The organism is Halomonas sp. MCCC 1A11062 (assembly GCF_021404355.1).
Classification (GTDB): Bacteria; Pseudomonadota; Gammaproteobacteria; order Pseudomonadales; family Halomonadaceae; genus Halomonas; species Halomonas aerodenitrificans.
The window spans coordinates 1-54,893 of record NZ_JABFTW010000018.1 but is presented as its reverse complement, the minus strand read 5'-3'; the positions used below and the strand labels follow the sequence as shown (position 1 = coordinate 54,893).

54 protein-coding genes and 1 CRISPR repeat array (1 of these 55 running past the window's edge) are annotated in these 54,893 nt (G+C 64.6%); of the genes, 28 read left to right on the top strand and 26 right to left on the bottom strand.

Annotated elements, in window-relative coordinates; genetic code table 11:
- Together HOP58_RS23280 and metK are read right to left on the bottom strand one after the other, a co-directional pair.
- Window positions 1-238, bottom strand: partial view of an NADP-dependent malic enzyme gene (locus tag HOP58_RS23280; protein WP_234260995.1) — the 5' portion only. The gene continues 2,033 nt to the left of window position 1, outside the view; 238 of the gene's 2,271 nt are visible here — the first part of the coding sequence; the start codon lies at window positions 236-238; the stop codon falls past the left edge of the window.
- 548 nt (window positions 239-786) lie between these two features.
- Window positions 787-2,007, bottom strand: coding sequence for a methionine adenosyltransferase (gene metK / locus HOP58_RS17205; protein ID WP_234260994.1), 1,221 nt, complete (start codon window positions 2,005-2,007; stop codon window positions 787-789).
- 352 nt (window positions 2,008-2,359) lie between these two features.
- Between metK and tkt the strand changes: the two genes are divergently transcribed.
- Window positions 2,360-4,351: a transketolase gene (gene tkt / locus HOP58_RS17200; RefSeq protein WP_010626420.1), complete on the top strand. Its 1,992-nt coding sequence runs from the start codon at window positions 2,360-2,362 to the stop codon at window positions 4,349-4,351.
- A gap of 117 nt (window positions 4,352-4,468) precedes the next feature.
- On the opposite strand, the gene HOP58_RS17195 is transcribed toward tkt, so the two are convergent.
- The 3 genes from HOP58_RS17195 to HOP58_RS17185 form a co-directional block, all read right to left on the bottom strand.
- Window positions 4,469-5,521, bottom strand: a complete 1,053-nt coding sequence (locus tag HOP58_RS17195) for a class I fructose-bisphosphate aldolase (protein ID WP_234260993.1) — start codon at window positions 5,519-5,521, stop codon at window positions 4,469-4,471.
- Window positions 5,522-5,635: 114 nt separating this feature from the next.
- Window positions 5,636-6,025 carry an Hsp20/alpha crystallin family protein gene (locus HOP58_RS17190; RefSeq protein ID WP_010626418.1) on the bottom strand — a complete coding sequence of 130 codons (390 nt, stop codon included), beginning with the start codon at window positions 6,023-6,025 and terminating at the stop codon, window positions 5,636-5,638.
- 51 nt (window positions 6,026-6,076) lie between these two features.
- Window positions 6,077-6,535 carry an Hsp20/alpha crystallin family protein gene (locus tag HOP58_RS17185; RefSeq protein WP_010626417.1) on the bottom strand — a complete coding sequence of 153 codons (459 nt, stop codon included), beginning with the start codon at window positions 6,533-6,535 and terminating at the stop codon, window positions 6,077-6,079.
- A gap of 243 nt (window positions 6,536-6,778) precedes the next feature.
- Here HOP58_RS17185 and HOP58_RS17180 point away from each other — a divergent pair, with 243 nt between their 5' ends.
- The 6 genes from HOP58_RS17180 to HOP58_RS17155 all read left to right on the top strand — a co-directional run bounded on the left by HOP58_RS17180 (window position 6,779) and on the right by HOP58_RS17155 (window position 12,797).
- Window positions 6,779-7,819, top strand: a complete 1,041-nt coding sequence (locus HOP58_RS17180; RefSeq protein WP_234260992.1) for a glyceraldehyde 3-phosphate dehydrogenase NAD-binding domain-containing protein — start codon at window positions 6,779-6,781, stop codon at window positions 7,817-7,819.
- Window positions 7,820-7,861: 42 nt separating this feature from the next.
- Window positions 7,862-9,025 (top strand): phosphoglycerate kinase, encoded by a 1,164-nt coding sequence (locus HOP58_RS17175; RefSeq protein WP_234260991.1) that lies wholly within the window; start codon window positions 7,862-7,864, stop codon window positions 9,023-9,025.
- Window positions 9,026-9,101: 76 nt separating this feature from the next.
- Window positions 9,102-10,166, top strand: coding sequence for a class II fructose-bisphosphate aldolase (gene fba / locus HOP58_RS17170; protein WP_234260990.1), 1,065 nt, complete (start codon window positions 9,102-9,104; stop codon window positions 10,164-10,166).
- Between the two features lie 170 nt (window positions 10,167-10,336).
- Window positions 10,337-10,693 (top strand): hypothetical protein, encoded by a 357-nt coding sequence (locus HOP58_RS17165; RefSeq protein ID WP_234260989.1) that lies wholly within the window; start codon window positions 10,337-10,339, stop codon window positions 10,691-10,693.
- Window positions 10,694-10,754: 61 nt separating this feature from the next.
- Window positions 10,755-11,330, top strand: a complete 576-nt coding sequence (locus HOP58_RS17160) for a hypothetical protein (RefSeq protein WP_234260988.1) — start codon at window positions 10,755-10,757, stop codon at window positions 11,328-11,330.
- 81 nt (window positions 11,331-11,411) lie between these two features.
- The gene (locus tag HOP58_RS17155; protein ID WP_010626411.1) at window positions 11,412-12,797 is read left to right on the top strand and encodes an SLC13 family permease; all 1,386 of its coding nucleotides are present in this window, start codon (window positions 11,412-11,414) and stop codon (window positions 12,795-12,797) included.
- 76 nt (window positions 12,798-12,873) lie between these two features.
- On the opposite strand, the gene HOP58_RS17150 is transcribed toward HOP58_RS17155, so the two are convergent.
- Window positions 12,874-13,197, bottom strand: coding sequence for a hypothetical protein (locus HOP58_RS17150; protein WP_010626410.1), 324 nt, complete (start codon window positions 13,195-13,197; stop codon window positions 12,874-12,876).
- Window positions 13,198-13,619: 422 nt separating this feature from the next.
- Window positions 13,620-14,021: a hypothetical protein gene (locus tag HOP58_RS17145; RefSeq protein ID WP_234255576.1), complete on the bottom strand. Its 402-nt coding sequence runs from the start codon at window positions 14,019-14,021 to the stop codon at window positions 13,620-13,622.
- Window positions 14,022-14,496: 475 nt separating this feature from the next.
- Here HOP58_RS17145 and HOP58_RS17140 point away from each other — a divergent pair, with 475 nt between their 5' ends.
- The 3 genes from HOP58_RS17140 (at window position 14,497) to HOP58_RS17130 (ending at window position 16,122) form a co-directional block, all read left to right on the top strand.
- Window positions 14,497-15,195, top strand: coding sequence for an HAD-IA family hydrolase (locus tag HOP58_RS17140; protein ID WP_010626408.1), 699 nt, complete (start codon window positions 14,497-14,499; stop codon window positions 15,193-15,195).
- A 128-nt stretch (window positions 15,196-15,323) separates the two neighbouring features.
- The gene (locus HOP58_RS17135) at window positions 15,324-15,698 is read left to right on the top strand and encodes a translation initiation factor Sui1 (RefSeq protein WP_010626407.1); all 375 of its coding nucleotides are present in this window, start codon (window positions 15,324-15,326) and stop codon (window positions 15,696-15,698) included.
- 13 nt (window positions 15,699-15,711) lie between these two features.
- Window positions 15,712-16,122, top strand: a complete 411-nt coding sequence (locus HOP58_RS17130; RefSeq protein ID WP_234260987.1) for a YbaY family lipoprotein — start codon at window positions 15,712-15,714, stop codon at window positions 16,120-16,122.
- Here the strand turns inward: HOP58_RS17130 and HOP58_RS17125 are convergent.
- Window positions 16,094-16,966: an NAD-dependent protein deacetylase gene (locus HOP58_RS17125; RefSeq protein WP_234260986.1), complete on the bottom strand. Its 873-nt coding sequence runs from the start codon at window positions 16,964-16,966 to the stop codon at window positions 16,094-16,096. The two genes, HOP58_RS17130 and HOP58_RS17125, sit on opposite strands and share 29 nt — an antisense overlap.
- Window positions 16,967-17,158: 192 nt before the next feature.
- Between HOP58_RS17125 and HOP58_RS17120 the strand changes: the two genes are divergently transcribed.
- Window positions 17,159-18,073, top strand: a complete 915-nt coding sequence (locus HOP58_RS17120; protein ID WP_010626404.1) for a nuclease-related domain-containing protein — start codon at window positions 17,159-17,161, stop codon at window positions 18,071-18,073.
- Window positions 18,074-18,113: 40 nt separating this feature from the next.
- Here HOP58_RS17120 and HOP58_RS17115 read toward each other — a convergent pair whose 3' ends face one another.
- A complete protein-coding gene (locus HOP58_RS17115; RefSeq protein WP_010626403.1) occupies window positions 18,114-19,451 on the bottom strand; it encodes a deoxyguanosinetriphosphate triphosphohydrolase in 1,338 nt (445 codons plus the stop codon).
- Between the two features lie 152 nt (window positions 19,452-19,603).
- Here HOP58_RS17115 and HOP58_RS17110 point away from each other — a divergent pair, with 152 nt between their 5' ends.
- Window positions 19,604-19,783, top strand: a complete 180-nt coding sequence (locus tag HOP58_RS17110; RefSeq protein WP_234260985.1) for a hypothetical protein — start codon at window positions 19,604-19,606, stop codon at window positions 19,781-19,783.
- An 85-nt stretch (window positions 19,784-19,868) separates the two neighbouring features.
- Here HOP58_RS17110 and HOP58_RS17105 read toward each other — a convergent pair whose 3' ends face one another.
- From HOP58_RS17105 to glnA, 6 genes are all read right to left on the bottom strand, one after another.
- A complete protein-coding gene (locus HOP58_RS17105) occupies window positions 19,869-20,468 on the bottom strand; it encodes a hypothetical protein (RefSeq protein WP_234260984.1) in 600 nt (199 codons plus the stop codon).
- Window positions 20,469-20,510: 42 nt separating this feature from the next.
- A complete protein-coding gene (locus tag HOP58_RS17100; protein WP_234260983.1) occupies window positions 20,511-21,680 on the bottom strand; it encodes a zinc-dependent alcohol dehydrogenase in 1,170 nt (389 codons plus the stop codon).
- Between the two features lie 204 nt (window positions 21,681-21,884).
- Entirely contained in the window at window positions 21,885-23,294 is a 1,410-nt protein-coding gene (ntrC, locus tag HOP58_RS17095; protein ID WP_010626400.1) for a nitrogen regulation protein NR(I), read from the bottom strand.
- Window positions 23,287-24,333, bottom strand: a complete 1,047-nt coding sequence (glnL, locus tag HOP58_RS17090; protein ID WP_010626399.1) for a nitrogen regulation protein NR(II) — start codon at window positions 24,331-24,333, stop codon at window positions 23,287-23,289. Before glnL ends, ntrC begins: the two co-directional genes overlap by 8 nt.
- 333 nt (window positions 24,334-24,666) lie before the next feature.
- The gene (locus HOP58_RS17085) at window positions 24,667-25,236 is read right to left on the bottom strand and encodes a DUF4124 domain-containing protein (RefSeq protein WP_234260982.1); all 570 of its coding nucleotides are present in this window, start codon (window positions 25,234-25,236) and stop codon (window positions 24,667-24,669) included.
- Between the two features lie 120 nt (window positions 25,237-25,356).
- The gene (glnA, locus tag HOP58_RS17080; protein WP_234260981.1) at window positions 25,357-26,763 is read right to left on the bottom strand and encodes a glutamate--ammonia ligase; all 1,407 of its coding nucleotides are present in this window, start codon (window positions 26,761-26,763) and stop codon (window positions 25,357-25,359) included.
- Window positions 26,764-27,318: 555 nt separating this feature from the next.
- Between glnA and HOP58_RS17075 the strand changes: the two genes are divergently transcribed.
- The 3 genes from HOP58_RS17075 (at window position 27,319) to HOP58_RS17065 (ending at window position 30,396) form a co-directional block, all read left to right on the top strand.
- Entirely contained in the window at window positions 27,319-27,759 is a 441-nt protein-coding gene (locus tag HOP58_RS17075) for a hypothetical protein (protein WP_234260980.1), read from the top strand.
- A 1-nt stretch (window position 27,760) separates the two neighbouring features.
- Window positions 27,761-29,281, top strand: a complete 1,521-nt coding sequence (locus tag HOP58_RS17070; RefSeq protein ID WP_234260979.1) for a tripartite tricarboxylate transporter permease — start codon at window positions 27,761-27,763, stop codon at window positions 29,279-29,281.
- 143 nt (window positions 29,282-29,424) lie between these two features.
- The gene (locus HOP58_RS17065; protein WP_234260978.1) at window positions 29,425-30,396 is read left to right on the top strand and encodes a tripartite tricarboxylate transporter substrate binding protein; all 972 of its coding nucleotides are present in this window, start codon (window positions 29,425-29,427) and stop codon (window positions 30,394-30,396) included.
- A 33-nt stretch (window positions 30,397-30,429) separates the two neighbouring features.
- On the opposite strand, the gene HOP58_RS17060 is transcribed toward HOP58_RS17065, so the two are convergent.
- Window positions 30,430-31,026, bottom strand: a complete 597-nt coding sequence (locus tag HOP58_RS17060; RefSeq protein ID WP_234260977.1) for a hypothetical protein — start codon at window positions 31,024-31,026, stop codon at window positions 30,430-30,432.
- 317 nt (window positions 31,027-31,343) lie between these two features.
- Between HOP58_RS17060 and typA the strand changes: the two genes are divergently transcribed.
- The 8 genes from typA (at window position 31,344) to HOP58_RS17020 (ending at window position 41,009) form a co-directional block, all read left to right on the top strand.
- The gene (gene typA / locus HOP58_RS17055) at window positions 31,344-33,191 is read left to right on the top strand and encodes a translational GTPase TypA (protein ID WP_234260976.1); all 1,848 of its coding nucleotides are present in this window, start codon (window positions 31,344-31,346) and stop codon (window positions 33,189-33,191) included.
- 201 nt (window positions 33,192-33,392) lie between these two features.
- Window positions 33,393-34,931 (top strand): amidohydrolase family protein, encoded by a 1,539-nt coding sequence (locus HOP58_RS17050; RefSeq protein WP_234260975.1) that lies wholly within the window; start codon window positions 33,393-33,395, stop codon window positions 34,929-34,931.
- Window positions 34,932-34,970: 39 nt separating this feature from the next.
- Window positions 34,971-35,297 (top strand): hypothetical protein, encoded by a 327-nt coding sequence (locus tag HOP58_RS17045; protein WP_010626391.1) that lies wholly within the window; start codon window positions 34,971-34,973, stop codon window positions 35,295-35,297.
- Window positions 35,298-35,511: 214 nt separating this feature from the next.
- Window positions 35,512-36,957 carry a sodium-dependent transporter gene (locus tag HOP58_RS17040; protein WP_234260974.1) on the top strand — a complete coding sequence of 482 codons (1,446 nt, stop codon included), beginning with the start codon at window positions 35,512-35,514 and terminating at the stop codon, window positions 36,955-36,957.
- Window positions 36,958-37,070: 113 nt separating this feature from the next.
- Window positions 37,071-37,841: an ABC transporter ATP-binding protein gene (locus HOP58_RS17035; protein WP_234255605.1), complete on the top strand. Its 771-nt coding sequence runs from the start codon at window positions 37,071-37,073 to the stop codon at window positions 37,839-37,841.
- Window positions 37,842-37,955: 114 nt separating this feature from the next.
- Window positions 37,956-38,660: an ABC transporter ATP-binding protein gene (locus HOP58_RS17030; RefSeq protein ID WP_010626388.1), complete on the top strand. Its 705-nt coding sequence runs from the start codon at window positions 37,956-37,958 to the stop codon at window positions 38,658-38,660.
- A 28-nt stretch (window positions 38,661-38,688) separates the two neighbouring features.
- Window positions 38,689-39,696 (top strand): branched-chain amino acid ABC transporter permease, encoded by a 1,008-nt coding sequence (locus HOP58_RS17025; RefSeq protein WP_010626387.1) that lies wholly within the window; start codon window positions 38,689-38,691, stop codon window positions 39,694-39,696.
- Entirely contained in the window at window positions 39,696-41,009 is a 1,314-nt protein-coding gene (locus tag HOP58_RS17020) for a branched-chain amino acid ABC transporter permease (RefSeq protein WP_010626386.1), read from the top strand. The genes HOP58_RS17025 and HOP58_RS17020 overlap by 1 nt, the downstream gene beginning before the upstream one ends.
- A gap of 78 nt (window positions 41,010-41,087) precedes the next feature.
- Here HOP58_RS17020 and HOP58_RS17015 read toward each other — a convergent pair whose 3' ends face one another.
- On the bottom strand, window positions 41,088-42,293 hold the full coding sequence (locus HOP58_RS17015) for an ABC transporter substrate-binding protein (RefSeq protein ID WP_026037866.1): 1,206 nt from the start codon (window positions 42,291-42,293) through the stop codon (window positions 41,088-41,090).
- A gap of 264 nt (window positions 42,294-42,557) precedes the next feature.
- Between HOP58_RS17015 and HOP58_RS17010 the strand changes: the two genes are divergently transcribed.
- Both HOP58_RS17010 and HOP58_RS17005 read left to right on the top strand, forming a co-directional pair.
- Window positions 42,558-43,316 carry a dienelactone hydrolase family protein gene (locus HOP58_RS17010; RefSeq protein WP_010626384.1) on the top strand — a complete coding sequence of 253 codons (759 nt, stop codon included), beginning with the start codon at window positions 42,558-42,560 and terminating at the stop codon, window positions 43,314-43,316.
- Window positions 43,313-44,398: a C45 family peptidase gene (locus HOP58_RS17005; RefSeq protein ID WP_010626383.1), complete on the top strand. Its 1,086-nt coding sequence runs from the start codon at window positions 43,313-43,315 to the stop codon at window positions 44,396-44,398. The genes HOP58_RS17010 and HOP58_RS17005 overlap by 4 nt, the downstream gene beginning before the upstream one ends.
- On the opposite strand, the gene HOP58_RS17000 is transcribed toward HOP58_RS17005, so the two are convergent.
- The gene (locus HOP58_RS17000; protein ID WP_010626382.1) at window positions 44,385-44,660 is read right to left on the bottom strand and encodes a hypothetical protein; all 276 of its coding nucleotides are present in this window, start codon (window positions 44,658-44,660) and stop codon (window positions 44,385-44,387) included. The genes HOP58_RS17005 and HOP58_RS17000 overlap by 14 nt on opposite strands.
- A gap of 182 nt (window positions 44,661-44,842) precedes the next feature.
- On the opposite strand from HOP58_RS17000, the gene HOP58_RS16995 reads away from it, so the two are divergent.
- The gene (locus HOP58_RS16995; protein ID WP_010626381.1) at window positions 44,843-45,217 is read left to right on the top strand and encodes a DUF6746 family protein; all 375 of its coding nucleotides are present in this window, start codon (window positions 44,843-44,845) and stop codon (window positions 45,215-45,217) included.
- Window positions 45,218-45,234: 17 nt separating this feature from the next.
- Here HOP58_RS16995 and HOP58_RS16990 read toward each other — a convergent pair whose 3' ends face one another.
- Complete coding sequence (locus HOP58_RS16990) at window positions 45,235-45,825, bottom strand: DUF4202 domain-containing protein (RefSeq protein ID WP_234255609.1); 591 nt, start codon at window positions 45,823-45,825, stop codon at window positions 45,235-45,237.
- Window positions 45,826-46,012: 187 nt separating this feature from the next.
- On the opposite strand from HOP58_RS16990, the gene HOP58_RS16985 reads away from it, so the two are divergent.
- A complete protein-coding gene (locus HOP58_RS16985) occupies window positions 46,013-46,426 on the top strand; it encodes a DUF6746 family protein (protein ID WP_234255610.1) in 414 nt (137 codons plus the stop codon).
- A gap of 42 nt (window positions 46,427-46,468) precedes the next feature.
- Here HOP58_RS16985 and HOP58_RS16980 read toward each other — a convergent pair whose 3' ends face one another.
- Window positions 46,469-46,993: a cytochrome b/b6 domain-containing protein gene (locus HOP58_RS16980; RefSeq protein WP_234255611.1), complete on the bottom strand. Its 525-nt coding sequence runs from the start codon at window positions 46,991-46,993 to the stop codon at window positions 46,469-46,471.
- Window positions 46,994-47,177: 184 nt separating this feature from the next.
- On the opposite strand from HOP58_RS16980, the gene HOP58_RS16975 reads away from it, so the two are divergent.
- On the top strand, window positions 47,178-48,194 hold the full coding sequence (locus HOP58_RS16975) for an aldo/keto reductase (RefSeq protein WP_234260973.1): 1,017 nt from the start codon (window positions 47,178-47,180) through the stop codon (window positions 48,192-48,194).
- Here HOP58_RS16975 and HOP58_RS16970 read toward each other — a convergent pair.
- The 6 genes from HOP58_RS16970 to HOP58_RS16950 all read right to left on the bottom strand — a co-directional run bounded on the left by HOP58_RS16970 (window position 48,191) and on the right by HOP58_RS16950 (window position 51,828).
- Window positions 48,191-48,343 carry a hypothetical protein gene (locus HOP58_RS16970; RefSeq protein WP_234260972.1) on the bottom strand — a complete coding sequence of 51 codons (153 nt, stop codon included), beginning with the start codon at window positions 48,341-48,343 and terminating at the stop codon, window positions 48,191-48,193. The genes HOP58_RS16975 and HOP58_RS16970 overlap by 4 nt on opposite strands.
- A 1-nt stretch (window position 48,344) precedes the next feature.
- Window positions 48,345-48,944: a DUF2931 family protein gene (locus tag HOP58_RS16965; RefSeq protein WP_234260971.1), complete on the bottom strand. Its 600-nt coding sequence runs from the start codon at window positions 48,942-48,944 to the stop codon at window positions 48,345-48,347.
- Window positions 48,937-49,071, bottom strand: coding sequence for a hypothetical protein (locus HOP58_RS23075; protein WP_255408536.1), 135 nt, complete (start codon window positions 49,069-49,071; stop codon window positions 48,937-48,939). The genes HOP58_RS16965 and HOP58_RS23075 overlap by 8 nt, the downstream gene beginning before the upstream one ends.
- A 5-nt stretch (window positions 49,072-49,076) precedes the next feature.
- Window positions 49,077-49,673 carry a DUF2931 family protein gene (locus HOP58_RS16960; protein WP_234260970.1) on the bottom strand — a complete coding sequence of 199 codons (597 nt, stop codon included), beginning with the start codon at window positions 49,671-49,673 and terminating at the stop codon, window positions 49,077-49,079.
- A gap of 123 nt (window positions 49,674-49,796) precedes the next feature.
- On the bottom strand, window positions 49,797-50,390 hold the full coding sequence (locus HOP58_RS16955) for a DUF2931 family protein (RefSeq protein WP_234260969.1): 594 nt from the start codon (window positions 50,388-50,390) through the stop codon (window positions 49,797-49,799).
- Window positions 50,383-51,828: a DUF2235 domain-containing protein gene (locus HOP58_RS16950; protein WP_234260968.1), complete on the bottom strand. Its 1,446-nt coding sequence runs from the start codon at window positions 51,826-51,828 to the stop codon at window positions 50,383-50,385. Before HOP58_RS16950 ends, HOP58_RS16955 begins: the two co-directional genes overlap by 8 nt.
- A 466-nt stretch (window positions 51,829-52,294) precedes the next feature.
- A CRISPR array of direct repeats spans window positions 52,295-54,742; the repeat unit is 33 nt; unit sequence GTTTCTATCCGCGCGGCCCGTGCGGGCCGCGAC.
- Between the last annotated feature and the right edge of the window lie 151 nt (window positions 54,743-54,893).

The following is a 54,893-nucleotide window of genomic DNA, read 5'->3' as shown; positions in this document are numbered from 1 at the left end:
CCAGCCCCAGAACCGCCGTGCCATTGCTGACCACGGCTACTAGGTTGCCGCGGGCGGTGTACTCGGCGGCCTGGAGAGGGTCGCGCTCTATCTCCTCACAGGCCGAGGCCACACCGGGAGAGTAAGCCAGGGACAGATCCCGCTGGCTGGCCATGGGCTTGGTTGCCTGGATCGCCAGCTTGCCGGGGCGGGGGAACCGATGATATTGCAAGGCGCTGTCGCGCAAATCGTCTGCCATGTGCTTCGCCTCTTCTCGCTTTCACACTGCGCGGCGATAGAGGAGTCGATGATCGCGTTGCCGATCGCCTTCTCGAACTGTTGCCAGGCCGGTTCCGCTGGCCACACCACAATTCCCTCTACGCCGCACTCAGCTCGTCATGTCGTGCCCACTTGTCATTGTAGGAGCCGCGCGTCTCATGGGGCGCAGTCTGCATTCAGCAACCAATGCGCCTAAATGAGTGAAAGAAAAGGCTTTCAATCGCTTAGCGAACCGCTATGCGACTTTGGTCGCAGCAACGACGACTCAGGTTTGACTGGATATGTGCACAATCGGCGAATTCGGCATACGAAGTTCCGCACAGCAACGCAAGCGACTGCCTTGCCTACGAATTATCCTCGCGAAAGGAACCGGCAGCGGTAGCAGGCGCACCATGCCTCGTGCGCATTCCCGCACAGGCAGCCTGCGCCCCGGCCCCTTGTGCCCCCGTCCCTCGTGTTCCCCACCATAGCAGCAGGCCCCGCACGGCGAAGCCGGCGGGGCCTGTCATTTCGAGCTTGGGCGAGTGCTTACAAACCGGCGGCCTGACGCAGCGCTGCGGCACGATCAGTGCGCTCCCAGGGGAAGGCGGTGAAGGTCTCGGTGTGCTCCTGGCCCTTGGTGTCCTTCCAGTGGTAGCTGGTCTCGAAGGGCTCGCGACCGAAGTGGCCGTAGGCCGCGGTGAGCTGATACATCGGGTGCAGCAGATCGAGCATGCGGGTGATGGCAAAGGGGCGCAGATCGAAGTGCTCGCGCGTCAGCTCGATGATGCGCGCCTCGTCCACCTTGGCCGTGCCGAAAGTGTTGATCGACACCGAGGTGGGCTCGGCTACGCCGATGGCGTAGGAGACCTGGATCTCACAGCGGTCGGCGAGCCCGGCGGCAACGATGTTCTTGGCCACGTAGCGCCCGGCGTAGGCGGCGCTGCGGTCGACCTTGGAGGGGTCCTTCCCGGAGAAAGCACCGCCGCCGTGGCGCGCCATGCCGCCGTAGGTATCGACGATGATCTTGCGCCCGGTGAGGCCACAGTCGCCTACCGGGCCGCCGATGACGAACTTGCCGGTAGGGTTGATGTGGTACTTGGTCGACTCGGTCAGCCACTCCGCCGGGATCACCTCCTCGATGATCTCGCGCTTGACCATGCGCCGCAGCTCCTCCTGATCGATCTCCGGCGCGTGCTGGGTCGAGAGCACCACCGCCTCGACCGCGCAGGGCATTCCCGCCTCATCGTAGCGGAAGGTGACCTGGCTCTTGGCATCCGGGCGCAGCCAAGGCAGCAGGCCGTGCTTGCGCAGCTCGGCCTGACGTTCCACCAGGCGATGGGCGTAGTGGATCGGCGCCGGCATGTAGGTGTCGGTCTCGTTGGTGGCGTAGCCGAACATCAGGCCCTGATCGCCCGCCCCCTGATCCTCCGGCTTGCTGCGATCCACGCCCTGGGCGATGTCCACGCTCTGCTTGCCGATCAGGTTGAGCACGCCGCAGGTCTCACCGTCGAAACCGACCTCGGAGGAGGTATAGCCGATCTCGATGATCACCTTGCGCACCAGCTCTTCCAGGTCGACCCAGGCCGAGGTGGTAATCTCGCCGGCGACGATGGCCACCCCGGTCTTGACCAGCGTCTCGCAGGCCACTCGGGCATGCTTGTCGCGGGCAATGATGGCGTCCAGCACCGCATCGGAGATCTGATCGGCGATCTTGTCCGGATGTCCCTCGGAGACGGATTCGGAGGTGAACAGGGAATATTCGCTCATGCGTGTCGACCCTTCTATGTATCGGCAAGCTTTAATATCGATAAGCTTTAGTATGGCAAGCGCTAGTATCGGCAAGGCGCGGCGGTGCGTCGAAGCAGGGTGACGACACCTCATGCTGCATGATGCCTGGCTTCCTGCCTGGCGAGCCTGCAGCGCTGTGAGCACCCGAGTTTACATGCTGCCACCCGGGCTGGCACCCGTCATTTGATGACCGGCGGCAAGTCGGCGACAATAGGCGGCCGAATTCGACTGCGCCGTGCCTTCCTGCGGCGCCCAGCCAGAACGCTATCGGCAGGCCCGGCAGGCCGCCGTTGACTTGCCCCATTCTGCCGCAGGCGAGGAGCTTACCCAAATGCCATCCCGTTTCGAACTGGCCAATGCCATTCGCGCCCTGTCCATGGATGCCGTCCAGAAGGCGAAATCCGGCCATCCCGGCGCGCCCATGGGCATGGCCGACATCGCCGAAGTGCTGTGGAACGACTACCTCAAGCACAACCCCGACGACCCGAAATGGCCCGACCGCGACCGCTTCGTGCTCTCCAACGGTCACGGCTCGATGCTGCTCTACTCCCTGCTGCACCTGACCGGCTACGATCTGGAGCTCGAGCAGCTGCGCAACTTCCGCCAGCTGCACTCCAAGACCGCCGGCCACCCCGAGTTCGGCTACGCCCCGGGCGTGGAGACCACCACCGGCCCGCTGGGCCAGGGCCTGGCCAATGCCGTGGGCATGGCCATCGCCGAGAAGACCCTGGCGGCACAGTTCAACCGCCCCGGCCACACCATCGTCGACCACCAGACCTACTGTTTCGCCGGTGACGGCTGCATGATGGAAGGCATCTCCCACGAGGTCTGCTCGCTGGCCGGCACCCTGGGCCTGGGCAAGCTCACGGTGTTCTACGATGACAACGGCATCTCCATCGATGGCGAGGTCGAGGGCTGGTTCACCGACGACACCGCCAAGCGCTTCGAGGCCTACGGCTGGCACGTGGTGCCCAACGTCGACGGTCACAATCCCGAAGAAATCAAGGCCGCCATCGAACTGGCCCGCAGCCACGAGGAGAAGCCGAGCCTGATCATCTGCAAGACGGTGATCGGCTTCGGCGCGCCCAACAAGCAAGGCAAGGAGGAGTGCCACGGCGCTCCGCTGGGCGACGAGGAAGTGGCCGCCGCGCGCAAGCAGCTCGACTGGCCCCACGCGCCGTTCCACATTCCCGAGCCCGTCTACCAGGGCTGGGACGCCCGCGAGCGCGGCAAGTCGCAGCAGGAAGACTGGCAGACCCGCTTCGCCCGCTACCGTGACGAGCACCCCGAGCTGGCCAAGGAGTTCAGCCGTCGCAACCAGTGCAAGCTGCCGACGGAGATCACCAGCGAAGCCTTCATCGAGAAGATGCAGCAGAAGGGCGAGACCATCGCCACGCGCAAGGCCTCGCTGTTGTGCCTCAACGAGCTCGGCCCGCAACTGCCCGAACTGCTCGGCGGCAGCGCCGACCTGGCGCCTTCCAATCTGACCTTCTGGAGCGGCGCCAAGCCGATCTCCCGCGAGAACCCGGGCGGCAACTACCTGCACTACGGTGTACGCGAGTTCGGCATGGGCGCGATCATGAACGGCATCGTGTTGCACGGTGGCTTCATCCCCTACGGCGCTACCTTCCTGATCTTCATGGAGTACATGCGCAACTCGGTGCGCATGGCGGCGCTGATGGGCAAGCGCGCCATCTACGTCTTCACCCACGACTCCATCGGCCTGGGCGAGGATGGCCCCACCCACCAGCCGATCGAGCAGCTGACCAGCCTGCGCAGCACGCCCAATCTGAGCACCTGGCGCCCCTGCGACGCGGTGGAGACTGCCGCCGCCTGGGACGCCGCGATCAAGCGCAACTCCGGTCCCACCGCGCTGGTGCTGTCGCGCCAGAACCTGCCGCACCAGGAGCGCAGCAAGCAGCAGCTGGCCGAGATCCAGCGCGGCGCTTATGTGCTGAAAGAGAGTCAGGGCGCCCCCGAGCTGATCCTGATCGCCACCGGCTCCGAAGTGGCGCTGGCCATGGCGGCCGCCGCCGAGCTGGAGGGCCAGGGCCGCGCTGTGCGTGTGGTCTCCATGCCCTCGGCCTACCGCTTCGACGGCCAGGACGCCGAGTACCGCGAGAAGGTGCTGCCGCGTGCGGTGACCAAGCGCATCGCCATCGAGGCCGGCCACGCCGACTACTGGTACAAGTATGTGGGCCTCGACGGCCGCGTGATCGGCATGACCACCTACGGCGAGTCCGCCCCGGCGGATGATCTGTTCAAGCACTTCGGCTTCACCAAGGAGAACGTGGTGAATCAGGCCAAGGAACTGCTGGGCTGAGGGCTTGCCCTAGCGGTAGCTAGTAGCATGTCGCTAATAGCATGAAGAAAGGGCATGACCGGCGGTCATGCCCTTTTTGCTTTGGCTGTTTGCCTGAGAGTGCTTGCTTGAGGGTACTCAGGCCACCGTCACGCTCTGGTCGAGATAGACGTCCTGAATGGCGTGCAGCAGCTCGCCCCCCTCGCTCATGGGCTTCTGGAACGCCTTGCGTCCGGAGATCAGGCCCATGCCGCCGGCGCGCTTGTTGATCACCGCAGTGCGCACCGCCTCGCCCAGGTCTGAGTGGCCCTTGGAGCCGCCGCCGGAGTTGATCAGCCCGGCACGGCCCATGTAGCAGCAGGCCACCTGATAGCGAGCCAGGTCGATGGGGTGCTCCGAGGTCAGCTCGCTGTAGACCTTGGCGTGAGTGTGGCCGAAGCCGATGTCCTGATAACCGCCGTTGGTCTCGGGCAGCTTCTGCTTGACGATGTCGGCCTTGAGGGTCGCCGCCAGGTGGTTGGCCTGGCCGGTGAGATCCGCCGCCACGTGGTAGTCCTTGCCCTCGTGCTTGAAGCCAGGGTTGCGCAGGTAGGCCCACAGCACCGTGGCCATGCCCAGCTGGTGAGCACGCTCGAAGGCCTCACTGATCTCCATGATCTGGCGACGGCTCTCGGGGGAGCCGAAATAGATGGTCGCCCCTACCGCCACGCAGCCCATGTCGTGGGCCTGCTCCACTTCGGCGAACAGGGTCTGGTCGTACATCGCCGGGTAGCTCAGCGTCTCGTTGTGGTTGAGCTTGAGCATCATCGGAATACGATGGGCGTAGCGCCGCGCCACCGACGAGAGCACGCCCAGGGTGGAGGCCACACCGTTGCAGCCGCCCTCGATGGCCAGCTCGACGATGTTGGCCGGGTCGAAGTAGCGCGGGTTGGGGGCGAACGAGGCGCCCGCCGAGTGCTCGATGCCCTGGTCCACCGGCAGCAGGCTGAGGTAGCCGGTGCCGGCCAGGCGACCGTGGCCGAACATCGCCTGCAGGCTGCGCATCACCGCCGGGCTGCGGTCGCTGTCGGCGACGACCCGGCTGACGAAATCCGGCCCCGGCAAGTGCAACTGTTCGCGGGGAAAGCCACGGCAACGGTGATCCAGCAGGTATTCGGCGTCGTCACCCAGCAGTTGGGTAATGTCGGTCATGTCTTCCTCTCCATGGTGTCGTGAATCGCTATTCCCAGCGTAGTGAAAACCGTACCGAGCGTTGCCCCTGCTTGCAAACGGAAGCGCCCTTTCACAAGGAAAGGGCGCTTCGCATCATGCAGCCTGTATCTCTATGCGTCGGCTCCTGTGCCTCTCCTTCCTCGGCAATCGCAGATGGAGCACGCCGTTTTCCAGGCGCGCCTCAATGGCAGCGGTATCGATCTCGTGGCTGAGCGTGAAGCGCCGCTCGTAGCGCTGCGCCTGAGCTTCGGCATAAGTGGCCGACAGGCCCTCGGGCATGTCGATGCGAATCTCGCCTTCGATGCTGAGCAGATTGCCATCGACCTCCACGTTCAGCCCCTCGGGAGTGACCCCTGGCATGTCGGCAACCACGAACAGCGCATCGTTCTCCTCATAGATATCCACGGGTGGCCGCATTGCCCGGCTACGCCGCTCGCGCGCCGGCACACTGGCCTGCGCCTCATGACGAGTGACTTCATTCATGTTCATCACCTCCAATGCACTGACTTGACGCAATCGTGACATCGAAGCGACTCATGCCGCCTGGACATCGATGCGACGCGGCTTGAGCTCCTCTCGCTTGGGCAGATGGATCTCGAACACCCCGTCATGACAGCGCGCCTCGGCACGCTCCACGTCGATGCCGTCGGGCAGGCTGATGGAGCGCACGAATTCGCCGTCGAAGCGCTCACGACGGAAGCAAGGCCGCTTGCGATCGCCCGCTTTCTCTCCCGGCAGGGCATCGCGCCGCCCGCGCAGGGTCAGCACGTTATCCTGCACGCTGATGTCGAGATCCTCCCGGGCCAGGCCGGCGGCGAGCACGTACACGCGAACGGCATCGTCGGTGCGTCCGACGTTGATCATCGGGAAGCTGCCGCGGGGCACCGAGCGGATGTCCGCGGCACCCTCCTGGAAGATCTCATCGAGCCACGGGCGGAACCAGTCGAGGCCCGAGCCGATGCCATTATCGAAACGCTTGAGATCTCCGAACATATCGAACACCTCCTACGCTTGGCAGATCGTTGACAGGTAAGGTCATCCGAGCACGACACATGAGGCCGAAACCTGCTGTGCCGTATCGTTTCAATAGGGTCTCGGCGCGTTTTTTCAAGAGCTGCAACAGGCCTGACCTGCCCAGGTGGGGCCAACGACGGGAGCGCGGACGACAAGGGGAAAAAAAAGCCCAGATGCGCTAGAATCGCCGCTTTCCGTCGGCAAGAGCGAGTTTCCCGCCCCATGGCCCAGCGTATCGCCATCAACGGTTACGGTCGTATCGGTCAGTGTGTGCTGCGCGCACTGCTGGAGCGGCAGTTGAACCGCTCCGGCGCCCAGGCGCTGGAAGTGATAGCGATCAACGAGCTCTCCGACCTGGACACCATCGCCTACCTGACCCGCTACGACACCACCCACGGTCGCTTCCCGGGGCAGGTGACGACCGCCGGGGATCGCATGATCGTCGACGGCTCGTCCATCACGATTCTCACCGAGCCGGAGCCAAGCCGCCTGCCCTGGGCAGAACTCGGCATCGACCTGGTACTGGAGTGCTCCGGCAGCTTCAAGGATCGCGCCACCGCCGAGGCGCATCTTGCCGCCGGGGCCGGACGGCTGCTGTTCTCCCAGCCCGCCGAGAGCGACGTCGACGCCACCATCGTCTGCGGTATCAACGACGGCGAACTGGCCGCCGAGCACCGCATCGTCTCGGCCGCATCGTGCACCACCAACTGCCTGGTGCCGGTGCTCACGGTACTCGACCGGGCGCTGGGCATCGAGCACGGCGTTACCACCACCGTGCACTCGGCGATGAACGACCAGCCGGTGATCGACGCCTACCACCAGACCGACCTGCGCCTGACGCGCTCGGCGATGCACTCCATCGTGCCCGTCGACACCAGCCTGGCCCGCGGCATCAACCGCCTGATGCCGCACCTGGCCGGACGCTTCGAATGTCTGCACATGCGCGTGCCGACGATCAACGTCTCGGCCATGGACCTGTCGCTCTGCGTACGCCGCGACACCACCGCCGCCGAGGTCAACGCCCTGCTGCGCGAGGCCAGCGACGGCCCCCTGGCCGGCCTGCTCGGCTACACCGAGGAGCCCATGGCCTCGATCGACTTCAACCACGACCCCCGCTCGGGTATCGTTGACGCCACTCAAACCCGGGTGGCGGGCAAACGCCTGATCAAGCTGCTGTGCTGGTTCGACAACGAGTGGGGCTTCGCCAACCGCATGCTCGACGTCGCCCAGCGCCTGGCGGTGCTACCCGCGGCGAGCCGCTGACCCGGCTTCGGTTTCCCTCAATCAAGGAAAGGAAGACGCCCGATGAACGTGCTCAAGATGACCGACCTGGCATTGCAAGGTAAGCGAGTACTGATCCGCGAGGACCTGAACGTACCCGTCAAGCACGGCAAGGTGACCAGCGACGCCCGTCTGCGGGCCAGCCTGCCGACCATCAAGGCAGCCGCGGAAGCCGGCGCCAAGGTCATGCTGATGAGCCACCTGGGGCGCCCCACCGAAGGCGAACCGGCCGCGGAGTTCTCGCTGGCGCCGGTGGCCGAGCGCCTCGGCGAACTGCTCGGACGCCCGGTGCGGCTGGTCGAGGACTATCTCGACACCGCCCAGGATCTGGCCGAAGGCGAAGTGGTGTTGCTCGAGAACGTACGCTTCAACGTCGGCGAGAAGAAGGACGACGAGACTCTCGCCCAGCAGTATGCCGCCCTGTGCGACATCTACGTGATGGACGCCTTCGGCACCGCCCACCGCGCCCAGGCCTCCACGCACGGCGTGGCACGCTTCGCCCCGCAGGCCTGCGCCGGACCGCTGCTGGCCGCGGAGCTCGATGCCCTGGAAAAGGCGCTGGCCACGCCCAAGCGCCCCATGGTCGCCATCGTAGGCGGCTCCAAGGTCTCGACCAAGCTCGAGGTGCTCAACGCCCTCTCCGCCAAGTGCGACCAGCTCATCGTCGGCGGCGGCATCGCCAACACCTTCATCGCCGCGGCCGGCCACAACGTGGGCAAGTCGCTGTATGAAGCCGACCTGGTCGCCCAGGCCAAGGCCCTGATGGCCAAAGTCGAGATCCCGCTGCCCACCGATGTGGTGGTGGCCACCGAGTTCTCCGAATCGGCCGAAGCCGTGGTCAAGCCGGTCGATCAGGTAAGCGACGACGAGATGATCCTCGACATCGGCCCCGACACCGCGGGCCGACTGGCCGGCCTGCTCAAGGACGCCGGCACCATCCTGTGGAACGGCCCGGTAGGCGTGTTCGAGATCGACCAGTTCGGCAAGGGCACCGAGGCGCTGTCGCACGCCATCGCCGAGAGCAACGGCTTCTCCATCGCCGGCGGCGGCGACACCCTGGCCGCCATCGACAAGTACGACATTGCGCAGCAGGTCTCCTACATCTCCACCGGCGGTGGCGCTTTCCTCGAGTACGTCGAGGGCAAGGTGCTGCCGGCGGTGAAGGCGCTGGAAGACGCTGCACACTGACCCGACCCGCCGCCGTCCGGCCATGCCGGGCGGCAGCCCTAGTCCCCAGACAGATCGAAACAGAACAGGTGAGATCATGGCACTGATCAGCATGCGTCAGATGCTGGACCACGCCGCCGAGCGCGGCTACGGCATTCCGGCATTCAACGTCAACAACCTCGAGCAGATGCGCGCCATCATGGAAGCGGCCGACACCACCGACTCCCCGGTGATCGTCCAGGCCTCTGCCGGTGCGCGCAAGTACGCTGGCGCGCCCTTCCTTCGCCATCTCATCCTGGCCGCGGTGGAAGAGTTCCCCCACATCCCGGTGGTGATGCACCAGGACCACGGCACCTCGCCGGCGGTGTGTCAGCGCTCGATCCAGCTCGGCTTCTCCTCGGTGATGATGGACGGCTCGCTGGGCGAGGACGGCAAGACCCCGATGGATTACGACTACAACGTCGACGTCACCCGTCGCACCGTCGAGATGGCCCACGCCTGCGGCGTCTCGGTGGAGGGCGAGCTGGGCTGTCTGGGCAGCCTGGAGACCGGCATGGCCGGCGAAGAGGACGGCATCGGCGCCGAGGGCGTGCTCTCCCACGACCAGCTGCTGACCGACCCGGAAGAGGCCGCCGCGTTCGTCAAGGCGACCCAGGTCGATGCCCTGGCCATCGCCATCGGCACCAGTCACGGTGCCTACAAGTTCACCAAGCCGCCCACCGGCGACACCTTGTCGATCCAGCGCATCAAGGAGATCCACGCCCGCATTCCGGATACTCATCTGGTGATGCATGGCTCTTCCTCGGTGCCCCAGGAGTGGCTCGCCGTGATCAACGAGTTCGGCGGCGAGATCCCCGAGACCTACGGCGTGCCGGTCGAGGAGATCGTCGAAGGCATCAAGTACGGCGTGCGCAAGGTCAACATCGACACCGACCTGCGTCTGGCATCCACCGGCGCGGTGCGTCGCTTCCTGGCCAAGCACCCGGGCGAGTTCGACCCGCGCAAGTATCTCAAGGAGACCGTCACGGCCATGCGCGACATCTGCATCGCCCGCTACGAGGCCTTCGGCACCGCCGGCAATGCCAGCCGCATCAAGCCGATCAGCCTCGAAGCGATGTACGAGCGCTACGCCCGCGGCGAGCTGGACCCGAAGGTGAAGTGATCCCGCAGCATTCGACAACGACAGGCGGCCCCGGTGGGCCGCCTTTTTCATTCGCCCTCGCTGACATTCCCTCGCGTGGCCGCTTTGCCTACCGCACAACCCAGGTTATTGCAGCGCAACAATGTTCGGGCGCATAGTCGCGAGAGTTACCCCGCACAAGGAGGCCTGGTATGAAGACGATGACGCCCTATTCGCTGGTTCCGCTCAACCCCGCCGCCATGATGGACGTATGGAAGCTTGGCATCATGGCATTCGAACTCTGGTCGACGTCACTCTCCACCATCACCATGCGCCATGGACTGTGGCAGACCCAGTCTCCCACCAGCGCCCGCATGCTCAGAGAGAATCAGCGCATGGTGACCGAAAAGCTCGAGGCCGGCCTGGAGACCGGTTTCGAGATACAGAAAGCCATGCTGCAGATGGCCTTTGGCCAGAGCAATCCCTGGTGGCACACCGGTCGACGCACCATGGCGCCTTACCACCGCCGCAGCAGTGCCAATTCGCGGCGGCTCGCCAAGCGACGCTGACCTTGCATGGCGGCCCAGGGCCTACCTACAGTTAAGAGGCAGTTGCCAAGGAGAGGTCGACATGAAGTCACGCACGCTGACCGGAGGCATCCTGGCCGCAATGCTCGTCACCACCTCGGCGCTCGCAGCACCGGAGAGCGCCGACACCGACGACCCGTCCCAGGTAGAAGGCATGCATCCGGAGGAATCGGAACAGCAGCTCGATGCAAGACCCAACCCCATCGATCAGGCCAGGGTGGAAGTCGGCGAGCAGGAGCCCTTCGGCCGCTACCTGACTAACCAGAACGGCAAGAGCCTCTACATGTTCGAGCAGGATGAGCAAGGCGGCGAGTACTCCACCTGCTACGAGACCTGTGCTATTGCCTGGCCGCCCTACACCACCGAGGAAGCGCCCGCCGCCGGCGAGCATGTCGATGCCGAGCGCCTGGGTACGATCGAACGTGACGACGGCACGCGGCAGGTCACCTACGACGGCTGGCCACTCTATTTCTTCGCCCGTGACGTCTACCCCAGCGATGCACTCGGCCAGGGCATGGATCACATGGGTGGCCGCTGGTACCTGATCGCTCCCGGCGGCGAGATCATCGAGGACGAAGGACCGGAGCAGGCCGACCCGGTGGAGCCAAGTAGCCCCTGACCCCACAGACAGGCCGGCGAACATGACCGCTCATTACTTCGCCTGCTAAACTCTCCGGTCTTGTCCGAGACCGGAGTCCGCATGCCTGCCGCCGCCAAGTCCTTGCCTACCCCGCGCCAGTGGATCTCCCTCTTCGCCACGGTCGCGGTGACCCTTTTTCTGCTGCTGAGCCCCGAGCTGCCGCTGCTGGTGAGAGCCGGCGCGGTGATCGGGCTGTGCATCGGGCTGTGGGCGACCGGCTGGCTGCCGCAGTGGCTGACGGCGCTGGTGTTCTTCACTCTGTGTACCGTGGCCGGGGTGGCCTCGGCGGACATCGTCTTCGCCGGCTTCGGCTCGGCGGCGACCTGGCTGGTGTTCTCCGGGCTGATCATCGGGGCGGCGATTCAGTACACGGGGCTCGGCAATACGCTTGCCCGGGGCGTCGGCCCCTGGCTGGAGGGTTCCTATCGGCGCGCGCTGATCGGGGTGATTCTGCTGGGTCTGGCGATGGCCTTCTTCATGCCATCCGGCATGGGGCGCATCCTGCTGATGGTGCCGATACTTACCACCCTGGCCGACCATCTGGGCTACGAACCCGGCGACAAGGGCCGCACCGGGCTGATTCTCGGCGGCATGATGGGCACCTTCCTGCCCACCTACGCCATCCTGCCCGCCAACGTGCCCAACAACGTGCTGATGGGTGCCGCCGAGGCGGTACTGGGCACGCCGCCCAACTACAGCGAGTACCTGCTGCTGCACTTCCCGGTGCTGGGACTGCTCAAGACGCTGCTGCTGATCGCGGTGATGCTGTGGCTCTACCCGGCACACGCGCCCAGGCACAGCGACTCGGTTACCGAGAGGCCCCGTCTCTCACGCCCCGAACTCGGCCTGGCAGCGCTGCTCTCGGTGGCAGTGCTGCTGTGGATGAGCGATGCCTGGCACGGTATCTCCCCGGCCTGGATCGGCATGCTGGTGGCACTGGTCTGCTTGTTTCCCGGCAGCCGCCTGATGGGCGCCAACCCCCTGCAGTCGATCAGCTTCGACTCGTTTCTCTACGTCGCCGGCATCGTCAGCCTCGGTGCCTTGGCCTTCCACAGCGGCCTGGGGGAGCGAGTGGCAGGCAGCCTGCTCTCGGTGCTGCCGCTGCGCGAGGCCACCGATGCCGCTGCCTTCGGCATGCTCTCGGGGCTTGCCATGGTACTTGGCACGCTGGTCACGCTACCGGGTATCCCCGCCATCCTGACCCCCATGGCACCGGGGCTCGCCACCATCACCGGCTGGACGCCCGAAGCCGTCTACATGACTCAAGTGGTGGGGTTCTCCACGGTGCTGCTGCCCTATCAGGCGCCGCCCTTGATCGTCGGCATCCTGGCGGCACGCATCTCCCTGCGCGAGACCGCCAGGCTGTGCCTGATCACGGCCCTGCTCAGCGTGCTGTTGCTGTGGCCGCTGAACTATCTCTGGTGGGAGTGGCTCGGCTGGATCTGAGCCGTTTTTGCGGCAGAAACGAGTCGCCCCCGGCCTTGGCCGGGGGCGACAAGAGGGGAACTACCCGCTCAGGCGATTACCAATCCTGGTCATCGTCCTCATCGGTTTCCCACTCTTCCTCTTCATCTTCGGTTTCCCACTCGTCATCAGCGGTTTCCCACTCTTCCTCTTCGTTCTCCTCTTCCCACTCGTCAGCGTCCCACTCTTCCTCCTCGTTCTCGTACTCAATGCCATCGATCACGGGAGCCTGGCCGCTGGTTTCCGGAGCGGTCTCTTCAGGGAAGGTATCCTGGCCCTCTTGCTCTTCTTCATCAAAACCGGCCATGGCCAGCGGGCTGGCACTCAGGCCAAAAGTAATACCGACGATACCGAGCTTCTTGAGGAATTCCTTGGACATCATGTTCGTACCTCCAGCGAAGTTTGAACTGCTTTCCTGAATGATTCGAAACCCCTGTGACAGTGATTCCGATCGGCCCTTTGTATAAAGCGAGATGCAGGCCAACCTGCCAAATATCAATAAAAGCACATTAAAAACATTAACTTATAATTATGCCAAGCACATCAATGGGATCGTGAAGAAACCGAGACAGTGGAGAAATATGGCACATGGGCACAAAATGACCGTGTCAGGGCCACTTAGCCTATGCTCACGAACAGTTCAGAATAACGCCTCATTAACATTGCACCCGGCGATATAATCGGACATAAACAAAACCGCCCCCGGCAGTGCCGGGGGCGGTTCCGAGGAGGTTGAATGTTTCAACCTTCAGATGACGTCGCCATCTTCCTTGACAGCGACTGCCCATCCCTGGGCATCAGGCCTTACCAATCCTGGTCGTCATCATCCTCTTCCCATTCTTCCTCTTCGTTCTCTTCTTCCCATTCATCATCGGCGTCGAAGCCGTCGTCACCGTTGAAGCCAGTGTCGCCTTCGGCACCGGCGCCTACACCGGTATCTGCACCAGTTTCCCCGGCCCCGACACCAGCGCCTGCATCTGTGCCAGCACCGGCCCCAGCTTCGCCTTCACCAGCGCCCATGTCTGTGCCCATGTCAGCACCTGCACCAGCGCCTGCACCGGCATCCTCACCCGGTACGGTCTCCTGCGGCACTGCACCCTGGTCGTCCTCTTCGTCATGGAAATCAGCAAAGGCCAGCGGGCTGGCGCTCAGGCCAACAGTGATACCGACAATGCCGAGTTTCTTGAGAAATTCCTTGGACATCATGTTCGCACCTCCAAAGGAGTTGAACGTGAGTTTTCCTATCGAAGCCGAGGCTTCACGTCATACCAGGGAGCTAGCGTTGCTCGTTTAGCTGTGTCCCACCGGCATGTCCTGCTCACCCTGGAAGCTGCATGCATCGGGCCAAGCTGCGCCAAAAAAAGTTAAAATACCTTTAAATACAAGAAGATAAATCAATTCAAGAAGACCAGAACGACAGCTGAAAAGTGTCCCAGATATGGTGCGTTATGACACATGGGTCTGTTCTAGGCAGGCACACTCCCAGCAGGCAAAGGCCCCGCTAACTGGCGCATTGCAGGCTGCGACGCGATGTTACTCAGGGACTTGAATATGGCGCGCTTTAGCGCAATACTTAGGAAACAGCGTTCGCAAACATGCGGCGGCCTAAATTTCAAGCCCTGCATGCCGATACAAGAGGTATCCAAGCTCGACAGTCACAAGACTGCGAAGGAAGTTCGGTATGATTCGCCCTTTTTGCCTGCTCTTCGATTGTGATGGCACGCTGGTCGACAGCGAACCCCTGCTGGCCGCCGAGATGGCGACCAGCCTGACCCGGCTGGGGCTGCCCTTCCAGGCCAGCGACTACATCGGCGAATTTCGTGGCAGCCGCTTCCGCAATATCGTGGCGGCACTCGAGGAGCGCTACGGCAGCGTCGACCCTTTGCATCTAGCCGAGACCGAAACCGAGATGCGCAGCAATCTCAATCGGCGCCTCGAAACCGAACTCACCGCCATCACCGGGGCTCGCGAAGCTCTCATGGCCTTGATCGACTACCCCTGCGGCGTGGTCTCCAACGGGCCCGAGAACAAGATCCGTACCTCCTTGAATGCCATCGGCTTCGGCGACTTTTTCGGCGCGCATCTCTTCAGCGCGTATAGCGCCAACTGCTGGAAACCCGACCCCCGTCTCTATCTTCATGCCGCCGCGGCCATGGGCTTCGATGCCGAAGACTGCATTGCCATCGACGATGCCCTGGTCGGCGTCAAGGCCGCGCTCGATGCCGGCATGACGGTGGTTCACTTGAATCGCTTTCCCGATGCCGAGGAAACCCCCGAAGGGGCCATCATGATCAGCAGCATGTATCAGCTGCCTACCGTGATCGAGAATCTGGCCCACACCCGGGCACTGGAAAGCCGGCAGCTCGCCTACGCCCGCTGATCCGCCAACGGCACTGCGAGACATGACGCCGCCAGGGCGTATCCTGCCACCCTGACCATAGGCAGATCCTTCCCAGGGACGTTATCATCGCCTCTCCACCCATGCTGCCCAAAATGTCAGGAGCTCTCATGGCCTCACTGCAGGACCAGCTGCGCGGCCTGGTCTACTCCACCGAGCACGGCGACATGTGCCCCGGCTGTCGCCAGCCCCAGGCCGACTGTCGCTGCAGCGAGCTTGCCGAGCAGGAGCGTCTCGCAGCGCTGGACGGTGTCGTTCGCATTCGCCGCGAAACCAGCGGTCGCAAGGGCAAGGGAGTCACCACCATCAGCGGTATTCCGCTGCCCGCCGACGAGCTCAAGGCGCTGGCCAAGACACTCAAGAAGCGCTGCGGAACCGGCGGCTCGCTACAGGACGGCATCATCGAGATCCAGGGCGATCACCGCGAGCTGTTGAAGGCCGAGCTCGAGCGCCAGGGCTTTACCGTCAAGCTTGCCGGTGGCTGAACGAGGAGAGGACATGGTTGTTGCACGAAATTCCCTGCTGAGCGCTGTGCGCCATCACCGTATCGGCATCGCTGCGCTGACGCTGCTGATGCTGGCGGGCTGCGCCGGTACTCCCGAGTTCGCCGACCTGGACGTTCAGGTCGAGCCGCCAGGCGGCGTGGAGCTTGCCCAGGATGCCGAGCTGCGCGTCTGGTTGAGCGATGCCGGGGGAACCCTGGCGGAAACGCGGGCGACGCCAAGCGGGGCCGGCCCGTGGCCTGCGGCGCTGCGCTTCGACCGGCGCACTCTAGAGGCCGCCAGCTCGCCGCGACTGGCCGCCGAGCTGCGCCAGCAGGGTCGCATCACTCACATCACGCCTAAACCGGCGGAGATGCCGGCTGGCGGCCGAGGCCCGGTCAGCCTGCCGCTCGAGCCACGCCCGTAAACGCGAGCGCGGCGGCTTCGAGCACCTGCCCGATCGGCGCCTCTAGCTTGAGCGCATAAAGCGCATCGGCGCGGGTGCGCCCGCGGTTGAGGCAGGCGATCGGCAGGCCGGCCTCGCTGGCCTGCCGGGCGAAGCGATAGCCGGAATAGACCATCAACGACGAGCCCACCACCAGCAGGGCTTCGGCTCCCTCGACCAGTGCCCGGGCCCGCTCGACGCGCTCTCTGGGCACGCTGTCGCCGAAGAACACCACGTCGGGCTTCCAGATCCCTACCCCGCAACGCGAGCAGCCGGGCACCTCGAAGGTGGAGAAATCGGTTTCGAGTGCGGCATCGCCATCGGGACGCACTTCGGCCTCGTGCTCGAGCCATTCGGGATTGCGCTCGGCGAGTTCGGCATGCAGGTCATGGCGCATGCGCAGTGCCCCGCAGCCCATGCAGCGTACCTGTTCGGCGCGTCCATGCAGGTCGATGACGTTGCGCGAACCGGCCTTCTGATGCAGTCCATCGACGTTCTGGGTGATGACGCCACTCACCACGCCGGCCTGCTCCAGGTATGCCAGGGCCCGATGGGCAGCGCCGGGGCGAGCGCCATGCAGGGTACGAAAGCCCACCAGCGCACGCGCCCAATAGCGCTGCCTGGCGGCCGCACTGCCCATGAATTGCTGATGTTGCATGGGCGGCGCGCACTTCCACGCGCCGGTTTCATCCCTGTAAGCGGGAATGCCGCTGTCGGTGCTGACCCCGGCGCCGGTGAGCACCGCCAGGCTGGCATGACGCACCAGAAACTCGCGCAGGCGTTCGACCGCTTCTGTCCCGGCTGGCTGTCGTGTATCGTTCATCATCTATCCGTCATGCTGCGGCGCATACGCCTCTGTACCGAAGACCCAGTACCGAAGACAAGTACTGACGACATGGTACTGAAGACACGGTACTGAAGACACGGTACTGAAGACACGGTACCGAAGATGGCTCCGGGCGCCTCAGGTTGTCTAGAATGTCACGCTCACGTGACTCCCACCGGCAAGGACGAACCCATGGCCTGGCTGGAATACCTGCTGCCACTCATCTTCCTCTTCCCGCTCGGGGCCATGGCCGTCATCGTCATCGCCTTGCGCAACCTGCACGATGCCCGGGTTCGCTCGCCGTTCAACGCACGTCCCCTGAGAGAGCCCGGCCAGGCCCTGCGCAATCGGCTCGACCGTGCCTTTGCCACGCTGTTTCTCAACGGCGCCCTGGGGCCCATCCTGACCCTGGCGCCACTGGTCTACGGCATGGGCCGCATGCTCTTCGCCAGTCGTCAGAACTGGGTCGAATGGGCGCTGTACGGTGCGCTGAGCACGGTGCTGGTGCTGGTCTACTGCTTCCTGCTGATTCGCGACTTCCAGCACATCCGGCGCATCAAGCTGGGGCTGGCCTGCGACCTGGCCGTGGGTCAGGAACTGGAGCGCATGGTAAGTCCCGAGGCGCATCCCTACTTCGTCTTCCACGACGTGCCCACGGATACCGACATCATCGACCACGTGGCCATCACCCCTCACGGTGTTTTCGTGGTCGAGACTCGCGCCCGCACGCGGCCGTTCACCGCGGACGGACGCGAGATCAACGTCGTCACCGTCGAACCGGAGCGGCTGCGCTTCCCGGGCTGGAGCGAGCATCGACCCATCCTCAAGACACTACGCGCCTCCCACTGGCTGGCCGGCTGGCTGGAGCAGCGCTGCGGCCAGCCGGTACCGGTCATGGGCGTGCTCACCCTACCCGGCTGGGACATCACCTGCGCCGGCACCCCAGAGGGGCTGATGGTCGTCAGCGGTGAGTCGCTCTCCCAGCAGCTCAGCGAGCGGCGCCTCGGCGAGCTCGACGGCGAACTGCACGACAGGGTGATCGAGGCCCTGATCGAGCGTGCCGCCGAGCTGGACCGTAACCCGGGGCTGAGCGAACCCTCGATCTGAGTTTTTTCACCTTTCACCTTCCACTCTTTCACCCCACGGTTCAGTCTCCCCGGAGCCGTCCGCCCATCTCCTGGGCCAGGTCGACGGCGTAGTGGTCGGTCATGCCGCCGATGAAGTCGAGCATGCGCCGGTAGCTGTCGTACAGCGGCCAGGAAGGACGCGGGGTGTTCTCGCCGATCAGCGCCAGCACCCGCTGATGCTTGAAGCTCGATTGTCCGCTGAAGTGCAGCTCATGGGCGGCGCCGATGAAGGCCTCGAGCAGGATGCCCAAGGTAGTGTAGGCGCCGATCTCCAGCTTGGCCTTGCGCTCGTTCTGGAAGATGCGCTCACGAGCCAGCTGCTTGGCCGCGGCCACGCCCCAGCCCAGGTCGGGGTGGCAGAGTTCGAGCAGGTCACTTTCGAGCGTGCCGTTGAGCAAGGCGTTCTCGTGTTCGACGAAGACGGCGCCCACGTCGTTGACCGCCCGCTCCATGGCAGCACCGCGCAGCGCCGCGATGCGCCGCCGCTGGGAGACGCCGTCGCGGGCCATGCGGGCGTAGTCCGACGGCGCATCGCCGGCGATCTGCAGCAGCACCTCGGCGACCTCCTCGAAGCGCAGGATGCCCATCTCCAGACCGTCTTCGAGATCGAGCAGCGCATAGCAGATATCGTCGGCCGCTTCGACGAGCCAGGCCAGCGGATGGCGGCACCAGCGCCCTTCACCGCGGGGCAGCAGACCCAGACAGCGGGTCACGTCCTCGAGCAGTGGGCGCTCCGACTGGTAGCAGCCGAACTTGCCGGCGCTGCCGCCGTGCTCCACCGTCCAGGGGTATTTGAGTAGGGTGCCCAGGGTCGCCGCCGTGAGACGCATGCCGCCGCGAAACTGGTTGTATTCGATCTGGGTGACGATGCGAAAGCCCTGGGCGTTGCCTTCGTAGGTCAGCAGGTCGGCGCGTTCGCGCTCGGAAAGTCCTTCCAGCAGCCCGCTGCCGTCCGCCTCGGCGCGCTTGAACCAGTCGCGGATGGCGTACTCGCCGGCATGACCGAAGGGCGGGTTGCCGATGTCGTGCCCCAGGCAGGCGGCCTGCACGATCACGCCGAGATCGGCGGGAGTGATCCATTTCGGCAGCCGCTCGCGCAGCAGCTCGCCGACGATCATGCCCAGGCTGCGCCCTACGCAGCCTACCTCCAGCGAGTGGGTCAGGCGGGTATGGATATGGTCATTGTCGGTCAACGGGTGGACCTGGGTCTTGCGCCCGAGCCGCCGGAACGAACCGGAGAAAACGATGCGGTCATGGTCCTTGTGAAACGGGCTGCGCCCGATCTCGTCCCGCCCGCTGGTGGGCTTGCCGTGCAGCCGTGAGGGGTCGAGCAACTGCTGCCAATGCATCTGGGTCATGGGCTTCCTCCTGAAGCCTTCATTCTGGCACCGCCATGGGTGACATGGCCATCGACGCCGTAAGCGCCTCGCTTGCCGTCCAGCGCGAGGCTTGCCTAACTTGTCAGTACGTACACCCGTAAAGAGGTCGATCACTCGGCAAGGAGGCAGACATGGCACGCAAACCCGACGTAACCCGTCCCGAGCAGCCCGGCGACGAGGCACCTCCCGGCACACCTGGTACCGGGCAGAACGTATGCCCGAAGTGCAAGGGCGATGGCCGGATCGATGATGGCACCTGCCCCGAGTGCGGCGGTTCCGGTTACGTCATCGAAGGCATCGGCGGCGGCTGAGCGGCCCCCGCCAAGAAGTCACACGAATGAGGCCGAACCGCAGCGGTTCGGCCTCATCGCGTGAGCGACAAGCGACAGCGCCAGCTCAGTAGTCGTAGTCGCTGCCTTTGATATAACCGCTGGTATCGCGCTGGCGCGTAGAAGCGGCCTGCAGACGGGGTCCCGGTGAGCGTGCCGGCGAAGGCAGCGCCGCAGGGCGTGACGGCAGACCAGCCTGGCGCGCCGCCGCGCCGCGGGCAAGTTCCACGCCCTGAGGAAAGCCGCTGCGACCACTGTAGTCGGGTGTGCGTCCGGCCTGGTAGGCGTGACGCCGGGTCTGGTCCTGAGCGCAATACAGGCTCACCGCGGCGCTCGCCCCCACCGCCACCAGCGCCAGCTTGACGGTGCCGTGCTTGGGATGGTCGCGGTCGGCCAACAAGGCCAGCAGGGCCGCCAGATCCAGCGCATCGCCGGCACTGCGCGCCCACAGCGCGGGCTTGGGATTTTCGGTCAGCGCACCGATGCCGGTGGCCACACCGCGTGCCCCGCAAAGACGCACGATGGCTTCCGCCCCTTCGACGCCCAGCGCTCGGGTCACGCTGCGCGGCGCCAGCAGTTGGTAGAGCCCCAGCCCGATGCCCAGCCAGCCGAGACCACGTGCCAGCCTGTCGCTGGCCTGCAACGAATGGCTCCGGTCGAGATTCATCTGTTCACCTCCATGTCGGTTTCTGCATCCGGCGCAAGTCGCTCAAGGCTTGAGCACCACCTTCACGCAGCCGTCCTGCTTGTCGCGAAAGGTGTTGTACATGTCCGGTCCCTGCTCCAGCCCGACGCTATGGGTCACCACGAAGGAAGGGTCGATCTGCCCTTCGTCGATCAGACCCAGCAGCTCGTCGGTCCAGCGCTTGACGTGGGTCTGGCCGGTACGCATCGACAGGCCCTTGTTCATCAGCGGCCCCATGGGCACCTTGTCGATCAAGCCGCCGTAGACGCCGGGAATCGACAGGATGCCGCCGGGACGGCAGACGTAGATCATCTCGCGCAGCACATGGGCGCGGTCGTTCTCCAGCATCACCGCCTGCTTGAAGCGGTCGTAGACCGAATCGAGGGAGCGCGGCACGTGGGACTCCAGCCCCACCGCGTCGATGCACTTCTCCGGCCCCTTGCCCCGGGTCAGCTCCTGCAGGCGGGCGAGCACGCTCTCCTCGTCGAAGTTGATCGCGATCGCCCCGCCGGCCTCGGCCATGGCCAGTCGCTCGGGCACGTTGTCGATTACCACCACCTGCTCGGCACCCAGCAGCACGGCGCTGCGCACGCAGAACTGGCCGACGGGTCCCGCGCCCCAGATGGCTACGGTATCGGTGGGCTCGATGTCGCACTGCACTGCGGCCTGCCAGCCGGTGGGAAAGATGTCGCCGAGGAACAGCACCTGCTCATCGCTCAGGTTGTCGGGCACCTTGACGTGGGTGGTGTCGGCGAAGGGCACGCGCACGTACTCTGCCTGGCCGCCAGCATAACCGCCGGTGAGATGCGAGTAGCCGAACAGGCCGGCCCCGGCATGGCCGAAGACCTTGTCGGCCAGCGCCTTGTTGCGGTTGGAGCGTTCGCAGAGGGAAAAATTGCCGCGCCGGCACTGCTCGCACTCGCCGCAGGTGATGGTGAAGGGCACCACGACGCGGTCGCCGACCTTGAGCTCGCGGGTCTCGCTGCCGACCTCCATCACCTCACCCATGAACTCGTGCCCCACCACGTCGCCCGATTCCATGGCCGGAATGAAGTGGTGGAACAGATGCAGGTCGGAGCCGCAGATGGCGCAGCTGCTCACGTTGATGATGGCATCGCGTGGATGTTCGATCTGCGGGTCGGGAACCGTTTCGTAGCGGATATCGTTCTTGCCGTGCCAACACAGCGCTTTCATGACTCTCTCCCTGTCTTTGACTGCCTGCGAAAGCGAATGACCTGAATTCACCTTAGTTCAGCGGCGTCCGACGACAGGTAAGGGAGTTTGGCTGCTCGGTTACGATCCTTTGCGCACATGTACAGGCCCGGCGCCCTGGCAAAGCACCGGGCGCTTGTCACCCGCAGCGAGTACTGCGGTCCACCACAGATTTCCGTGCCCAGCTCAGTCTTCCGCCAGCGAGGGCAGTAGGGTCTTGAGCTTGCGCGTCAGCGTGTTGCGCCCCCAGCCCAGCAGCTCGGCGGCCTCGCCCTTGCGCCCGCCGGTGTGCTTCAGCGCCGTCTCGATCAGGATGCGCTCGAAGTCCGGCACCGCCTCTTCCAGCAGATGGGTGTGGCCGGCGGCCAGGGCGCGGTCGGCCCAGTCGCGGAAGGCGGCACGCCAGTCGCCGCTGGGCGCCTCGCCGCCCTCTCCTTGGCGCAGCTCCGGCGGCAGGTCCTCGACCAGGATCTCACGCCCCGAGGCCATTACCGTCAGCCAGCGGCAGGTATTCTCCAACTGTCGCACGTTGCCTGGCCACGGCAGCCGGGTCAGGTGGGTCTCGGCATCCTTGGTCAGCACCTTGACGTCAGTGGCGAGCTCCTTGGCCGCCTCGGCCAGGAAGTGCCGCGCCAGTCGGGGAATGTCCTCGCGCCGTTCGGCCAGCTTGGGCAGATGGACACGAATCACGTTGAGGCGATGGAAGAGATCCTCGCGAAAGCGACCGTCCTCCACCAGCGCCTCCAGGTTCTGGTGCGTGGCGGCAATGATGCGCACGTCGACCTTGACCGGGGTATGACCGCCGACACGGTAGAATTCGCCGTCGGCCAGCACCCGCAGCAGCCGCGTCTGGGTCTCGGCCGGCATGTCGCCGATCTCGTCGAGGAATAGCGTGCCGCCGTTGGCCTGCTCGAAGCGTCCCTGGCGCTGCGCGGTGGCGCCGGTGAAGGCCCCCTTCTCGTGACCGAACAGCTCGGACTCGATCAGATCCCGCGGGATGGCCGCCATGTTCAGGGCGATGAACGGGTGGGCCGCGCGCGGGCTGTGCTGATGCAGGGCGCGCGCCACCCGCTCCTTGCCGGTGCCCGACTCGCCGTTGATCAGTACGGTGATGTGCGAGTGCGACAGGCGGCCGATGGCGCGAAACACCTCCTGCATGGCCGGCGCCTCGCCGATGATCTCGGCGGAGAGCCCTTCGGGTACGCTCACCGGCCGCTTGCGCTCGCGGGCATGGGCCACGGCACGGCGTACCAGAGCCAGCGCCTCGTCGACGTCGAAGGGCTTGGGCAGGTATTCGAAAGCACCTCCCTGGTAGGAGGCCACGGCACTGTCGAGGTCGGAATGGGCCGTCATGACGATGACCGGCAGATCGGGATGCACCTCGCGAACCCGCGACATCAGGTCCAGGCCGTCGATACCCGGCATGCGGATGTCGGTGACCAGCACGTCGGGGGGATCGTCGAGAAGACGGCTGAGCGCCATATCGGCCCGGTCGATGCACTCGACCTCGAGGTCGGGCTGAGCCAGGGCGCGCTCCAGCACCCAGCGAATGGCGCGGTCGTCGTCGACCACCGCGACACGTGCGACATCAGTCATGGCGCTTCTCCAGTGGAATAAGCAGACGAAACTCGGTATGACCGGGGCGGGACTCGCATTCGATCAGTCCTTGATGCTGATGCAGAATGCCCTGGGCAATGGACAGTCCCAGTCCACTGCCGTCGGCACGCCCCGATACCATGGGGTAGAAAAGGGTTTCCTGCAGGGCTTCGGGAACACCGGGGCCGTTGTCGATCAAGGCCACCTCGCAGACCAGGCGATGACGCTCGGCGCCCAGGGTGAACTGGCGACGGGCACGGGTACGCAGCAGCAGGCTAGGCGCTTCGGTACCGGCTTCGGTCATCGCTTCCACCGCGTTGCGCGCCACGTTGAGCACCGCCTGGATCATCTGCGCCTCGTCACCGGGAAAGTCCGGCAGGCTGGGGTCGTAGTCGCGCTCGATTCTCACCCCCGGCGTCTCGGCGGAAAGCAGCGTACGCACCCGCTCCAGCACCTTGTGCACGTTCAGCGGCTCGTGACGCAGCAGCTTGTTCGGTCCCAGCATGCTGTCGACCAGGTCGCGCAGACGGTCGACCTCCTCGACGATGATATGAGTGAACTCCCGCAGGGCGGGGTCGTCGAGGTCACGCTCCAGCAGTTGAGCGGCGCCACGGATGCCGCCCAGCGGGTTCTTCACCTCGTGGGCCAGCCCACGCGACAGCACCTTGATCGCCTCCTGACGGTTGAGCAGGGCTTCCTCACGGGAAATCCGCAGCAAGCGGTCGCGCGGCTCCATTTCCACCAGCAGCTCGGCCGCAGAGAGCGGCGTGACCGTGTAGTCGATGGTCACCACGGTGCCGCCCAGCAGCGCCAGACGCACTTCGCGCTGGGTAAAGGGATGCTGGTCGTCCCGCGCCTTGGCCAGCACCTCGCCCATGCCGTCGTCTTCGACCAGCAGTGCCGCCAGGCTGTGCCCCTTGACCCGCCCCAGGCTGACCGCCAGCAAGGCCTCAGCCGCCGGATTCATCCAGCTCAACTGCAGCTCATCGTCCAGCAGCAGCACCGCCGTGGTGAGATGTTCCATCAGGCGTCGATACATTTTCGACCTTTTCTCGCAGAATGAAGGGGGCTGCTTGCATCGTCATGGCGCATGCCCTGCTCGTCGCCGCAGCGGCATCTCCCCTCGGCTTTACCTGCCCCTACACAAGAAGCAAGCAAGAAGCGCGCCAACCCTCACAAGGGCGATATAGCGCCGTTTCGGGGCGGATGCTGCACCCACCTATGCACCATAATGGTGCGAGCAGACGAAAAGCGCCAGCGAAGAAAGCGCACGCCCCACCCATCATGGTGCGACATCCTACCTATATCGGGGCAACTCTACTGGCGATGACATCGGGGCGGCCCTTTGGACGAGCGATGCAGCAGAAGGAGCTCAGCCGCCGCCACCGTGGGGCAGCGTGGCGTTGGAGCGCTGCACGTAGAGCGAGACCGGTGCCGTACGGTGGCGTATCTGCCCTTGGGCATCGAGCAGCTCGGCCTGCAACACGTACTCGCCGCGGGGCAGGTTGGTCAGCATGAAGGCACTGGTATGCATGGCGGTCTGGCTCACCTGCCCGTCGACGAGCAGCCTCACGCGGTGGTCGGGGCGCAGCGCCGGCACGATGACCAGCTCGACCTGCAGGTTGCCGGCGTAGCTGGCGGGAAGGTCACCCCCGTGCTCCGGCGAGCGAATACGGAAGGTGTCGTAGGGCATGAACGGCTGGCCCGGCGACTGACTCGCCCGCGGGGCAGTTCCCTCCACCCGCGGCGGCTCGGCCTGCCGCCCTTCGCTACGCGCAGGGATCACGGTCAACGGTGCCAGCTGGACCGGCTCGCCGCCACGATTGGGATCGTCGGTGAAGATCACGTTGCCCTGGGCATCGGTGGTGCGATAGATGGTCGTGGCCTGCGCCGAACAAGCCACCAGCACTCCCAGCAGGCACGGCACGATCTGTCTGAGCATGGGTCGCTCCCCCTGGCTGGGCACGTGTGACGAAACGTTCGCCTAGTATACAAAAAAGGCCCCGCAAAGCGGGGCCTTTCGCGGCGGACCGGCGGCAGCGCCACCGGCCACGGCGGCTGCTTAGCAGCTGTAGTACATGTCGAACTCGATCGGATGCGTAGTCATGCGGATACGCTCGACGTCTTCCATCTTCAGCTCGATGTAGGCATCGATCATGTCGTCGGTGAACACGCCACCCTCGGTGAGGAACGCACGGTCAGCGTCCAGCGCCTCGAGTGCCTGATCCAGGCTGCTGGCGACGGTCGGAACCAGCTTGCCCTCTTCCGGCGGCAGGTCATAGAGGTTCTTGTCCATGGCATCGCCAGGATGGATCTTGTTCTTGATGCCGTCGATACCGGCCATCAGCATGGCAGCGAAGGCCAGGTAGGGGTTGGCGGTCGGATCCGGGAAGCGAGCCTCGACACGCTTGCCCTTGGGGCTCGCGGTGTAGGGAATGCGGATGGAAGCCGAACGGTTACGGGCGCTGTAGGCCAGCATGACCGGCGCCTCGAAGCCCGGCACCAGACGCTTGTAGGAGTTGGTCGAAGCGTTGGTGAAGGCGTTCAGGGCACGGGCGTGCTTGATGATGCCGCCGATGTAGTAGAGCGCCATTTCGGACAGGCCAGCGTACTGGTCGCCGGCGAACTGGTTCTGACCGTCCTTCCAGAACGACTGGTGCACGTGCATGCCGCTGCCGTTGTCGCCGACCAGCGGCTTGGGCATGAAGGTGGCGGTCTTGCCGTAGGCGTGGGCCACGTTGTGGATCACGTACTTCATTTCCTGGACTTCGTCGGCCTTCTTCACCAGGGTGTTGAACTTCACACCGATCTCGTTCTGGCCGGCGTTGGACACCTCGTGGTGATGCACCTCGACGGTCTGGCCAATGGCTTCCAGGGTGTTGCACATAGCGCCACGGATGTCATGGAAGCTGTCGACCGGGGGCACCGGGAAGTAGCCGCCCTTGACCCGCGGACGGTGGCCCAGGTTGCCGCCTTCGAGCTGGCGATCGGTAGACCAGGCACCCTCTTCGGAGGTGATCTTGTACATGGCGCCTTCGATGTCGGCCTTCCAATGTACCTCATCGAAGATGAAGAACTCGGGCTCGGGGCCGAAGAAGGCGGTGTCGCCCAGTCCGGTGGACTGCAGGTAGGCCTCGGCGCGTTTGGCGATGGAGCGCGGGTCGCGCTCGTAGCCCTGCATGGTGGCCGGCTCGATGATGTCGCAGCGCAATACCAGGGTGGAATCTTCGGTGAACGGGTCGAGGAAGGCGGTGCCGTCTTCCGGGCGCAGAATCATGTCCGACTCATTGATGCCCTTCCAGCCATGGATGGAGGAGCCATCGAACATCTGGCCGTTCTCGAAGAACTCCTCGTTCACGTCGCGGGCCGGAATGGTGACATGCTGTTCCTTACCCCGAGTGTCGGTGAAACGCAGGTCCACCCACTTCACATCATGTTCTTCGATCAGGGCGAGAGTCTTGGCTGACATTGTGTCCTCCGTTTGAGCGGTAGCTCGATTCGTTTTGGCTGAAGTCCACTGCGCTGGTTCATTCCAGCATGTGTTGTAGCACGCGGCAGATTTCCTGCCCACGTTCACCATGCACGAACATGGCGCTGGCCAACCTAATGCAGGTTGCGTGCCAACTTGCACCATCAACGCCCCAGCGGCACGCAACCCACTGTGCTCATTATAAAAAGCCGCCTGATGGCGTGCACCACTCTGTGGCGACAGCGTGTTGCATCATGTAGCCGGGCGATTTTCAGGTTTTTTTCGCTCCACAGCGGTGCAATTTCTCCGGTCATGCACCATGTTGGATCGCCAGCTTCCACCAACATAGCCAATGTCTCTCCGTCGGAACTCATTCGTCTGCGTTGATTAAACGTCGAACCAATGGATTGAGCCGGATTCCACCAGCGCATAGGGTGCTGTGTCTGAGCCCAACTCAGCAAAAGTTTTTAGCGACAAGCCCTAATTCAAGAAAAAACGCTGCTCGCTGCCCACTCACCGATAAATAACCTGTTCGCTATGTCTGATTCGCTACGCATGAATTTCTGGTCCGGCCTGGGCGTCGCCGCCCTCGCGGTGCTGCTGCTCACCTGGGTCGTGCCCACCTACGGCGGTCGCGGCTTCGCCGTCGGCATGCATCCCCGTACCCTGGCCACTCTCGGCGCCTGGGTCATGCTGGTCTGCGCCCTGGCCCTGGCGCTGCTCAGCGCCATCGCGCTGATTCGCCGGCGCCTGCCGTTCTTCCGCCTGCCCGAGCTGGGGCATCTGTGGCATCAGACCTGGCCGTTTCTCTTCGTGCTGGGCTTCATCGTGCTGGTGGATCGCTTTCCGCTGACCTGGGTGGCGCCGTTCATGATCGGTTCGCTGCTGCTGTTGCTGGGCGAGCGCCGCTGGCATGTGGTGCTGCTGACGGCGGTAATTCCCGCCCTCGGGCTGTATGGGCTGACGGCGCATCTGATGCGCATCGGGGTGGTGTGAGATGATCGGGTTCGAGGCCATTCTGTCGTCCTTCGCCGCGGCGCTGCACTATGAGTCGATCGCGATCATTCTCGGCGGGGTGCTGCTGGGCTATATCGTGGGGGTGATCCCGGGGCTGAATCGGGCGGTGGCGATCGCCATCGCCATTCCGCTGACGTTCTACATGTCGGCCTATGCGGCCATCGCCTTTCTGATCGGGTTGTCCAAGGGCACTGCGGCGGGCAGTGCGGTGTCGGCGATTCTGCTCAATACGCCGGGGGAGCCGTCGTCGGCGGCGACCTGTCTGGATGGCTTTCCGATGGCGCGGGCGGGCAAGCCGCGCAAGGCGCTGAAGGTGGGCTTGCTGGCGTCGGTGGTGGGCGATCTGCTGGCGACGCTGCTGTTGATTGCGGTGGCGATTCCGTTTGCGTCGGTGGCGCTGCGCTTCGGGCCGTATGAGCTGGCGGCGATTCTGATCTTTGCGCTGGTGTTCATCGCCGGCATGGCGGGGGGCTCGTTCCTCAAGGGACTGGCGGCCGGCGGCATGGGGGTGATCCTGGGCACCGTGGGTCTCGATCCGGAGACCGGGGCGGCGCGCTTGACCTTCGGGTATGCCGAGCTGATGGAGGGGGTGCCGATCCTGCCGCTGGTGATCGGTACGCTGGCGCTGGCCGAGATGTTCGTGCAGTTGGATGAGTATCGCCGCAACAAGGGCGCCAGCGTGATCAAGCTGAGCCACGACAAGGCGGACGATCTCTCCTTCAAGGAGTTCAAGGCCACGCTGCCGACGGTGTTCAAGAGCACCGGGGTGGGGGCGTTCGTGGGGGCCTTGCCGGGGCTGGGGCCGTCGGTGGGGGCGTTCATGGCCTATGGCCTGGCCAAGCGCAGTGCCAAGGATCCGGACAGTTTCGGCAAGGGCAATCCCAACGGGATCGCGGCCGCCGAGGCGGCGGACAATGCGGTGATCCCGGCCAGCTACATTCCGCTGTTCGGCCTGGGCATTCCGGGCAGCGTCTCCGCCGCGCTGCTGGTGGGGGCGTTCATGATCCACGGCATCCAGGTGGGGCCGCTGATGCTGCGCGACCATCCCGAGATGCTGTTCACGCTGTTCTCGGGGATGATCGTGGCGAGCCTGTTGATGCTGGCGGTGGGCTGGTACGGCCTGCGTATCTTCGCCAAGGTCACCAGCGTGCCGCCGCACATCGTGATCCCGGTGGTGATCTTCCTGTGCCTGGCGGGCATTCAGGTGCAGGGCTACGGCACCTTCGGCCTGGTCACGGTGTTCGCCTTCGCCATCTTCGGCTACTTCCTGAAGAAGTTCGACTACTCCTTCGTGACCTTTCTGGTGGCGTTCATCGTCACGCCGATGCTGGAGATGAACCTGCGCCAGGCGGTGATTCTCTCCGGCGGCGACATCGCCATCCTGCTCAACCGCCCCATCGCCCTGGCCTTCGTCGTCTTCACCGCGCTGATGGCGCTGCACCTGGGCTGGAGCGGCTATCGCCAGTGGCGCCGAAAGCGCCTCGAAACGTCGAACGGCTGAGCCAGGAGTCAGGGTTTCGCACTACGCTCCCGGCCACCCCGGGGGCGGCGGCACTTCAGGCAACGGCAGGGAACATACTGCCCGCGCCTGACAACTCAGCGCTGCTCGTATCGAGGGCGCACGACAATAAAGAGGGTACAAGCATGAAAATGACAACGATCGGCACCGCGGTACTTGCCGCCTCCATGGCCTTCGGCGCAGCCGGCATGGCTCAGGCCGACGACTTCCCGACCAAGCCGCTGACCCTGGTGGTGGGCTTCGCCGCTGGCGGTTCCACCGACATCCAAGCCCGCGTGCTGGCCAACGTGCTGGAGGAGAACCTCGGCCAGCCGGTCAACGTGGTCAACCAGCCCGGCGCCGGCGGGGCCGTATCGCTGACGCGCCTGATGAACAATCAGGACGAGGGGCATACCTTCGTTTATGCCGGCACCAACGGCACCCTCACCTTCGCGCCCCATGCCCACGATACCGACTTCACCCTGGACGACTTCCGCTACGTCGCCAGCATCACCACCGTGCAGCATGCCATCGTCACCGGCGAGAACCGTCCCTTCGGCGACAGTTGGGAAGACCTGGTGGAGTATGCCCGTGAGAACCCGGGCACCAGCTATGCCACTCAACACGCTCTGGACCGACTGGTAATCGAGTACATCATGGAGCAGGAGGGGCTGGACCTGCGCATCGTGCCCACCTCCGGTGGCGGCGGCATGGCGCCGCTGATCCTCTCCGGCGACGTCGACTTCGGCTACAGCGGAGGCACCCACTCCGGCTATGCCGAGACCGGCGAGATGCCGGTGCTGCTGAGCATGGACGGCGAGCGCCTGTTCGCCTTCCCCGATGCCCCCACCGTGATGGAAGCCGGGTATGACATCGACACCTCCGACTTCCGCGTGGTGGTAGTGCCGAAGAATACCCCCGATGCTCACGTGGAACGTCTGGCCGAAGCGCTGGAAGCCGCCACCCAGGACGAGCGCTTCATCGAGATCACCGAAGAGCGCATTCTGATGCCGGTGCACTTCCGCGGCGAAGAGGAAGCCACCGAACTGCTCTATGCCCAGTCGGAGAACTATCGTGAACTGCTCGAGCGCATGGGTGGCGTGCCCGATGACGACTGAGCCTCGCTGCTCATGTCCGGCCAGGCTGTTAGCCTAGCCCCGACAGTGCCCACCTTGCGGTGGGCACTGCGCCTTGTGCCTGGCCGTATCATCGCTCGCCAGCCAGATGCGCGCGCCGCAGGCGCGCAGCCGGGCGAGCAGGTCGGCGGGGGCATCACTGTCCAACTGCGGATCGAAGCCGCCGATAAGCTCGAACCAGCCCCGCGCCACCCAGAAGGTATCCCCCGCAGTGGCCCGCTGCGTCCAGCTCCACCAGCGCAACAGCCGCCCCTGGCGATGCACCGGCAGCACCGCCACATCCCAGGTTCTTTCCGCTTCCACCTCCGGTAGCCAGTCGCTCAGCCACTCGACCAGCCGGCGATCGACCTGGCCGGGAAACAGCAGCAGCTCTCCATGGCTGGCATCGACGGCAGCGTTGAGTCGAGCGCCCTGTGCGGATGCGGTGCACGGCAGCAATGTCGCCCGATGCCGTCGAGCCAGGTCCGGCAGGCGCCGGTCGCCGGTATCGTCCACCAGCAGCAGCTCATGGGCATTTTTCCAATTGCCGGTAACCCGATCGAAAGCCATCAGATTGCGTGGCAGCTGCGCTCCTGCGGTACGAGCATCGAGAATGGCACTGTAAGTCGGCATCGCCCGGGCTCCGCAGGGATACATGAGTTACCGTTTGTTTAGTTGAGTGTAGAAAAGTATCCAGTAAGGCCGCTACTGAATTTTCCCAGCGTGTTTTCCAGCGCCTGCCCAGACGTCGCCGCTAGAGAACATGATCGGGACAAAGCAGAATGGATGGGACAGGGCGGTGCGGCGGGCTGACGACGGTCATATCGCCGGGTAGTGCTATTCCCCATCCCTTCTTATCTGTACAATGCGCCTCCACTCCCTACCCAGCGCCTAGGGGACCTCACTTTCAATGTGGTCATAGGTGCGCCCCCGTTGATGAGTCACACCTTATGAACACAGCTGTAACCCCCTCTCGCATCGAGAGTTTGCGCAATATTGCCATCATCGCCCACGTCGACCACGGCAAGACCACGCTGGTCGACAAGCTGCTGAGCCAGTCCGGCACACTCGACCGCAAGGCCGAGAGGCAGGAGCGGATCATGGATTCCAACGACCAGGAGAAGGAACGCGGCATCACCATCCTGGCCAAGAACACCGCGATTCGCTGGCAGGACGGCAACGGCCGTGACTTCCACATCAACATCGTCGACACCCCCGGACACGCCGACTTCGGCGGCGAGGTGGAGCGCGTGATGTCGATGGTGGACTCGGTGCTGCTGCTGGTCGACGCCGTCGACGGCCCCATGCCGCAGACCCGCTTCGTGACCCAGAAGGCCTTCGCCCAGGGCCTCAAGCCGATCGTGGTGGTCAACAAGATCGACCGTCCCGGTGCGCGTCCCGACTGGGTCATCGACCAGATCTTCGATCTGTTCGACAACCTCGGCGCCACCGACGAGCAGCTCGACTTCCCGATCGTCTACTGCTCGGCGCTCAACGGCATCGCCGGCATGGACCCGGACTCCCTGGCCGAAGACATGTCGCCCATGTTCCAGGCCATCGTCGACATCGTCGAACCGCCCGCGGTAGAGCTCGACGGCCCGTTCCAGATGCAGATCTCTGCGCTGGACTACTCCAGCTACGTGGGTGTCATCGGCCTTGGCCGCATCAAGCGCGGCTCGGTCAAGCCCAACCAGCAGATCGTGGTGGTCGACACCGACGGCAACACCCGCAAGGGCAAGGTCGGCCAGGTGATGACCCACTTGGGTCTGGAGCGGGTGCAGACCGAGCTCGCCACCGCCGGTGACATCGTCTGCATCACCGGTATCGACGAGCTCTCCATCTCCGACACCCTGTGCGACCCGGCCGCCGTCGAGGCGCTGCCGCCGCTGTCGGTGGACGAGCCCACCGTCTCCATGACCTTCCAGGTCAACGACTCGCCCTTCGCCGGTCGCGACGGCAAGTACGTCACCAGCCGCAACATCAAGGATCGCCTCGAGCAGGAGCTGATCCACAACGTGGCGCTGCGCGTGGAGCAGGGTGAAAGCCCGGAGAAGTTCAAGGTTTCCGGCCGCGGCGAGCTGCACCTCTCGGTGCTGATCGAGACCATGCGTCGCGAAGGCTTCGAGCTGGCAGTGGGCCGCCCCGAGGTCATCCTCAAGGAGATCGACGGCGTTAAGCAGGAGCCGTACGAAGAGGTGATCATCGACTGCGAGGAGCAGCACCAGGGCTCGATCATGGAAGAGCTCGGCTACCGCAAGGGCGAGCTGACCAACATGAACCCCGACGGCAAGGGCCGTGTGCGCCTGGACTTCATCATCCCCGCACGCGGGCTGATCGGCTTCCGTGGCCAGTTCCTGACCCTGACCTCGGGCACCGGCATCCTCACCAGCCGCTTCGACCACTACGGCCCGCTCAAGCCCGACGCCGCCATCGAACGGCGCAACGGCGTACTGGTCTCGATGGTCGACGGCAAGGCGCTGGCCTACGCGCTGTACGCCCTGCAGGAGCGCGGCAAGCTGATCATCGACCACGGCACCGAGGTCTATGAAGGCATGCTGGTGGGTATCCACAACCGCGCCAATGACCTGGTGGTGAACCCCACCAAGGGCAAGAAGCTCGACAACATGCGTGCCTCGGGCAACGACGAGAACATCGTGCTGACCCCGCCGGTGAAGTTCAGCCTGGAGCAGGCCATCGAGTTCCTCGACGACGACGAGCTGGTGGAGATCACCCCCAACCACATCCGCCTGCGCAAGAAGTTCCTCAAGGAGCACGAGCGCAAGCGCGCGAAGAAGTAAACCGCTCCTGCGGACACGAACCGGCGCCAGCTTCTGGCGCCGGTTTTTTTTCGCCCGCGCACTCTGTCCGCACACCCTGTCCGCACACCCTGCCGCACTCTTGCAGGCTGCCCGATTCTTGGCATTTCGCGCTCCCAGAACCTAGCTTGAAGCTGACCGCAACCGACTTGACTCGAACTGCCAGGGAGGCAAGAAAACACCATGTGCAAGCTGTGCAAAGCGCGCGCCGGCGCGACACGTCGCGAGTTCCTCAAGAGCACCCTGGCAGCGGGGGCCGGTGCCATGGCCGGTGGCGGCCTGCTCGCCTCCGCCAACGCCTCCCCCAGCGTCGCCTCCCCCAGCGACGAAACCCGCAGCGAGATGCCGGCACATAGCGGCGAGGCCGGGCGACGCGTGCTGATCCGCGGCGGCCACGTGCTCTCCATGGATGAAAGCGTCGGAGACTTCGAAGGCGGCGACGTGCTGATAGAAGGCAGCCGTATCGTCGCCGTCGGTGCCCAACTCGAGGCCGACGACGCCGAGGTGATCGACGCCCGCGGACGCATCGTCATGCCGGGCTTCGTCGACACCCACCATCATCTGTTCGAGACGGCCCTGCGCAGCTTCCTGGCCGACGGCATCATGTTCGACGACGGCACGCCGGAAGGCTCGCCCAACTACATGGATCACATCCTCGGCAAGCTGACCCCGGTGTACCGCCCCGAGGATGTTTACATCAACGTGCTGTTCGGCTCGCTCAGCCAGCTCGACGCCGGGGTGACCACGGTGATGGACACCAGCCAGATCCACCACAGCCCCGAGCACTCCGATGCCGCCTTGGAAGGCTTGCACGACTCCGTCCGGCGCAGCGTGTTCGGCTACTTCGAGGGCCAGGGTGAGCACACCCGATACCCGCAGGACGCCAGGCGCATTCGCGAGCAGTACTTCGCCACCGGCGAGGGGCTCTCCGCCGACGGCCTGATGACCATGGTGATGGGCGGCGAGATCTACCTGCCCGACCACGAGACCGCCTGGGCGCTGGCCCGTGAGCTGGAACTGCCGCTGGCGTATCACGTGGTCGGCAGCCTCGGCATGGCCGAGACCTTCGACGAGCTGGCGGCAAGCGGCCAGCTCGCCGAGAACCACATCCTGATCCACATGACCGGCATGAGCGACATGGCCTGGCAGGCGGTGCGCGATGCCGGCGCCCACGTGTCGCTGGCGGTGCCCATCGAGATGACCATGCGCCACGGCACGCCACCGCTGATGAAAACGTCGGAACTGGGCATTTTGCCCTCGCTTTCCAGCGACGTGGAGTGCACCATGACGGCCGATTTCTTCACCCAGATGCGCTCGACGCTGACGCTGCAGCGGATGTTCGTCAACGAGCTGGCGCTGCAGGGAGAAGAGGAGCGGCCGGCGCTGCTCACGTCACGAGAGGTGATCCGCTATGCGACCATGGGCGGCGCCAAGGGGCTGAAGCTGGAGCAGCGGGTGGGCTCGCTGACGCCGGGCAAGGAGGCGGACATTCTGCTGCTGGACGTCGAGGCGATCAACGTGGCACCGCTGAACAACGTGCCGGGCGCCGTGGTCACCTTGATGGAGCGCAGCAACGTCGAGACGGTGCTGGTCGGCGGTCGCATCCGCAAGTGGCGCGGCCAGTTGCAGGGGGCGGACCTTCCCCGCCTGCGCGACGAGCTCACCGCCTCGCGCGACTATCTGTTCGAGGCCGCCGGCGTCGACCGCCGTCTGTTCGACTGAGGGCAACGCCGAGCCGCGACAAGAAAGGAGAAGCGAACCATGCATCGCCACGTGAAATGGGACGACCCCGGCGCCGACAGCGTCATGCGCCACTTCGAGAAAAACCCGGCCGGTCACTCCGACCCGGGGCCGGGCGACATTCTCTCGGCCCGCTATCAGGGCCTGGTGGTAAGGGTGAAGGTCGAGGCCTACGTCGACGGCACCAGCATCGGCGAAGTGGTGGCGCTGGTCGAGCCGTACAGCGGCAAACGGCGCAAGCTCATCGGCAAGCTGGCCCTGGGCGACACGGTGAGGCTGGCGGACGAATGCCGCGCCTTCGAGCCGCGACCGGGAGATATCGACAAGCAGGACGAGGAGCCCCAGTGACGTTCATGATCACACGGCTGTCATGAACACACGGGCAGTCATGATCGCATGGCCCCGTCATCTGCCGCGTCCAACGTATCCTTAACGATTCACCACTGGCCACGAAACGGGTTCTGTCGCACAGTGTACGCGCTCACCGACAGGCCCCACCCACTCGGCCCAAGGTAGCGATATCGCGGGCTCACAAGGCCACAAGACGGATTTCGGAAACACCATGAGTACGCACAACGTCTGGACACACAAGGGCACCTTTCTGCTGGCCGCCGTCGGCTCGGCGGTGGGGCTCGGCAATCTCTGGCGCTTTCCCTACCTGACAGGCGAGAACGGCGGCGGCGCCTTCATTCTGATCTACGCCCTGACCATTTTCGCCGTCGGCATTCCGATCCTGATCGCCGAAACCATGCTCGGGCGCGCCAGCCGCAGAAGCCCGATCATGGGCATGCGCTTTCTGATCCGCACCCACAAGACCTCCCGCGCCTGGGAGTCGATCGGCTGGCTGGGTGCCGCGGCCGCCTTTCTGATCCTGAGCTTCTATTCGGTGATCGCCGGCTGGGCCATTCACTACACTTGGCAGATGCTCACCGGCTCGCTGGTCGGCGCCGACGCCGCCACCATCGGCGCCGGCTTCGATGCGCTGCTGGCCTCGCCGGGCCTGCTCACGCTCTATCACACCCTGTTCATCATCGCCTCGGGGCTGATCGTCGGTCTGGGCATCCACAGGGGTATCGAAAGCGGCCTGCGCATCATGATGCCGGCGCTGTTCGTGATCCTGCTGGTGGTGCTGGGCTACGGCATCGCCAACGGCGACTTCGGCGCGGCGGCAAGCTTCCTGTTCACCTTCAATCTGGCCGACCTGAGCCTGGAGGGCTGGCTGCAGGCCATGGGCCAGTCGTTCTTCACCCTGAGTCTCGGCATGGGCGCGATCATGGCCTACGGCGCCTACATGTCCAGCGAGGCTTCGCTCAGCCGCACCGCCTTCGCCGTAGCCTTCGTCGATACCGCGGTGGCCATGGTGGCGGGTCTGGCGATCTTCTCACTGGTGTTCGGCGCCGGCCTCGACGCCGGTGCCGGCCCGGGTCTGATGTTCGTCACCCTGCCGCTGGCCTTCGCCGAGATGCCCTTCGGCGCGCTGATCGGCGGCGTGTTCTTCATCCTGGTGCTGGGGGCGGCCATCAGCTCCTCGATCTCGCTGATCGAGCCGGTGGCCGCCTTCCTCGTCGAGCGCTTCGACCTCACCCGTCCCCAGGCGGTGTTCGCCATGGTGGTAGCCAGCTGGGCGCTGGGCCTGCTGACGGTGATGAGCTTCAACATGTGGGCCGAGGCCAGCCCCTTCCACACTTTGTTCGGCCGCAGCGCCTTCGACTTCATCGAACTGCTGACCAATATCTTCATGCCGCTGGGCGGCCTGCTGATCGCGCTGTTCGCCGGCTGGGCGCTGACCCACTCCGAGGCGATGAAGGAAATGCGCACCAGCGAAACCTGGTTCCAGGTGTGGCGCTTCCTGGTACGCTTCGTGGCGCCCGCTGCGGTCGCCTTCGTCTTCCTGCGCACCATTCCGCAGGTGGAAGGCTATCTGATACCCGCCGTCGGTGCCCTGGTCATCGTCGGCGCCTTTGCCGCCGGCCGCACCTTCCTGGCCGAAAACAGTCAGCAACAGTAGCAGCACGAGAAAACCGTCGCCGCCAGGAGCGGCGACTCGATATACGCCACCCGGCCTCGCGCCATGCGCAGGGGCTGGGTGCATAACAAAGATATAAAAGTGCAGGAACCAACATGCCATCCATCATCGACGTCCGACACGTCTACAAGGCCTTCGGCGGCCTGAAGGTCATCAACGACTGCTCGATCCAGGTCGAGAAGGGCTCCATTACCGGCTTGATCGGCCCCAACGGGGCCGGCAAGTCGACGCTGTTCAACATCATTGCCGGCGCCCTGCCGCTGGACAGCGGCCAGATCCTGCTCGACGGCGAGGACATCACCAACCGCCCCGCCAACGAGCTGTTCCACAAGGGCCTGCTGCGCACCTTCCAGATCGCCCATGAGTTCTCCCACATGACCGCGCTGGAGAATCTCATGATGGTGCCGCCCAAGCAGGCCGGAGAGAGCCTGTTCGACGCCTGGCTCAAGCCGGGTCTGGTGCGCCAGCAGGAAGCCGAGGTTCGGCGCAAGGCCCTCGAAGTGATCGACTTCATCGGCCTGCACCACGTGCGCAACGAGCTGGCCGGCAACCTCTCCGGCGGCCAGAAGAAGCTGCTCGAGCTGGGCCGCACCATGATGACCGACGCCCGCGTGGTGCTGCTCGACGAGATCGCCGCCGGGGTCAACCGCACCCTGCTGGGCGACCTGGTCGAGAACATCGAGCGACTCAACCGCGAGATGGGCTACACCTTCCTGGTCATCGAGCACGACATGGACATGATCGCGCGCCTGTGCGATCCGGTGATCGTGCTGGCCCAGGGCAGCGTGATGGTGGAAGGCACCATTGAAGAGATTCAGAACAATCCTCAGGTGATCGAGGCCTACTTTGGTTCTACCGCGGCCTGAGGGGCTCCACCGCGGCCTGAGGGGTTCTACCGCGGCCTGAGGGCGAGGCCACGCCTGCCCACGGTCTCGGAACAGCCACAAGAAGAACAGTAACGACAGCGCAGAGACTCCACGATGCCATTACTCGAAGCACGCGACGTGCACGGCGGCTACGGCGGCATGAACATCCTCAACGGGGTGGACATGTCGATCGAGGCCGACGAGGTCGGTGTGATCGTCGGCCCCAACGGCGCCGGCAAATCGACCATGCTCAAGGCCATCTTCGGCCTGCTCACCGTCAGCCAGGGCGAGATCCTGCTGCGCGGCGAACCGATCCACAACCTGCCGCCCAACAAGCTGGTGCAGCGGGGCATGGGCTTCGTGCCCCAGGAGAAGAACGTCTTCCCCAGTCTCACGGTGAAAGAGAACCTGGAGATGGGCGCTTTTCTCAAGCCGAACAACGTCAAACGGATGCTCAAGCAGGTCTACGACTTCTTTCCTCCGCTCTACGACAAGCGCCACCAGCCCGCCGGCGAGCTCTCCGGCGGCCAGCGCCAGATGGTCGCCATGGGCCGCGCACTGATGGCCGAGCCCGAGGTGCTGCTGCTCGACGAGCCCACCGCCGGCCTCTCACCGCTCTACATGAACGAGATCTTCGAGCGCGTGAAGGAGATCAACGCTGCCGGCGTCGGCATCCTCATGGTAGAGCAGAACGCCAAACAGGCCCTGGCCATCGCCGACAAGGGCTTCGTCCTGGCGGCCGGCAAGAACCGCTTCACCGACACCGGCGCCGCCCTGCTCGCCGACCCGGAAGTGGCCAAGAGCTTCCTGGGCGGTTGAGCCCGGAGCCCGTACTGGAGAGTAAGTCGTGAACGAACTGGTATTCTTCATCAACAACGTGATCATTGCCGGCAGCGTGACCGGTTCGATCTACGCCATCGGCGCCATCGGCGTGACGCTGATCTTCAGCATCATGCGCTTCGCCCACTTCGCCCATGCCGACATGATGACCTTCGGCGCCTTCATGGTACTGCTGCTGACCCTGGCCTTCCCCGGCGTGGGCGGCGTGGTGGGCCTGCCCACTCCCATCGTCATGCTGCCGCTGGCGATGATTCTCACCGCCGCGCTGGCCGTGGGTATCGACAAGGCGTTCTACAAGCCGCTGCGGGCCCATGGGGTCAAGCCCATCGTCATCGTCATCGGCTCGCTGGGCGTGACCCTGATGCTGCAGGGGCTGATTCGCCTGTTCGCCGGCACCAGCGCTCAGAACATGTACATGGCCGGCGAGCGCAAGGAGATCTACCGCCTCGACGTGCCGTTCGAGCTGGCCACCCGGCCGATCATCGTCACCGAGCCGCAGATCATCCTGTTCATCCTGACCATTGCCTGCGTGGTGGGGCTGCACGTGTTCCTCAACCGCACGCGGCTGGGCAAGGCCATGCGCGCCATGTCCGACAACCCGGACCTGGCGCGGGCCTCAGGCATCAACACCAACTACATCGTCTCGGTGACCTGGGTGATCGCCGGCAGCCTGGCGGCCATTGCCGGTACCCTGCTGTCGCTAGACGTGACCTTCAAGCCCGACCTGAGCTTCTTCCTGCTGCTGCCGATCTTCGCCGCGGCCATCGTCGGCGGCGTCGGCCACCCCTACGGCGCCATCGCCGGCGGTTTCGTGGTGGGCTTCGCCGAGACCCTGGCGGTGTTCAACTGGGCGGTGCTGCTGCGCCCCATCGCGCACCTGTTCCCCGAGTGGATCGAGATCCCGCGCAACCTCGCCTTCGTCGGCACCGAATACAAGATCGTGGTGCCCTTCTTCATCCTGGTGGCGATCCTGGTGTGGCGCCCCACCGGCATCTTCAAGGGTAAGGTGATCTGATGAACGCTCAACGTACCGAACGCCGGGAAGACACCGTTGTCGCGCCGTCGCGCTTCCCGCTGCGTGAAATCGTCCTGTTCGGCGCCCTGCTGGCGGTGATCCTTGGCATCTATATGGTGATGGGCACCGCCTACAGCACGCGCATGCTGGTGGAAGCCTCCTGCTACGCCATCCTGGCCCTGGGTCTGACCATCCAGTGGGGCTATGCCGGTCAGTTCAACGCCGGTGTGATGGGCTTCGTCGCCCTGGGCGGCTTCTCCGCCATGCTCTTCAGCGTGCCGGTCAACAACGCCTTCTGGGGCACCGAGCTGCCCGGCGAGCTGGGCCGGGTACTGCTCTACGGCGCGGCCGCAGCGGTGGTGGTGTACGGCGCCACCAAGCTCGACCGCATCGGGGTGCCGAAGAAGCTGCGCACCGTCATCGCCATCGTGCTGGCCGTGGTGCTCTATCTGGTGGTGATCAGCATGCTGCGCAGCGTGACCGGCGAGATCCAGTCCCGCGCCGGCTTCATCGGCGGCTTCGGCCTGCCCGCCTGGACCGGCTGGATCTTCGGCGGCGCCCTGGCCGGGGCCGTGGGCTACTTCATCGGCCATATCTGCCTGGGCCTGCGCAGCGACTACCTGGCCATCGCCACCCTCGGCATCGCCGAGATCATCAAGGCCTTCCTCAAGAACTCCGACTGGCTGACCCGCGGCACCGCCACGGTATCGCCGCTGCCCTGGCCCACCCCGGGGCCCAGCGAGCTGGGCTTCACCCTGGCCCGGGCGTTATACCTCTCGGTCACAGCAGCGATGATCGCGGTGATCTTCTTCCTGTTACACCGCGCCTATCACGCCCCCTGGGGCCGCATGATCCGGGCCATTCGCGACAACGAGATCTCCGCCTCGGCGATGGGCAAGGACATCAACAAGCGCCGCCTGGAGATCTTCGTGCTGGGCTGCATCCTGATGGGCATTGGTGGTGGGGCGCTGGCCTCGTTCAACAGCCTGTTCGACCCCAACGGCTACCTGCCGCTGAACCACACCTTCCTGGTGCTGGTGATGGTCATCCTGGGCGGCCCGGGCAACAACCTGGGCACCATCTTCGGCGCCGTGGCGGTGTACATCATCTGGCTGATGTCCGAGCCGCTGGCACTGTTCCTGATGCAGGGTGCGGTGAGCATCGGCGAGGGCTGGTTCGGCTGGCAGCCGCCGGGCAACCTCGACAGCCGCGCACTGCAGGCGCGGGTATTCGTGATCGGCCTGCTGATCACCCTGGTGCTGCGCTTCGCTCCGAATGGATTACTACCCGAAAAAGTGAAACACCACGGGTAGAGAGGAAACCAACGTCCAATAAGAAAGGCCTCGGCAAATGCCGAGGCCTTTCAGTTTGCGGTCAGACCGAAGCGATGCTTAGAGGTCGACCAGGCCCTTGCTGACGAAGGCGCCGTCCTCTACCACCATCTCGACCACTACGCCCGGTACGTCGCCGTTCTCGTCGAACTCATGGCTACCGGAAGCGCCTTCGTAGTTGATCTCTTCGCCTGCGGCGATCAGCTCGACGGCCTTTTCCCACTCGCCCGGCAGGATCACTTCGCCCGGAGCGGAGGAGACGCTGCGCAGGGCCTGGGAGAGGCCTTCACGCTCGGCGCTGCCGTTCTGCTCGATGGCCAGTGCCAACAGGAAGGCGGCATCGTAGGCCTGGGCCGCGAACACCGCGGTGGGGTCGAGGCCGGCTGCCTGGGCAGCCTCGGCGAAGATCTCGGTGCCCGGCAGTTCGGGGCTGCCCGGACGGGTAGCGATCATGCCTTCGAGCACGTCGGCACCCACTGCCTCGACCAGCGAGGAGCCCACCATGCCATCGGCGCCGGCATACTGGGTGAACATGCCACCCTCATAGGCCTGACGCAGAATGGTCTGGCCCGAGCCGTCGGCGTAGGCCAGCACCACCAGGGTTTCGGCACCACTGGCGGAGAGCGAGCCCAGCTCGGAGCGGTAGTCGGCGCGGCCATCCTCATGGGCCACGTTCTCAGCCACCAGGCCGCCACCCGCCTCGAAGGCTTCGGTGAAGGCATCCGCCAGGCCACGACCGTAGTCGTTGTTGACGTAGGTGACCGCGACCTCATCGAAGCCCTTGTCGAGCATCAGCTTGGCCAGGATCTCACCCTGATAGGAGTCCGAAGGTACGGTACGGAACACCAGGTCGTTGTCGTCGAGCTCGGTAACCGCCGGTGCGGTGGAAGCCGGCGACACCATCACCACCCCACCGGGAATGGCGGCACTGTTGGCCGCTGCCACGGTGGCACCGGTACACAGCGCACCGACGATGGCCGTGACGTTCTCGGTGTTGACCATGCGGTCGGCCGCGTTGGAAGCCGCCGAGGCGTCGCTACAGGTGGTGTCGGCGCTGGGCATGACCAGCGTCTGTCCGCCAAGAATGCCGCCCTGCTCATTGATCTGCTGAACCGCCAGCCGCGCGCCGTCATAGATCGGCGGCGTCAGGCTCTCGATGGGGCCGGTAAAGCCGCCGATGAAGCCGATCTTCACTTCCGCCTGCGCCGCGCCAACGAATGCTACGCTGGTGGCTGCGATCGCCATCGCTAGAACGCTTTTCTTCATGGTTGTTCTTCTCACTCTGGTTTTAACGTCTGGTTTATTACGTCTGGTTACCAAGGACAGACACACACCCTAAATCTGGAAGCCTATGAGGCAAAACACAAGCCCCCCATACCAACGATCTAGCCCGGAACTACAACGCCAACTCCCTATCGGAGATGAACAATCCCGTTTCGGCACAAACGTCGGGCGCGACCTGCAAGAAACGCCGCCGCCGGCCTTCGCCTATACTGATTGACCCGTCATGCCATCCGACAGGAGGCACCCATGCGCTCCGCTCTCCCACCCCTTGCGCTGCTGGTATCGCTCGGCCTGGCCACCGGCGCTCACGCCTTCACTCCCGCCGGCAACGACATCGTCTACGAAGTAGGCGACGAAACCTTCGAAGGCTACTACGCCGCCGCCAGCGGAGAGGCCAGCGGCACGGTACTGATCGTTCACGACTGGAACGGGCTGGACGACTACGAACGTCAGCGCGCCGACATGCTGGCCGAGCAGGGCTATGACGCCTTCGCCGTGGACCTGTTCGGCCAGGGCAATCGCCCCGAGACCCTCGACGCCCGCCAGGAAGCCACCCGCGCGCTCTACTCCGACCGCGAGCGCATGCGCGAGCTGACCCTGGCCGGCCTGGCCGAGGCACGCGAACAGGGCGCCGCGGAGAGCGTCGTCATCATGGGCTACTGCTTCGGTGGGGCCGTGGCGCTGGAGATCGCCCGTTCGGGCGAGGCCGACGACGTGGCTGGCTACACCAGCTTCCACGGCGGCGTGGCCACACCGGACGGCCAGGAGTGGCCCGAAGAGGTGCCGCCGCTGCTGATCGCCCACGGCGGCGCCGACACCAGCGTCACCATGGAAGACGTCAGCGGGCTGGTCGAAGAGCTCGAGGCCATCGAGGCCACCTACGAGATCCAGATCTACTCCGGCGCTCCCCACGGCTTCACCGTGTTCGGCGACGAACGCTACCAGCAGCGCGCCGACGAGAAGTCCTGGGCAGCCTTTCTGAGCCTGTTAGAGGAGGTGCTATGACCCGGCGATTCCGCCCCCTGCCGCTGACCGAGCTGAGCGGCAGCCATCACGAGATCGGCGCCCAGCACGGCCGCATTCACCGCCAGCTGATCCAGCGCGGTATCGACGTCTACGGGCAGCTGTTTCACGACTTCGTCGGCATTCGCTGGGAAGAGGCCCGCGACCGGGCCTGCCACTTCGAGGCGCAAATCGCCCAGGGCTTTCCCGCCATTCTCGAAGAGATGAACGGCATCGCCTGGGGCGCAGGCGTCGACTTCCTCGACATCCTGACGCTCAACTGCCGCAGCGAAATCGCCCTGACCCAGGCCAGCGGCGGCTGCTCGGCCTTCTCCCTGCAGCGCCACGGGCAACAGTGGCTGGCACAGAACTGGGACTGGCGCAGCGACCAGCTCGACAACGTGGTCGCCCTGCACGTGCACGGCGATGGCAAGCCAGCGCTGATTAGCATCGGCGAGGCCGGCATGGTAGGCAAAGTGGGGATGAACGAGCGGGGCATCGGCGTATGCCTCAACGCCATTCGCTCGCAGACCTGCGGCAGCGGGTTGCCGATCCATATCGCCCTGCGCAAGATCCTGGAGAGCGAAGACATGGAGAGCGCCCTTGCCGTGGCCACTCACGACCGGGTCTGCTCGCCCGCCCACTTCCTGCTCGCCAGCGCTCAGGTCGGCAACGAAGGGGGCCAGGCCGTGGGGCTCGAGGTTCAGCCCGGCGAGCCGGGGCGAATCGCGCCGCGCAGCGGCATCGTCACCCACACCAACCATCTCTACGCCGACAACACCCCCTGCCCGGTGCAGGACTATCCCCGGGTCGACTCACAGCCGCGGCTGTGCCGCCTCGACGCGCTGCTGCACGACGAGCTGCCGTCGAACGCTCCCCTCGACGAAGCGCGCCTGTTCGACGTGCTCAGCGACCATCAGGGCGCGCCGCTGTCGATCTGTCGTCACTTCAATCCCGACCAGCCCGCCGAAGAGCGCATGGAAACCCTCTTCTCGGTAGTGATGAATCTGAGCGAGCGCCGCCTGACTGTGCGCCACGGCAAACCCTGCGAAAGCGATGACAGTCTGAGCGTCACTCTGAGCTGAAGCGCCCCAGCCCCTCGTCACCCAGGCCAGGCTCGAGCAGCTCCCCTTTCAGGTAGCGCTCGGAGGTGAGCATGAACGAGCGCCGGAACAGCTCGTGCCGGGCCTCTTCCCGATGGAGCTGCAGCAACTCGAACTCCTCTTGAGAGAGTGTAGTGTCCTGGCGCGGGTACTCGCGGGCCAGGCGCACCGAGCACGATGTGGCACCACAGATCTGAAGGGCAGGCGTGGCCCCACGGATGGCGGTAGGTGTGAAGTACGACATTGGCGACCTCCGTTAGCGCCATTAATGATAACAATTATCATTAACTATCGGAAATCTAGCCGCTCCTCTGACCTCTGTCAATTACCGACAAGAAAAATCATTCTCATTGGAGCACATGCTTGTTCAGCCTCAGTCGGCCTGGTAAAAAGCAAGAGTTCTCATTCTCATAAGGAAGCGTCACCATGAAAGCCCTATCCGCCCTTCTGCCCGCCCTGCTCGTCAGTCTGATGAGCGCCACCGCCGTTGCCGACTCAGCCCCCGCCCACTTCAAGGGCGAGCCCGCCGACACCCTGGCCCAGGCCGTGGCCAACTTCTCCGAATACAACCAGCGCCTGGCCGAACTGCTGGCCCAGGACGAGCTGGCCATCACCGATCTCGGCACCGTGCACGAGCTGACCTACACCCTGGAGAACGCGCTGGAGAAGATTCAGGAGGAAGTGGAAGCCATGGCGCATACCCTGGAGGAAGTGCACCAGGGCTCGGAGACGGGCGACTTCGAACGAGTGCAGAGCAACGGTGCCGCCTACCTCGAGGCCGCCCAGACGCTGGTGCCCTGAACGGCTCCCCCACCAACCTAGCCGGCCAACGCCTCTTCCACCACCGCTCGCGCTTCCGCACTCATGGGTAGCGTCAGCGCCAGCTCGTGAGCCTTGGGCGACATCTTCTTCCAGGTCATCTGCACGATGCGCACCAGGTGGTCATGCTCCACCTGCTTGGAAAAGTCGGCGAAGTAGTTCTCGAGAAACACCAGGCAAGCACAGTCTTCCACCGCCTGGGTGCCCGGATCGCGGCCCAGGCCCTGCTTGCGGATCATCCGTGACACCTCGGCGGCCTCTTCAGCCGAATAGCCCGCCGCTTCCATCACCCGCGCGGTGGTTTCACCGGCACGTTTGCCCTGATCGCGGCGCCAGGTCAGGTAGCCCACACGTCCCTCGGGGTACTCGTTGCGCGGCACCTCCCAGCGCTGCAGATGCTGCGAGCGCACGGCGATCTGCACCAGCTCGCTGGGCGCTTCGACCACGCGCGCGAGCCAGGCGCTCATGCGCCCCGCATGCCACAGCTCCAGCGGCAGCGTCTCGCCCTCCACCTCTACCTGACGCGGATCCTGCGCATGCAGGGCATCCAGCTCGGTCAGCGCGCGCTGAAAAGGGGTTGGCTCAGTCATGGGGCATTCCTCGTAAATCGTCGTAGTCACAGGATACCGCACCCGGTGGGCAGCTAACGAGCCGGGACATGAACAAGAACCACCCGCCCCATGACGAGCCAGGACAAGATGCCGCATCGCTTCGCCTTGTTGAGCGATGCGGCATTAACTAGCATTCAAAATGCTTCTTAACAGACGAGGTATGCAGATGAAACTCCTTACCGTGGCCCTTCTACTCGCCCTGCTACCCCTGAGCGTTGCCCAAGCCCAGGAAGAGACCCAGGAACAAGATCAGATGCAGGAAGAAGAACTCGTCGAACAGCTGGAACAGGCCCAAGGCCAGCCCATCGACACCCTCAAACAGGCCGTCGACGCCCTGGAACTCCGCAACGACCTGCTCGAAGTCCTGCTCAGCAAAAATGAGCTCACCGAAGGCGACATGGCCATCATTCAGCAGCTCACCGAGACCATGGAAAACGCGCTGACCAAGATCGACGAAGAGCTCGGCATCATGCGCGAACACGTGCAGGAAGTACGCTCGGGCGCCGATGCTCGTGAGCAGGAGCGTATCCGCGAGAACGGGCAGGAGTACCTGGAACGGATCAAGACGCTGATGCAATAAGCCAGGCCAACGCCCGGCGGAGCGTCGCCGGGCCTACCGTTCCTAGCGCACTAGCATGCGGCCCAACACATCCTGCCCATGGCGGCGGTGCCAGAACACCATTGCCACATGGCCGACGATCAGCGCCAGCAGCAGCCAGCCCAGCTCACCGTGCAGCAGGCTGCCCGCAGCCACCATCCACTCGATACGCTCGCCCTCGAAGCCCGACATCAGCGGAATGCCGAATGGTTCGAAGGCGCGACCCGAACCGTACTGCCGCAGCAGCGCCAGGGTCGGCACCACCAGCATCAAACCGTAGAGTGCCAGGTGCCCCAGGCGCGCTGCCCTGCTCACTGCCGGCGGCTGGCTCGCCCGGCTCGCCAGCGCCCAGAGTACTCGCACCACCACCAGCACCATCAGCAGGAAGCCTGTGGACCGATGGGTCGGCCACAGCAGCTCGTCCAGTGCGCTGTCGCTCAACAGCACCCGAACGCTGGTGGTGGTGAATTGCCAGGCCAGCAGCAGCGCCATACCCCAGTGCAAATAACGATTCACGCGCCCATAGTGGGCGTTCCCTGCAGGGCTCATGACTCATTCCTTATCACGGATCAGGAAGCGGGTTCGTTACGCCTGAAAACCCAACGATAACGACAGAATGAGGAAACCCTGTGAACAATGCGACGGGGCTGCTCGCTTGGGATGGAATGCTTGGCTTGCGCATCCTGTGCTGCGCTCGGCATGATGAATGCCCGAACCCTGACGCGGAGCCAGCATGTCAATCTTCTCTCGCCTGAAAGAAGTGGCCTCTCCCACCATCGGCCTGGGCTGCATGAACCTCTCCCACGGCTACGGCAGCCCGGTGCCCGAAACCGACGCGATACGCGCCCTCGAAGAAGCCTTCGAGATGGGCTATCGCCACTTCGACACCGCCACCCTCTACGGTGCCACCGCCAATGAACGGGTGGTGGGCAAGGCACTGGCGAGCAAGCGCAACGAAATACTGCTGGCCAGCAAGTGCGGCATGGCCATGGACCCGGCGCTGGGCAAGAAAGTGATCGACGGCCGCCCCGAGACGCTGCGCCGCCAGTGCGAAGCGAGCCTCGAACGCCTGAATACCGACCACCTGGACCTCTACTACCTGCACCGGCTGGACCGCCAGGTACCCATCGAAGAGAGCGTCGGTGCCCTCGCTCGACTGGTGGAAGAGGGCAAGATTCGCGCCATCGGGCTCTCGGAAATCTCCGCCGTCACCCTGCGCCGCGCCAGAACCGAACACCCCATTGCCGCCGTGCAATCCGAATACTCGCTGTGGACCCGCAACCCCGAAATCGCCCTGCTCGATGCCTGTCGCGAAGCCAACACCGCACTCGTCGCCTTCAGCCCGCTGGGCCGCGGCTTTCTGGCCGGCGCCGTGACCGATGCCAGCCAACTCACCGAGAACGACGTGCGCCTCGGCATGCCGCGCTTCAGCGCCGACAACCTGCCACGCAACCTGCGCCAGTTGGAAAAGCTCCAGACCATCGCCAGCGAGCAGGAAGTCACCACCGGCCAGCTCGCCCTCGCCTGGCTCACCGCCCAAGGCGACGACGTGATCCCCATTCCCGGCAGCCGCTCCAGCGCGCACATGCGCGAAAACCTCGCGGCGGAAAGCCTACGCCTGGACGCCACCACCCTGGAACGACTCACCGCCCTGTTGACGCCGGACCAGGTCGCCGGCGCCCGCTACAGCGAAGCGCTGCAGAAGGAGATCGATACGGAGGAGTTTGGGGGTAGGCATGCCAGCACTTAGGCATGCTGCGTCTCCTGTGTCGGCAGGTAGGAGTGCAGCGACACATTAGGGAACACCCGGCGCATACCGCTGGGCTCCGGGGCGTGGGCCAGACTCTCATGAGAGTGGGTGATAAGCGAGGCATTGGATGGCTTCGACGCGAGAGTCATGTCATTCCCAAGGCGAGGGAATGATCCCATCATCGATTCGTCTCTGAGTCTGACTGCGAAAGGTTGCCGGATCGCCCACCACCTCCTCGGCCCATGCCGACTCTACGATTGGCGCATGGAAATCCCGGCTGCGATCACGGCCGCAGTCTTTGCAGCTGGCGCGCCACCAGACCATGACCTCCCCCTTGCCGGAGAAGCCAGCTACCAGGTAGTGGCGGTATTGGGACGGGGGGAAATCCCGATACCACTGCTGCAGTAGAGCATCCGTATCCGGCAGTGCCAGATCGATCTCGTAGAAGGCCTGGGTACGATAGGAGAACCAGCGCGCCTGCACCGAGGAAGGAGCGGGCATAGGATGGGCCAGTACATTCACTCCCCCTACCCGGGGTGGCCTGTACTCGAAACCGGAGCTGATGTTGCCCGCACGTGCACTCCAAGAATGGTCGAAGGTCAGCTCCTCCACCCAGATGGGCCAACCCGTAGGCCCACCAACGGGCTGTACGGCAAAATCATAGCGTCGAGGTTCCGCCTCGCAGGCGGCAGTCAATAGCAACAGTGACAGCAGCAGCCCGTGGCGTAGGCATGCCATCCACTTAGGCATGCTGCGTCTCCTGTGTCGGCAGGTAGGAGTGCAGCGACACATTAGGGAACACCCGGCGCACACCACTGGGCTCCGGGGCATGGGCGAAGCGATCCCTCAGGCTGTAGGGGGCTAGAAACGTAGCCATATCCTTCACCACGGAGAGGGGAATACGCCTTCATTGACGTACTCTTGGATATGCTCACGGTACCAGTCAGGATTTCCCTCTACCTGCTCAGCCCACGCGGACTCCACGATTGGCGCATGAAAATCCCGACTGCGATCACGACCGCAGTCTTTGCAGCTGGCGCGCCACCAGACCATGACCTCCCCCTTGCCGGAGAAGCCAGCTACCAGGTAGTGGCGGTATTGGGACGGGGGGAAATCCCGATACCACTGCTGCAGTAGAGCATCCGTATCCGGCAGTGCCAGATCGATCTCGTAGAAGGCCTGGGTACGATAGGAGAACCAGCGCGCCTGCACCGAGGAAGGAGCGGGCATAGGATGGGCCAGTACATTCACTCCCCCTACCCGGGGTGGCCTGTACTCGAAACCGGAGCTGATGTTGCCCGCACGTGCACTCCAAGAATGGTCGAAGGTCAGCTCCTCCACCCAGATGGGCCAACCCGTAGGCCCACCAACGGGCTGTACGGCAAAATCATAGCGTCGAGGTTCCGCCTCGCAGGCGGCAGTCAATAGCATCAGTGACAGCAGCAGCCCGTGGCGTAGGCATGCCATCCACTTAGGCATGCTGCGGCTCCTGTGTCGGCAGGTAGGAGTGCAGCGACACGTTAGGAAACACCCGGCGTACACCACTGGGCTCTGGGGCATGGGCCAGGCTTTCCTGGCAATGCGAGGTAACCATGCCTTTCATCATGGTGAGGGAATCACCCCCTCATCGATATATTCCTGAGTACGATTGCGATACCGACCAGGGTCCCCCTCTGCCTCCTCAGCCCAGGCCGACTCCACGATTGGCGCATGGAAATCCCGGCTGCGATCACGGCCGCAGACTTTGCAGCTGGCGCGCCACCAGACCATAGCCTCCCCCTTGCCGGAGAAGCCAGCTACCAGGTAGTGGCGGTATTGGGACGGGGGGAAATCCCGGTACCACTGCTGCAGTAGAGCATCCGTATCCGGCAGTGCCAGATCGATTTCGTAGAAGGTCTGGGTACGGTAGGAGAACCAGCGCGCCTGCACCGAGGAAGGAGCGGGCATAGGATGGGCCAGTACATTCACCCCCCCTGCCCGGGGTGGCCTGTACTCGAAACCAGAGCTGATGTTGCCCGCACGTGCGCTCCAAGAATGGTCAAAGGTCAGCTCCTCCACCCAGATGGGCCAACCTGTAGGCCCACCAACCGGCTGTACGGCAAAATCATAGCGTCGAGGTTCCGCCTCGCAGGCAGCGGTCAATAGCAACAGTGATAGCAGCAGCCCGTGGCGTAGGCATGCCACCCACTTAGGCATGCTGCGGCTCCTGTGTCGGCAGGTAGGAGTGCAGCGACACATTAGGGAAGACCCGGCGCACACCGCTGGGCTCCGGGGCATGGGCGAAGCGATCCCTCAGGCTGTAGGGGTGCTGACGGTGAGACGTATGGATGTAGCCGGCAAAGTGTTCATGAGACATGTCCAGCATCCACTGACGCCCGCGTCGGCTGCCGTTTTGCCACCACTCGTCAATCAGGGTTTGCAGCTCGGTGGGAATCGCATGATCCGGATCGGTGTCGTCCAGGTCGCGCAAAGGGACCCAAGCTCTCTTCGCCTCTTCGTGCATCTGGTGCAGGGCGTAGATGGCCAGCTCCTTTCGTGTGGCCCGGCGTTCGATCTCGAGCACGTCCCGGCCATCCACGCGAATGTCGAGCCCTCTGGCCTGCGCTTCCGCCTGGGCCCGGCGAATCGTCTCTCCATTGGCCCCCAGCCCAGCACGGCGACGCACGATCAGCTCCTCATGGTTGGCAAAGCCCAGATCGAGATTGGGGTTCTCATAGCCACCGCCGATATCGGCGTGTACACCTGGAAGCGCAATCTCGGCGAAGTTGCCGGGGTGGTTGCCCTGGGCATCGGCAATGCTGTTGAGCGGGAAGTTGCGGCGGATCTCGTGATGGGCGGTGAGCTGCACCACGCGCGCGGCACTACCCGAGGCGATGTAAAGGTCGAAATCGAGGTTACTGTCGGTACCAGGCCGGTAGAAGCTGCCCACGGTATCGAACAGCCCGACGAAGCGAACCTGCGGGAAAGGTATGGGCCTGGGCGGAAAGGCCAGAATGCGGCGCAGCGGTGGTTGATACATTGACCTGACGAGGCGAAAGTCCGGTACCAGTAGAGTTTCCGGCCAGCGATGGATCAAATTGACGAAGTGCCTGGCCAGAGCCGCACCGCGGCTGAAGCCAAATACATCGAAGGTTACCAGCGAATCGCGGGGGTTGGCCTCCAGGATCTGGCGGACCTCGGTCAGCGCCTGTTCGATACGCGCATGGCCACCCTCCGGCCCGACCCCGGTGCCCATGCCGATGGCGTTCTCAGGAGCCACGAAGCCATCTTCGCTCTCCCGACCGGCAATTGTGCCCACACCTTGGATATAGACAGGGTAATAGCCGTTAGCCGCATCGTTCGGATACAAGTCATGCAGCTTGGCCACATTGGTGATATCGCGGTCGGGCAGTTGCCGGTCGTTGTGCATGTTGTTGCCGGTGCCATCGAAGAACACACCGATTTGCAGCGTGCGTGGTTTCTCCGGGGTATCGGGGATAGGCGGTTCAGGCCGGTACTCTTGGGGTGGTGTCCGGTCATCCGCTGGCCGTGAAGCGGAGCGGGACGACACGGGGCGCTCGGCTTGTCGTAAGCGCTCCTCCTCCCAGGGGTCTAAAGGATCGGGGTCGAAGCGTTCGTCCAGCCGGGTTTTCATGGCATCCTTTTCCTTTTTCAGGCTCCACGCTGCGCGTGGGGCTTTTTGTAATAGCGCGTCCAAGCAAGTTGGCCCAGCGCCGGAGAGGCACCATATAGCTTATCGATTTGAGCAAGCAGCGAAATGGCACATTTCCTACAAAGGCCGTATGCAATCTCTGACAATTAGGCTAGGTACTGCACTCTGTTCGCTTTGCTGTAGTTCCCATCAGGCAATACGTGCGTGCCACTACACATTTGCCTCAACCAGCTTCATACCGAAGCGATTGTTTCTACCCACGCGGCCCATGCGGGCCGCGACTGGCCGCGACCTCCATAGCGTCGAGTGTTCCGAGTTCGTTTCTATCCGCGCGACCCGTGCGGGCCGCGGCTGCCGTGTGCTTCGTTCGCTTGACCGATATAGGCCATGTTTCTACCTATACGGGCCACGACGTATCCATGTCCTCATGGCCCAGCATCTCGAGCCAGTTTCTACCCACGCGATCCGTGCGGGCCGCGACGCTGTGACCTCGACCACATGCCCTTTGCCGTACTTGTTTCTATCCACACGGCCCGTGCGGGCCACGACATCACGCCCGAGTCGGACACCATGGCCACGAAGATGTTTCTATCCGCATGGCCCGTGCGAGCCGCGACACGGCATCACCGCAGCCGATGCCAAGAAGTGGCTGTTTCTATCCACGCGACCCGTGTGGGCCGTGACGCGTATGGCGCGGTATTAACCTGGGCATAGTTGCCGTTTCTATCCGCGCGACCCGTGCGGGCCGCGACACCGACGAGCCTCGCCCGAGCCAGTGGCATGAGTGGTTTCTATCTGCGCGACCCGTGCGGGCCGCGACTAGCTCAGTGGTTAGAGCGTTGGGTTGTGGCCCCGTTTCTATCCGCGCGGCCTGTCCGGGCCGCGCCCCTTGATGATGCTAGCAGGACCAATGACGCGATGGCGTTTCTATCCGCGCGGCCCGTGCGGGCCGCGACAGGTCGCCCTGGGCGTTCGCCCGTAGCCTTTGGGCTGTTTCTATCCACGCGACCCGGGCGGGCCGCGACCGTTCGCCGTGGCGGTGATGGCCTACCTATCGCTGTTTCTATCCGCGCGGCCTGTGCGGGCCGAGACGGGATCGAACCCCGCTCGAGCACTTGCGACAACGTTTCTATCCGCGCGACCCGTGCGGGCCGCGACCTGGTCTCCGGCCCGTGCAGGCAGACCAGAGCGGCGTTTCTATCCGCGCAACCCGTACGGGCCGCGACCCCAACTGGAGGTTGAGCAAGCGGCCGCTGATCAGTTTCTATCCGCGCGGCCCGTGCGGGCCGCGACCCCAAGCCCGGCCGCCTGCGCGGTGACGACCTACCCGTTTCTATCCGCGCGGCCCGTGCGGGCCGCGACACGCTGCAGATCCCGCAGCTCTCGTTCCAGGACCCGTTTCTATCCGCGCGGCCCGTGCGGGCCGCGACCGCAGGGCCTTGTCGACCCGCTTGGCATCCTCGCGTTTCTATCCGCGCGGCCCGTGCGGGCCGCGACCGGCAACCTCGGCAAGAGCCTGCCCGCGAACTGGTTTCTATCCGCGCGGCCCGTGCGGGCCGCGACCTCCAGCTGAATACGTGCCAGCCATTGAGCGCGTGTTTCTATCCGCGCGGCCCGTGCGGGCCGCGACCCGGTGGACTTGATCTCTTCGGTCGCCTTCTCGCAGTTTCTATCCGCGCGGCCCGTGCGGGCCGCGACTTTGGCCGCCTTCCCAGCGCTGGCACCAGGCGTGGTTTCTATCCGCGCGACCCGACAGATTCGGGGCCTTGGTGCCTTGGCCGCGTTTCTATCCGCGCGGCCCGTGCGGGCCGCGACCATCGGCACGGCCGTAGTTGGCGATCGGCACGATGTTTCTATCCGCGCGGCCCGTGCGGGCCGCGACTCTTTCCCAAGACCAAGCAGGTCAAGTTCGTGGGGTTTCTATCCGCGCGGCCCGTGCGGGCCGCGACCGCCGACGCGAAACATCAGGTTGCCGGTGTTGCGGTTTCTATCCGCGCGGCCCGTGCGGGCCGCGACCCACAGCATCCGGCTCCTTGAGGCTGCGACCGCGTTTCTATCCGCGCGGCCCGTGCGGGCCGCGACCTCGCACATCGAGCAAGGCGGCGAAGTCCACGCCTGGTTTCTATCCGCGCGGCCCGTGCGGGCCGCGACACGACGTCGTCGAGCAATATGTTGCGCCAAGTGGCGTTTCTATCCGCGCGGCCCGTGCGGGCCGCGACCCGGGCCATTGCGCCTTCGGCTTCGAGGTCGATGCCGTTTCTATCCGCGCGGCCCGTGCGGGCCGCGACGTTTGAACCACTGGTGCCGAAGCGGTGCCCCTGGTTTCTATCCGCGCGGCCCGTGCGGGCCGCGACGCTCCATGGGGGCCATCTGCTCGGGCCCCCAGTGGTTTCTATCCGCGCGGCCCGTGCGGGCCGCGACTCTTTGATGAATTCTAACTCGTACTTCTCAAACTGTTTCTATCCGCGCGGCCCGTGCGGGCCGCGACATGGGCTAACGAGTTCACGCCTGACGCTATAGGGTTTCTATCCGCGCGGCCCGTGCGGGCCGCGACTCTTCAGAAGAAAGGTACGCGTGCTTTTTTCGAAGTTTCTATCCGCGCGGCCCGTGCGGGCCGCGACCGACGGCGCCCCCGCTGTCCCCGCTACTGCCGGAGTTTCTATCCGCGCGGCCCGTGCGGGCCGCGACTAGTTTCTGGCGCATCCGCTAACCATTCCTCGGCGCGTTTCTATCCGCGCGGCCCGTGCGGGCCGCGACGCTATCATGGCCGTCAGCCCGGCGGCCAGTCGCAGCGCGTTTCTATCCGCGCGGCCCGTGCGGGCCGCGACCTGGATCAGCTGGCTCAGCTGACGGAATCCAATGAGTTTCTATCCGCGCGGCCCGTGCGGGCCGCGACCCGCCCTCAGAGGTGCCGCGCGGCCCCCACTTGTCAACGCCGACTGAAAAGTGACCCCCTTTGGGCGTAGAACGCCGAAATAAAAGTGACCCCCTAGGCCCGCTGGGTTATTTCATGGTTGTTGAAGGTGTGCCGGCCTTGCGCTTGTCCT

What these genes read in the sequence shown, in the direction of transcription:
- metK (WP_234260994.1), bottom strand. Translation starts at nt 2,007, where the DNA reads ATGAGCGAATATTCCCTGTTCACCTCCGAATCCGTCTCCGAGGGACAT.
- tkt (WP_010626420.1), top strand. Translation starts at nt 2,360, where the DNA reads ATGCCATCCCGTTTCGAACTGGCCAATGCCATTCGCGCCCTGTCCATG.
- HOP58_RS17195 (WP_234260993.1), bottom strand. Translation starts at nt 5,521, where the DNA reads ATGACCGACATTACCCAACTGCTGGGTGACGACGCCGAATACCTGCTG.
- HOP58_RS17190 (WP_010626418.1), bottom strand. Translation starts at nt 6,025, where the DNA reads ATGAATGAAGTCACTCGTCATGAGGCGCAGGCCAGTGTGCCGGCGCGC.
- HOP58_RS17185 (WP_010626417.1), bottom strand. Translation starts at nt 6,535, where the DNA reads ATGTTCGGAGATCTCAAGCGTTTCGATAATGGCATCGGCTCGGGCCTC.
- HOP58_RS17180 (WP_234260992.1), top strand. Translation starts at nt 6,779, where the DNA reads ATGGCCCAGCGTATCGCCATCAACGGTTACGGTCGTATCGGTCAGTGT.
- HOP58_RS17175 (WP_234260991.1), top strand. Translation starts at nt 7,862, where the DNA reads ATGAACGTGCTCAAGATGACCGACCTGGCATTGCAAGGTAAGCGAGTA.
- fba (WP_234260990.1), top strand. Translation starts at nt 9,102, where the DNA reads ATGGCACTGATCAGCATGCGTCAGATGCTGGACCACGCCGCCGAGCGC.
- HOP58_RS17165 (WP_234260989.1), top strand. Translation starts at nt 10,337, where the DNA reads ATGAAGACGATGACGCCCTATTCGCTGGTTCCGCTCAACCCCGCCGCC.
- HOP58_RS17160 (WP_234260988.1), top strand. Translation starts at nt 10,755, where the DNA reads ATGAAGTCACGCACGCTGACCGGAGGCATCCTGGCCGCAATGCTCGTC.
- HOP58_RS17155 (WP_010626411.1), top strand. Translation starts at nt 11,412, where the DNA reads ATGCCTGCCGCCGCCAAGTCCTTGCCTACCCCGCGCCAGTGGATCTCC.
- HOP58_RS17150 (WP_010626410.1), bottom strand. Translation starts at nt 13,197, where the DNA reads ATGATGTCCAAGGAATTCCTCAAGAAGCTCGGTATCGTCGGTATTACT.
- HOP58_RS17145 (WP_234255576.1), bottom strand. Translation starts at nt 14,021, where the DNA reads ATGATGTCCAAGGAATTTCTCAAGAAACTCGGCATTGTCGGTATCACT.
- HOP58_RS17140 (WP_010626408.1), top strand. Translation starts at nt 14,497, where the DNA reads ATGATTCGCCCTTTTTGCCTGCTCTTCGATTGTGATGGCACGCTGGTC.
- HOP58_RS17135 (WP_010626407.1), top strand. Translation starts at nt 15,324, where the DNA reads ATGGCCTCACTGCAGGACCAGCTGCGCGGCCTGGTCTACTCCACCGAG.
- HOP58_RS17130 (WP_234260987.1), top strand. Translation starts at nt 15,712, where the DNA reads ATGGTTGTTGCACGAAATTCCCTGCTGAGCGCTGTGCGCCATCACCGT.
- HOP58_RS17125 (WP_234260986.1), bottom strand. Translation starts at nt 16,966, where the DNA reads ATGATGAACGATACACGACAGCCAGCCGGGACAGAAGCGGTCGAACGC.
- HOP58_RS17120 (WP_010626404.1), top strand. Translation starts at nt 17,159, where the DNA reads ATGGCCTGGCTGGAATACCTGCTGCCACTCATCTTCCTCTTCCCGCTC.
- HOP58_RS17115 (WP_010626403.1), bottom strand. Translation starts at nt 19,451, where the DNA reads ATGACCCAGATGCATTGGCAGCAGTTGCTCGACCCCTCACGGCTGCAC.
- HOP58_RS17110 (WP_234260985.1), top strand. Translation starts at nt 19,604, where the DNA reads ATGGCACGCAAACCCGACGTAACCCGTCCCGAGCAGCCCGGCGACGAG.
- HOP58_RS17105 (WP_234260984.1), bottom strand. Translation starts at nt 20,468, where the DNA reads ATGAATCTCGACCGGAGCCATTCGTTGCAGGCCAGCGACAGGCTGGCA.
- HOP58_RS17100 (WP_234260983.1), bottom strand. Translation starts at nt 21,680, where the DNA reads ATGAAAGCGCTGTGTTGGCACGGCAAGAACGATATCCGCTACGAAACG.
- ntrC (WP_010626400.1), bottom strand. Translation starts at nt 23,294, where the DNA reads ATGACTGATGTCGCACGTGTCGCGGTGGTCGACGACGACCGCGCCATT.
- glnL (WP_010626399.1), bottom strand. Translation starts at nt 24,333, where the DNA reads ATGTATCGACGCCTGATGGAACATCTCACCACGGCGGTGCTGCTGCTG.
- HOP58_RS17085 (WP_234260982.1), bottom strand. Translation starts at nt 25,236, where the DNA reads ATGCTCAGACAGATCGTGCCGTGCCTGCTGGGAGTGCTGGTGGCTTGT.
- glnA (WP_234260981.1), bottom strand. Translation starts at nt 26,763, where the DNA reads ATGTCAGCCAAGACTCTCGCCCTGATCGAAGAACATGATGTGAAGTGG.
- HOP58_RS17075 (WP_234260980.1), top strand. Translation starts at nt 27,319, where the DNA reads ATGAATTTCTGGTCCGGCCTGGGCGTCGCCGCCCTCGCGGTGCTGCTG.
- HOP58_RS17070 (WP_234260979.1), top strand. Translation starts at nt 27,761, where the DNA reads ATGATCGGGTTCGAGGCCATTCTGTCGTCCTTCGCCGCGGCGCTGCAC.
- HOP58_RS17065 (WP_234260978.1), top strand. Translation starts at nt 29,425, where the DNA reads ATGAAAATGACAACGATCGGCACCGCGGTACTTGCCGCCTCCATGGCC.
- HOP58_RS17060 (WP_234260977.1), bottom strand. Translation starts at nt 31,026, where the DNA reads ATGCCGACTTACAGTGCCATTCTCGATGCTCGTACCGCAGGAGCGCAG.
- typA (WP_234260976.1), top strand. Translation starts at nt 31,344, where the DNA reads ATGAACACAGCTGTAACCCCCTCTCGCATCGAGAGTTTGCGCAATATT.
- HOP58_RS17050 (WP_234260975.1), top strand. Translation starts at nt 33,393, where the DNA reads ATGTGCAAGCTGTGCAAAGCGCGCGCCGGCGCGACACGTCGCGAGTTC.
- HOP58_RS17045 (WP_010626391.1), top strand. Translation starts at nt 34,971, where the DNA reads ATGCATCGCCACGTGAAATGGGACGACCCCGGCGCCGACAGCGTCATG.
- HOP58_RS17040 (WP_234260974.1), top strand. Translation starts at nt 35,512, where the DNA reads ATGAGTACGCACAACGTCTGGACACACAAGGGCACCTTTCTGCTGGCC.
- HOP58_RS17035 (WP_234255605.1), top strand. Translation starts at nt 37,071, where the DNA reads ATGCCATCCATCATCGACGTCCGACACGTCTACAAGGCCTTCGGCGGC.
- HOP58_RS17030 (WP_010626388.1), top strand. Translation starts at nt 37,956, where the DNA reads ATGCCATTACTCGAAGCACGCGACGTGCACGGCGGCTACGGCGGCATG.
- HOP58_RS17020 (WP_010626386.1), top strand. Translation starts at nt 39,696, where the DNA reads ATGAACGCTCAACGTACCGAACGCCGGGAAGACACCGTTGTCGCGCCG.
- HOP58_RS17015 (WP_026037866.1), bottom strand. Translation starts at nt 42,293, where the DNA reads ATGAAGAAAAGCGTTCTAGCGATGGCGATCGCAGCCACCAGCGTAGCA.
- HOP58_RS17010 (WP_010626384.1), top strand. Translation starts at nt 42,558, where the DNA reads ATGCGCTCCGCTCTCCCACCCCTTGCGCTGCTGGTATCGCTCGGCCTG.
- HOP58_RS17005 (WP_010626383.1), top strand. Translation starts at nt 43,313, where the DNA reads ATGACCCGGCGATTCCGCCCCCTGCCGCTGACCGAGCTGAGCGGCAGC.
- HOP58_RS17000 (WP_010626382.1), bottom strand. Translation starts at nt 44,660, where the DNA reads ATGTCGTACTTCACACCTACCGCCATCCGTGGGGCCACGCCTGCCCTT.
- HOP58_RS16995 (WP_010626381.1), top strand. Translation starts at nt 44,843, where the DNA reads ATGAAAGCCCTATCCGCCCTTCTGCCCGCCCTGCTCGTCAGTCTGATG.
- HOP58_RS16990 (WP_234255609.1), bottom strand. Translation starts at nt 45,825, where the DNA reads ATGACTGAGCCAACCCCTTTTCAGCGCGCGCTGACCGAGCTGGATGCC.
- HOP58_RS16985 (WP_234255610.1), top strand. Translation starts at nt 46,013, where the DNA reads ATGAAACTCCTTACCGTGGCCCTTCTACTCGCCCTGCTACCCCTGAGC.
- HOP58_RS16980 (WP_234255611.1), bottom strand. Translation starts at nt 46,993, where the DNA reads ATGAGCCCTGCAGGGAACGCCCACTATGGGCGCGTGAATCGTTATTTG.
- HOP58_RS16975 (WP_234260973.1), top strand. Translation starts at nt 47,178, where the DNA reads ATGTCAATCTTCTCTCGCCTGAAAGAAGTGGCCTCTCCCACCATCGGC.
- HOP58_RS16970 (WP_234260972.1), bottom strand. Translation starts at nt 48,343, where the DNA reads ATGACTCTCGCGTCGAAGCCATCCAATGCCTCGCTTATCACCCACTCT.
- HOP58_RS16965 (WP_234260971.1), bottom strand. Translation starts at nt 48,944, where the DNA reads ATGCCTAAGTGGATGGCATGCCTACGCCACGGGCTGCTGCTGTCACTG.
- HOP58_RS23075 (WP_255408536.1), bottom strand. Translation starts at nt 49,071, where the DNA reads ATGGCTACGTTTCTAGCCCCCTACAGCCTGAGGGATCGCTTCGCCCAT.
- HOP58_RS16960 (WP_234260970.1), bottom strand. Translation starts at nt 49,673, where the DNA reads ATGCCTAAGTGGATGGCATGCCTACGCCACGGGCTGCTGCTGTCACTG.
- HOP58_RS16955 (WP_234260969.1), bottom strand. Translation starts at nt 50,390, where the DNA reads ATGCCTAAGTGGGTGGCATGCCTACGCCACGGGCTGCTGCTATCACTG.
- HOP58_RS16950 (WP_234260968.1), bottom strand. Translation starts at nt 51,828, where the DNA reads ATGAAAACCCGGCTGGACGAACGCTTCGACCCCGATCCTTTAGACCCC.